At 32.1% G+C, this 57,671-nt stretch carries 54 protein-coding genes, 1 pseudogene and 1 other annotated feature (2 of these 56 only partly in view); of the genes and pseudogenes, 36 read left to right on the plus strand and 19 right to left on the minus strand.

Going from position 1 to position 57,671, the window contains the following annotated elements; translation table 11 throughout:
* Both DFR54_RS03180 and DFR54_RS03185 read left to right on the plus strand, forming a co-directional pair.
* Window positions 1–437 carry the 3' portion of an ROK family protein gene (locus DFR54_RS03180; protein WP_114288886.1) on the plus strand. 319 nt of this gene lie to the left of the window's left edge, so 437 of the gene's 756 nt are visible here — the last part of the coding sequence; its start codon lies beyond the left edge, outside the window; its stop codon occupies window positions 435–437.
* Window positions 438–579: 142 nt separating this feature from the next.
* Window positions 580–1,926: a family 20 glycosylhydrolase gene (locus DFR54_RS03185; protein ID WP_170126906.1), complete on the plus strand. Its 1,347-nt coding sequence runs from the start codon at window positions 580–582 to the stop codon at window positions 1,924–1,926.
* Window positions 1,927–2,017: 91 nt separating this feature from the next.
* On the opposite strand, the gene DFR54_RS03190 is transcribed toward DFR54_RS03185, so the two are convergent.
* Entirely contained in the window at window positions 2,018–4,702 is a 2,685-nt protein-coding gene (locus tag DFR54_RS03190) for an alpha-mannosidase (protein ID WP_114288888.1), read from the minus strand.
* Between the two features lie 14 nt (window positions 4,703–4,716).
* Window positions 4,717–6,015, minus strand: coding sequence for a glycoside hydrolase family 125 protein (locus tag DFR54_RS03195; protein ID WP_114288889.1), 1,299 nt, complete (start codon window positions 6,013–6,015; stop codon window positions 4,717–4,719).
* 123 nt (window positions 6,016–6,138) lie between these two features.
* Between DFR54_RS03195 and DFR54_RS03200 the strand changes: the two genes are divergently transcribed.
* The 5 genes from DFR54_RS03200 to DFR54_RS03220 all read left to right on the plus strand — a co-directional run bounded on the left by DFR54_RS03200 (window position 6,139) and on the right by DFR54_RS03220 (window position 14,194).
* Window positions 6,139–7,218, plus strand: coding sequence for a GntR family transcriptional regulator (locus DFR54_RS03200; RefSeq protein WP_114288890.1), 1,080 nt, complete (start codon window positions 6,139–6,141; stop codon window positions 7,216–7,218).
* Window positions 7,218–9,413, plus strand: a complete 2,196-nt coding sequence (locus DFR54_RS03205) for a GH92 family glycosyl hydrolase (protein ID WP_114288891.1) — start codon at window positions 7,218–7,220, stop codon at window positions 9,411–9,413. The genes DFR54_RS03200 and DFR54_RS03205 overlap by 1 nt, the downstream gene beginning before the upstream one ends.
* A 48-nt stretch (window positions 9,414–9,461) precedes the next feature.
* A complete protein-coding gene (gene scrK / locus DFR54_RS03210) occupies window positions 9,462–10,325 on the plus strand; it encodes a fructokinase ScrK (RefSeq protein WP_114288892.1) in 864 nt (287 codons plus the stop codon).
* Window positions 10,326–10,482: 157 nt separating this feature from the next.
* Window positions 10,483–11,802 (plus strand): metallophosphoesterase, encoded by a 1,320-nt coding sequence (locus DFR54_RS03215; RefSeq protein WP_114288893.1) that lies wholly within the window; start codon window positions 10,483–10,485, stop codon window positions 11,800–11,802.
* A gap of 151 nt (window positions 11,803–11,953) precedes the next feature.
* Window positions 11,954–14,194 (plus strand): family 10 glycosylhydrolase, encoded by a 2,241-nt coding sequence (locus DFR54_RS03220; protein ID WP_114288894.1) that lies wholly within the window; start codon window positions 11,954–11,956, stop codon window positions 14,192–14,194.
* Window positions 14,195–14,440: 246 nt separating this feature from the next.
* Here DFR54_RS03220 and DFR54_RS03225 read toward each other — a convergent pair whose 3' ends face one another.
* Window positions 14,441–14,746, minus strand: coding sequence for a hypothetical protein (locus DFR54_RS03225; RefSeq protein ID WP_114288895.1), 306 nt, complete (start codon window positions 14,744–14,746; stop codon window positions 14,441–14,443).
* 224 nt (window positions 14,747–14,970) lie between these two features.
* Here DFR54_RS03225 and DFR54_RS03230 point away from each other — a divergent pair, with 224 nt between their 5' ends.
* Window positions 14,971–15,444 (plus strand): RrF2 family transcriptional regulator, encoded by a 474-nt coding sequence (locus DFR54_RS03230; protein WP_167799195.1) that lies wholly within the window; start codon window positions 14,971–14,973, stop codon window positions 15,442–15,444.
* A 14-nt stretch (window positions 15,445–15,458) separates the two neighbouring features.
* Window positions 15,459–18,185: a YhgE/Pip domain-containing protein gene (locus DFR54_RS03235; RefSeq protein WP_114288896.1), complete on the plus strand. Its 2,727-nt coding sequence runs from the start codon at window positions 15,459–15,461 to the stop codon at window positions 18,183–18,185.
* A 17-nt stretch (window positions 18,186–18,202) separates the two neighbouring features.
* Here the strand turns inward: DFR54_RS03235 and dhaS are convergent, their stop codons facing one another.
* Window positions 18,203–18,760, minus strand: coding sequence for a dihydroxyacetone kinase transcriptional activator DhaS (dhaS, locus tag DFR54_RS03240; protein ID WP_114288897.1), 558 nt, complete (start codon window positions 18,758–18,760; stop codon window positions 18,203–18,205).
* 168 nt (window positions 18,761–18,928) lie between these two features.
* Here dhaS and dhaK point away from each other — a divergent pair, with 168 nt between their 5' ends.
* The 7 genes from dhaK to DFR54_RS03275 all read left to right on the plus strand — a co-directional run bounded on the left by dhaK (window position 18,929) and on the right by DFR54_RS03275 (window position 24,992).
* The gene (dhaK, locus tag DFR54_RS03245; RefSeq protein WP_114288898.1) at window positions 18,929–19,915 is read left to right on the plus strand and encodes a dihydroxyacetone kinase subunit DhaK; all 987 of its coding nucleotides are present in this window, start codon (window positions 18,929–18,931) and stop codon (window positions 19,913–19,915) included.
* Window positions 19,916–19,929: 14 nt separating this feature from the next.
* Window positions 19,930–20,511: a dihydroxyacetone kinase subunit DhaL gene (dhaL, locus tag DFR54_RS03250; RefSeq protein ID WP_114288899.1), complete on the plus strand. Its 582-nt coding sequence runs from the start codon at window positions 19,930–19,932 to the stop codon at window positions 20,509–20,511.
* Window positions 20,511–20,879: a dihydroxyacetone kinase phosphoryl donor subunit DhaM gene (dhaM, locus tag DFR54_RS03255; protein ID WP_114288900.1), complete on the plus strand. Its 369-nt coding sequence runs from the start codon at window positions 20,511–20,513 to the stop codon at window positions 20,877–20,879. The genes dhaL and dhaM overlap by 1 nt, the downstream gene beginning before the upstream one ends.
* A 22-nt stretch (window positions 20,880–20,901) precedes the next feature.
* Entirely contained in the window at window positions 20,902–22,029 is a 1,128-nt protein-coding gene (locus tag DFR54_RS03260; protein WP_114288901.1) for a glycerol dehydrogenase, read from the plus strand.
* A gap of 129 nt (window positions 22,030–22,158) precedes the next feature.
* Complete coding sequence (locus tag DFR54_RS03265; protein ID WP_114288902.1) at window positions 22,159–23,148, plus strand: dihydroxyacetone kinase subunit DhaK; 990 nt, start codon at window positions 22,159–22,161, stop codon at window positions 23,146–23,148.
* Between the two features lie 160 nt (window positions 23,149–23,308).
* A complete protein-coding gene (locus DFR54_RS03270; RefSeq protein WP_114288903.1) occupies window positions 23,309–24,355 on the plus strand; it encodes an LLM class flavin-dependent oxidoreductase in 1,047 nt (348 codons plus the stop codon).
* Window positions 24,348–24,992: an NADPH-dependent F420 reductase gene (locus DFR54_RS03275; protein WP_114288904.1), complete on the plus strand. Its 645-nt coding sequence runs from the start codon at window positions 24,348–24,350 to the stop codon at window positions 24,990–24,992. Before DFR54_RS03270 ends, DFR54_RS03275 begins: the two co-directional genes overlap by 8 nt.
* Before the next feature lie 69 nt (window positions 24,993–25,061).
* On the opposite strand, the gene DFR54_RS03280 is transcribed toward DFR54_RS03275, so the two are convergent.
* The gene (locus DFR54_RS03280) at window positions 25,062–25,853 is read right to left on the minus strand and encodes a hypothetical protein (protein WP_114288905.1); all 792 of its coding nucleotides are present in this window, start codon (window positions 25,851–25,853) and stop codon (window positions 25,062–25,064) included.
* A 76-nt stretch (window positions 25,854–25,929) separates the two neighbouring features.
* Complete coding sequence (locus DFR54_RS03285) at window positions 25,930–26,574, minus strand: pentapeptide repeat-containing protein (protein ID WP_114288906.1); 645 nt, start codon at window positions 26,572–26,574, stop codon at window positions 25,930–25,932.
* Window positions 26,575–26,690: 116 nt separating this feature from the next.
* Window positions 26,691–26,831: a sequence feature (ribosomal protein L20 leader region), on the plus strand.
* A gap of 22 nt (window positions 26,832–26,853) precedes the next feature.
* Here DFR54_RS03285 and infC point away from each other — a divergent pair.
* The 3 genes from infC to rplT all read left to right on the plus strand — a co-directional run bounded on the left by infC (window position 26,854) and on the right by rplT (window position 28,029).
* Window positions 26,854–27,375, plus strand: coding sequence for a translation initiation factor IF-3 (gene infC, locus DFR54_RS03290; protein WP_086342100.1), 522 nt, complete (start codon window positions 26,854–26,856; stop codon window positions 27,373–27,375).
* A 24-nt stretch (window positions 27,376–27,399) separates the two neighbouring features.
* The gene (rpmI, locus tag DFR54_RS03295) at window positions 27,400–27,600 is read left to right on the plus strand and encodes a 50S ribosomal protein L35 (RefSeq protein WP_114288907.1); all 201 of its coding nucleotides are present in this window, start codon (window positions 27,400–27,402) and stop codon (window positions 27,598–27,600) included.
* A gap of 69 nt (window positions 27,601–27,669) precedes the next feature.
* Complete coding sequence (gene rplT / locus DFR54_RS03300; protein ID WP_086342102.1) at window positions 27,670–28,029, plus strand: 50S ribosomal protein L20; 360 nt, start codon at window positions 27,670–27,672, stop codon at window positions 28,027–28,029.
* 175 nt (window positions 28,030–28,204) lie between these two features.
* Here rplT and spxB read toward each other — a convergent pair whose 3' ends face one another.
* On the minus strand, window positions 28,205–29,953 hold the full coding sequence (gene spxB, locus DFR54_RS03305; RefSeq protein ID WP_114288908.1) for a pyruvate oxidase: 1,749 nt from the start codon (window positions 29,951–29,953) through the stop codon (window positions 28,205–28,207).
* Window positions 29,954–30,276: 323 nt separating this feature from the next.
* Here spxB and DFR54_RS03310 point away from each other — a divergent pair, with 323 nt between their 5' ends.
* The 7 genes and pseudogenes from DFR54_RS03310 (at window position 30,277) to nrdG (ending at window position 37,362) form a co-directional block, all read left to right on the plus strand.
* Window positions 30,277–30,711: a hypothetical protein gene (locus DFR54_RS03310; protein ID WP_114288909.1), complete on the plus strand. Its 435-nt coding sequence runs from the start codon at window positions 30,277–30,279 to the stop codon at window positions 30,709–30,711.
* 252 nt (window positions 30,712–30,963) lie between these two features.
* On the plus strand, window positions 30,964–31,695 hold the full coding sequence (locus DFR54_RS03315; RefSeq protein ID WP_114288910.1) for a methionine ABC transporter ATP-binding protein: 732 nt from the start codon (window positions 30,964–30,966) through the stop codon (window positions 31,693–31,695).
* A complete protein-coding gene (locus tag DFR54_RS03320) occupies window positions 31,692–32,378 on the plus strand; it encodes a methionine ABC transporter permease (RefSeq protein ID WP_114288911.1) in 687 nt (228 codons plus the stop codon). Before DFR54_RS03315 ends, DFR54_RS03320 begins: the two co-directional genes overlap by 4 nt.
* 12 nt (window positions 32,379–32,390) lie before the next feature.
* The gene (locus DFR54_RS03325) at window positions 32,391–33,224 is read left to right on the plus strand and encodes a MetQ/NlpA family ABC transporter substrate-binding protein (protein WP_114288912.1); all 834 of its coding nucleotides are present in this window, start codon (window positions 32,391–32,393) and stop codon (window positions 33,222–33,224) included.
* A gap of 193 nt (window positions 33,225–33,417) precedes the next feature.
* On the plus strand, window positions 33,418–34,215 hold the full coding sequence (locus DFR54_RS03330) for a TraX family protein (protein WP_227259238.1): 798 nt from the start codon (window positions 33,418–33,420) through the stop codon (window positions 34,213–34,215).
* 251 nt (window positions 34,216–34,466) lie between these two features.
* Complete coding sequence (nrdD, locus tag DFR54_RS03335) at window positions 34,467–36,659, plus strand: anaerobic ribonucleoside-triphosphate reductase (protein WP_114288914.1); 2,193 nt, start codon at window positions 34,467–34,469, stop codon at window positions 36,657–36,659.
* A gap of 59 nt (window positions 36,660–36,718) precedes the next feature.
* Window positions 36,719–37,362 (plus strand): annotated as a pseudogene (nrdG, locus tag DFR54_RS03340) (anaerobic ribonucleoside-triphosphate reductase activating protein).
* On the opposite strand, the gene DFR54_RS03345 reads toward nrdG, so the two are convergent.
* Entirely contained in the window at window positions 37,346–38,089 is a 744-nt protein-coding gene (locus tag DFR54_RS03345; protein ID WP_114288916.1) for a hypothetical protein, read from the minus strand. The pseudogene nrdG and the gene DFR54_RS03345 sit on opposite strands and share 17 nt — an antisense overlap.
* Window positions 38,090–38,196: 107 nt before the next feature.
* On the opposite strand from DFR54_RS03345, the gene DFR54_RS03350 reads away from it, so the two are divergent.
* Window positions 38,197–38,523 (plus strand): DMT family transporter, encoded by a 327-nt coding sequence (locus tag DFR54_RS03350; protein WP_114288917.1) that lies wholly within the window; start codon window positions 38,197–38,199, stop codon window positions 38,521–38,523.
* A 259-nt stretch (window positions 38,524–38,782) separates the two neighbouring features.
* On the opposite strand, the gene DFR54_RS03355 is transcribed toward DFR54_RS03350, so the two are convergent.
* Window positions 38,783–39,826, minus strand: a complete 1,044-nt coding sequence (locus DFR54_RS03355; RefSeq protein WP_114288918.1) for a sensor histidine kinase — start codon at window positions 39,824–39,826, stop codon at window positions 38,783–38,785.
* Window positions 39,827–39,834: 8 nt separating this feature from the next.
* Window positions 39,835–40,509 carry a response regulator transcription factor gene (locus tag DFR54_RS03360; protein ID WP_086342115.1) on the minus strand — a complete coding sequence of 225 codons (675 nt, stop codon included), beginning with the start codon at window positions 40,507–40,509 and terminating at the stop codon, window positions 39,835–39,837.
* Between the two features lie 186 nt (window positions 40,510–40,695).
* On the opposite strand from DFR54_RS03360, the gene DFR54_RS03365 reads away from it, so the two are divergent.
* The 3 genes from DFR54_RS03365 (at window position 40,696) to DFR54_RS03375 (ending at window position 44,692) form a co-directional block, all read left to right on the plus strand.
* A complete protein-coding gene (locus DFR54_RS03365) occupies window positions 40,696–41,463 on the plus strand; it encodes an ABC transporter ATP-binding protein (RefSeq protein ID WP_114288919.1) in 768 nt (255 codons plus the stop codon).
* Complete coding sequence (locus tag DFR54_RS03370) at window positions 41,450–43,528, plus strand: FtsX-like permease family protein (protein ID WP_114288920.1); 2,079 nt, start codon at window positions 41,450–41,452, stop codon at window positions 43,526–43,528. The genes DFR54_RS03365 and DFR54_RS03370 overlap by 14 nt, the downstream gene beginning before the upstream one ends.
* A gap of 78 nt (window positions 43,529–43,606) precedes the next feature.
* Entirely contained in the window at window positions 43,607–44,692 is a 1,086-nt protein-coding gene (locus DFR54_RS03375; RefSeq protein WP_114288921.1) for a M42 family metallopeptidase, read from the plus strand.
* Between the two features lie 45 nt (window positions 44,693–44,737).
* Here DFR54_RS03375 and DFR54_RS03380 read toward each other — a convergent pair whose 3' ends face one another.
* The 3 genes from DFR54_RS03380 to DFR54_RS03390 form a co-directional block, all read right to left on the minus strand.
* Complete coding sequence (locus DFR54_RS03380) at window positions 44,738–45,373, minus strand: TetR family transcriptional regulator (protein WP_114288922.1); 636 nt, start codon at window positions 45,371–45,373, stop codon at window positions 44,738–44,740.
* Between the two features lie 71 nt (window positions 45,374–45,444).
* The gene (locus tag DFR54_RS03385) at window positions 45,445–46,125 is read right to left on the minus strand and encodes an ABC transporter ATP-binding protein (protein WP_114288923.1); all 681 of its coding nucleotides are present in this window, start codon (window positions 46,123–46,125) and stop codon (window positions 45,445–45,447) included.
* A gap of 4 nt (window positions 46,126–46,129) precedes the next feature.
* Entirely contained in the window at window positions 46,130–47,206 is a 1,077-nt protein-coding gene (locus DFR54_RS03390) for an ABC transporter permease (protein WP_114288924.1), read from the minus strand.
* Window positions 47,207–47,460: 254 nt separating this feature from the next.
* Here DFR54_RS03390 and DFR54_RS03395 point away from each other — a divergent pair, with 254 nt between their 5' ends.
* Window positions 47,461–48,198, plus strand: a complete 738-nt coding sequence (locus DFR54_RS03395; RefSeq protein ID WP_114288925.1) for an MBL fold metallo-hydrolase — start codon at window positions 47,461–47,463, stop codon at window positions 48,196–48,198.
* A 12-nt stretch (window positions 48,199–48,210) separates the two neighbouring features.
* Window positions 48,211–49,218, plus strand: a complete 1,008-nt coding sequence (gene lplA / locus DFR54_RS03400; RefSeq protein WP_086342123.1) for a lipoate--protein ligase — start codon at window positions 48,211–48,213, stop codon at window positions 49,216–49,218.
* 172 nt (window positions 49,219–49,390) lie between these two features.
* On the opposite strand, the gene DFR54_RS03405 is transcribed toward lplA, so the two are convergent.
* On the minus strand, window positions 49,391–49,960 hold the full coding sequence (locus DFR54_RS03405) for an ATP-dependent Clp protease proteolytic subunit (RefSeq protein WP_086342124.1): 570 nt from the start codon (window positions 49,958–49,960) through the stop codon (window positions 49,391–49,393).
* A gap of 65 nt (window positions 49,961–50,025) precedes the next feature.
* Window positions 50,026–51,036: a tryptophan--tRNA ligase gene (gene trpS, locus DFR54_RS03410; RefSeq protein ID WP_114288926.1), complete on the minus strand. Its 1,011-nt coding sequence runs from the start codon at window positions 51,034–51,036 to the stop codon at window positions 50,026–50,028.
* 367 nt (window positions 51,037–51,403) lie between these two features.
* Here trpS and spxA point away from each other — a divergent pair, with 367 nt between their 5' ends.
* The 3 genes from spxA to DFR54_RS03425 all read left to right on the plus strand — a co-directional run bounded on the left by spxA (window position 51,404) and on the right by DFR54_RS03425 (window position 53,251).
* Window positions 51,404–51,802 (plus strand): transcriptional regulator SpxA, encoded by a 399-nt coding sequence (gene spxA / locus DFR54_RS03415; protein ID WP_114288927.1) that lies wholly within the window; start codon window positions 51,404–51,406, stop codon window positions 51,800–51,802.
* Window positions 51,803–51,971: 169 nt separating this feature from the next.
* On the plus strand, window positions 51,972–52,649 hold the full coding sequence (locus DFR54_RS03420) for an adaptor protein MecA (protein WP_086342127.1): 678 nt from the start codon (window positions 51,972–51,974) through the stop codon (window positions 52,647–52,649).
* A gap of 83 nt (window positions 52,650–52,732) precedes the next feature.
* Window positions 52,733–53,251, plus strand: coding sequence for a GtrA family protein (locus tag DFR54_RS03425; RefSeq protein ID WP_086342128.1), 519 nt, complete (start codon window positions 52,733–52,735; stop codon window positions 53,249–53,251).
* A gap of 92 nt (window positions 53,252–53,343) precedes the next feature.
* Here the strand turns inward: DFR54_RS03425 and nrdF are convergent, their stop codons facing one another.
* The 4 genes from nrdF to nrdH are packed head-to-tail and all read right to left on the minus strand — an operon-like array spanning window position 53,344 to window position 57,076.
* A complete protein-coding gene (gene nrdF / locus DFR54_RS03430) occupies window positions 53,344–54,306 on the minus strand; it encodes a class 1b ribonucleoside-diphosphate reductase subunit beta (protein ID WP_114288928.1) in 963 nt (320 codons plus the stop codon).
* Between the two features lie 14 nt (window positions 54,307–54,320).
* Complete coding sequence (gene nrdE / locus DFR54_RS03435; protein WP_114288964.1) at window positions 54,321–56,483, minus strand: class 1b ribonucleoside-diphosphate reductase subunit alpha; 2,163 nt, start codon at window positions 56,481–56,483, stop codon at window positions 54,321–54,323.
* Window positions 56,464–56,841 (minus strand): class Ib ribonucleoside-diphosphate reductase assembly flavoprotein NrdI, encoded by a 378-nt coding sequence (gene nrdI, locus DFR54_RS03440; protein ID WP_086342130.1) that lies wholly within the window; start codon window positions 56,839–56,841, stop codon window positions 56,464–56,466. The genes nrdE and nrdI overlap by 20 nt, the downstream gene beginning before the upstream one ends.
* Before the next feature lies 1 nt (window position 56,842).
* The gene (gene nrdH / locus DFR54_RS03445) at window positions 56,843–57,076 is read right to left on the minus strand and encodes a glutaredoxin-like protein NrdH (RefSeq protein ID WP_086342131.1); all 234 of its coding nucleotides are present in this window, start codon (window positions 57,074–57,076) and stop codon (window positions 56,843–56,845) included.
* A 423-nt stretch (window positions 57,077–57,499) separates the two neighbouring features.
* Here nrdH and DFR54_RS03450 point away from each other — a divergent pair, with 423 nt between their 5' ends.
* Window positions 57,500–57,671, plus strand: partial view of a YxeA family protein gene (locus DFR54_RS03450; RefSeq protein ID WP_114288929.1) — the 5' end (the start) only. It continues 224 nt past the right edge of the window; only the first 172 of its 396 coding nucleotides appear in the window; the start codon lies at window positions 57,500–57,502; its stop codon lies off the right edge, out of view.

A 57,671-nucleotide genomic window follows, 5' to 3' on the forward strand; every position in this document is an offset into this window, starting at 1 on the left:
ATTTTGCTGGTGAATTTGGTATGATGTTAGTAGATGGTAGGCATGAGTGGGCTGTACTTGGTTCTGCTGTTCATATGGCTAGAAAGGTTTCAAAAGAGATTGGGTGGGAAGTAACAGGCGAAGAAGTTTTTACCTTAGCTAAAGAAGGAAACACTATTGCTAAAAAAGCAGTGGAAGAATTGTATTTTTATAACGCCTTAGGTATCTATAATCTACAATATATTCTAGATCCAGAAGTCATTATTATTGGTGGAGGGATTTCCAAACATCCTGATTTGATTAAGGAAATTAATTTGAAATTAAAAGAAATTATGAGCTTTGGTCAACGTTCTCCATTAATACATGAATTACATGTTTGTGAGTATGGAAATGATGCCAATTTAATTGGTGCTTCAATGATAGATGAAAATTATGGGGGTATTGTTAAATTTGACTAATACTATAATAAAAGTAGCAATACTTCTTGATAAGAGATAGTCTTTTAGATAAATTAATGAAAGATAATAAAAAAGAATTATAATATAAATATTAATTTTAACAAAAATAGTGTTATTGAAAATGGAGGCTTTGAGAAAACTGATGACTCAAACAATTAAAACAATTCAAGTTGAAACAACTAGTCAGCTAAAAACAGCAAAAGCATTAAAAAAAATAGCAACAAGGTTATTTAATCATGATGTTGCTATTACTTTTGAAACTGGGGATTTTGTGTTAAAACAAAACAGTTCGGTTCAAGGAATGATTTCTTATAATGAAAAACTTATTGTAACAGCTAATTCAGAGGCTAATCTACTAGCTGTCGGCACACAAGCACTACTACGCTTTTTTACAAAAGAGCTTGCAGTAGGAGATACAGTAGTTACTTATGAGCAAGAGCAACGTATCTTAATGATTGATATTGGTAGAAAATATTTTTCAAAAGATATCTTATTCAAATTTGTTGAAAGTGCAAGCTTAGCTCAATTTAATTATTTACAACTTCATTTTTCTGAGAACGAAGGTTTTCGAATTGAATCCGAAGCAGCTCCTGAAATTATGTCGGATAACTATTTAACAAAGGATGAAATCAGAGAGGTGATTCTTTATGCAGAAATTTTTGGTATCGAAATCATTCCGGATTTTGACTCTCCAGGGCATTTAAAACAAATTTTAAAAAATCGTCCTGAATGGCAATTAAGAAAAAAAACAGAAGAGGGAGAGTTAGAAAGACATCCTTCAGCTCTAAATATAGTGGATCAAGAAGCAGTTTTATTTATTGAAGCTCTTTATAAAGAATATGCTGAATTATTCAGTAGAAGTCGCTATTTCCATATTGGTGGCGATGAATTTGTTGATTTTGACGAAATAGATGCGTACCCAGATCTTAAAGAAGCAGCAGTTGCTATGTTTGGCAAAAACGGGACTGCAATGGATTATTTTATTTATTACGTTAATCAGTTAGCCGAAAAAGTAAGTAGCTGGGGATTTATTTCGCGTGTTTGGAATGACGGTTTTTTCCGTCTTAATCGCCAGGAACTAGTTAAGTTATCTGAAAAAGTAGAGATTACTTATTGGACTAAATGGAATCAAAATATGGCTCCTGTTGAAACCTTTGCTGAAAAAGACTATACAGTCATTAATTTCAATGACAATTATTTCTACTATGTTTTAGGGGAAGCAGCAGGCTACACTTATCCAACTTATGAGAAAATTATCAAAGATTGGACACCAGAAATGTACCCTCAATCTCAAAAAGTAACTGAGTTAACTAATCAATTTCCAGGAGTGGCATTGGCTATTTGGAGCGATATTCCAAGTGCTCAAGATGAGGTAACTGTGTGGGAAAGTGTGACACCATTGTTATTAGCAGTGAGTCAAAAAGAAAGTTCAACTTTTATGGACGAAGAAACAGTGAAGCAAGTTTTAACCACATATTTCAAAAAATAAAAATCCTGAGACATTGAAAAATATGTCTCAGGATTTTTTTATTAACTAAATGTTGTCACTGAAGTTGAACACTTCAGTGACAATCTCTTTTTTATTTACTCCAAATAGTTGTATGAATTTCTGCAGGGGTTAATGTATTTGTAAATTCTTTATCAGAAACCTCTTCAATAAGTGTCCCACGAATTCCTTTGTAATTAGGAACTTCAATAGAAAGACTTGATGACGTTTCATTTGATAAGTTAAACCCACGTAAAACAATATTCAGTTCATGTTCTTTGCGTTTGAAAGCAGTCATTAAAAATTGATCAGACTCAATAGTAGCAAATTGTTGAGTTGTATTTAATTCACCTTCATGAATACTTGTTTGTTTCACTGAGAACGGAATTTGGAAAGCTTGTCCATCTTTAAATGAATCAAATTTATCATCATCTGTATGGAAAGCAACAGCAAATTCAATTGTGTTTTCGCCAATGCATTGTGCTTCAGGAGTTGGGAAGTAACCCCAATCACCAAGCTCACCTGTACTTCTTAAAATAGTTAAGGCAATTGTATTTTGATCATTTAAAATTTCATACTCATTAATACCAAAGTTTGAAACTGTTACACCTTTATTTTCATCTTGTACGTTAACAAATGAATGTTGATGTTGTGGGTTTGTAGGATTTGTCCAAGAGCTACTTACAGCATTAGGACGTTCAATCACTTCAAAAATACTTTCAGCATAATGTTTATCCGTTTCAATTCCTGTTGGGAAAAGAACACGTAAACGGTGGTTTTCACTTTGGTTATTGTAATAAGTAGCAAATTTAAGTTGCTCACTATTTTTTTCAAGAGTAATAGTTGTTTCCATAACAAATGGAATTAATTCTGAGCTACGTCCAGCATTTCTTTGACGCATTTCTAAAACAGCTTTCATTTCTTCTTGAAGTAATTCTTCAGCAGCATGAGGAATCATCATTGTTTGTTTTAAGATAATTTCAGCAATTAAAGAATTGTTTGTTTTAACTTCAATCTCATAAGGGTACTCATGAGCAAAAATTGGTGTATCATTTTTTGGTTGTTTGAAAATATACTCATTAGCAATATCACCAACGTTTTCGAATGTTAACATATTGTCGTAAGTGACATCATTTTTCTTATCAGTAATAGAAAGACGACCATCTTCAGAGATAACAGCCTTAATGACTTTATTTTCTAAAGTTTGACTAGCTTCATCATAGATTGGTAAATCATTAAATTTAGGAGCGTCTCCTTCAATTAAAGCAAACCCTTTCCATGAAAGACCAGCCATCTTATCTAAGTGTAGTCGAACTTTAACGTAAGTAGCCATAAATGGAATTCTAAAGGCATCTTTTGGAAGGTCGTAACCAAATGTTGTTTCAACATCAAGAACTTCTACTTCAACAGGATTACCGTTTTCATCAACTACGTTAAATGATGGTTTTTCTTCATCTTTCAATGAGTAGAATAATTCGCCAGGAGAACCTTCGCTAAATGGTTTACGTTTCCACTCAATCATTGTCTCAACGTAGCCAGTTTTATTTTGACCAGTAGTATTCACAACAACGAAAGGTTTACTTCCTTCTGGGAATTTACTTGTATCAATCGCATTAGTTAAGGTTTCTAAAGCTTCATTCGCTAAGAATTTACCAACTTCATGAGATTTTAAGTAACGAGTCATCATTTCTTGGTGAACTTCATCGACACTACAGCCACAAATACTATCATGTGGATGGTTTTGCATAAGTAGTTTCCACGCATAACGTAATTGATCATGTGGGTATTCACCAGTGATTTCAGCAGCCATAGTAGCTAAAGGCTCTGTAATATTTTCTAACTGACGAGATACTTCAGTATTACGTTGTTTTAAGTAAATACGAGAAGAAGAACAGTTAGCTAAAGTATACCAACCATCAGTTTCTTGAGAAGTCAGTTCTCCCTCAACAGTGTTTAAATCTTTAGGTAAATCAGCTTTAACAGCGTTAATGTAGTCTTCAAAATTACTGTGTAAAAATTCATAATCAGGATATAACTCATTAGCTAATTTTATCGCATCAGTTACATCTTTTTGTAGTGGTTGATGGTCACAACCATTCATCATTAATAAATGATTAGTTGAAGCAAATTGTTCAGCATCAGCTAATTTAGTATCCCAAAATTTAATAGCAGCTTCTTTTTCAGCTGGAATTTCGTTTCCGTTACTGTACCAGTTAGCAAATAAAATCCCTAAAACTTTAGATTTATCAGAGCCTTCCCACCACATTTCAGAATATTGAGAGGTATATTTTTCATCATTGATAACCACGTTATTAAAGCCAGTTGGTTTAACCCCGCGACCGTAAGCAGTTACATCTAAACCACCTTCAAGCATCATTTGTGGTGCTTGTCCCATGTTACCAAATGTATCAGGGAAGTAACCTAATTTAACAGGAGCTCCCCATTTTCTACTTTCTTCAAGTCCAACTAACATGTTACGAGTATTAGATTCAGAACTTGTTAAGAAATCATCTTGTAAAATATAGAAAGGTCCAATTTTTAGTTTACCTTCTGTGATAGCTTTTTGAAGAGCTTCTCTTTTATTTGGACGAACTTCTAAATAGTCATCTAAACTAATCGTTTGACCATCTAAGTGGAAACTATTAAAGTCAGGATTTGTTTCAAATTGTTCTAATAAATCATCAATCAATGTAATTAAACGCATATGATGTTGCTCGTAAGGCATGTACCATTCACGGTCCCAGTGACTGTGAGAAATAATATAAACTTTTTTCTTCATGTTAAATTTCCTTTCTAAAGACCAGTTTCAACGCGGATATCGTAGTAATCCATTACTAATTCACAGAACATCATATTAGCCCATGAGAACCACTCACGTGTAAAGTTATTTGGATTATTAACGTCAACACCTTCATGCATAAGTCCAGTGCCACCAGTTGTAGCAGCTAACATATCTAAAATACGTTTTTTCTCAAGCTTGTCAGGAGTTGTTAAACCTTCAATTGACACAGCGATTGGCCAAATGTAGTTAGGTGGTGTATGTGAGCTACCAATACCTTTAGCGAATTCACCTTCATAGTAATAAGGGTTTTCTTCACTTAATAATGTTTTTCTTGTTTCTAAGTAAGTAGGGTCATCTTGTGAACAGAAACCTAAGTAAGGTGCTGCCATTAAACTTGGTACATTTGAGTCATCTTGAATACTATGGTTACCAAAACCGTCTACCTCATAAGCGAAAATATCATTTCCTGCTTTGTTTTGAACAACACCGTATTCTGTGATGCCTTTTTTAATTTCTTCTTTTAATTTTTTAGCACGAGCAACAACATCTGCTTCATCAAAAATAGAAGAATAAATTTTTTCAACATATTCTAAAGCAACAACAGCAAACATGTTTGAAGGTACTAAGTAACCATATTTACAAGCATCATCACTAGGACGGAAACCTGTCCATGTCATACCAGTTTCTTTAACAGGACTTCCTTTACCATCATTTGGTAATGTATCTTCTAAACGAGTTGTATCACGCTCAAAAGTATATGGTGAGTTGTCATGATTTTGTTCTGTTTCCCAAAGATCTAAAATTTTTGTCACACCAGTTTTAAAATCTTCGTTGAATTGATCTGTTTGACCAGTTGCATTATATAGTAAGTATGATAATTGAATTGGGTAAGCTAATGAATCAATTTCATATTTTCTTTCCCAAATCCAAGGTGTCATAGTTGTATGATCGTCTTTATGTGGACTTGCATTATTGTCTGTTTCGTTGAAAGCGTTAGCATAAGGGTCCATATTAATATAGAAGAATTGACGTTTAACTAAACCTGAAATCATGCTAGCTAAATCTTTGTCTTCTTTTGCAATTGGTAAATAAGGACGAACTTGGGCTGTTGAATCTCGTAACCACATAGCTGGAATATCACCAGTTAAAATAAAAGTAGTGTCATCATCTAAGCGCTTAACTGTTGTTAGTAATGTGTTAGCGAAACAGTTTGAGAAGATATCTCCCCAAGCAGGATTGTCTTGCTGAGTTCTTTCTTTAATGTTGTCCATAAAAGCTTGTACTGAAGTGGGAACAGTTGTGTATGTCATTTCCTAGTAACCTCCAAAAAAATATATTTTTCGTTTACAAAATTGATTATATGGTATATCATTTGTATTGTCTAGTAAAAGAGTATATCTTTTATATAAAAAATAAAAGAAAGAGGCGAAAATATGGTTAGCAAACCTTTATATAAACAAATATTAGATGATCTAGTAGAAGATATTATTAATGGTACCTATAAAGAGAATGATCAGTTACCAACAGAATTAGAATTAGCAGAAAAATATAATGTTAGTCGTATTACTTCCAAACGTGCCTTAACAGAGCTAGAAGCTATTGGATTAATATCTAGAATAAGAGGAAAAGGTAGTTTTGTTAAAAAAAGAGAAGCAAATAAAGTTGCTAAAGAACCGTCTAAAAACATCCTGTTAATCTTTCCTTTTTTATCAGAAGAAAATACCGGTTTAGGAGAATATACTCAAGGAATTTTAGAAGAGTTACAATCAAAAGATTATCAGTTGTTAGTTCAAACTGAGAATTTTTTAATCGACACTCCAATTAATGAAATCGTATCCAATTATGTAGGTGTGATTTATTATCCGCAAAAAAACCTCGTTAACTTAGAAGTTTTATACCAACTTTATCTAAATGATATACCAATAATTTTATTAGATAAGTTTTTCCACGGTGTTCCCTTTAGTTCTGTAACAGCGAACAACTTAATTGGTGGGAAATTAGCGACTAATCATTTAATAGAAGAAGGTCATGAAAAAATTGCCTTTGCTAGTTTAACAGGAGAAATTGATATTTCATCTGTTAGGGATCGTTATCTAGGCTACTTAAATGCGCTTCATGAAGCAGATATTTTAGATAGTTTCCATTTAACTCAGCAATTGGATCAAACAAAAGAAGCTTATCTTGACTACATCGTGACTCAAATTAATGAGCATCAGATTACAGCTATCGTACTTGAAAATGATGTTTTAGCAGTTCAGTTAATTAATCACTTACATCAAGTGAAAATAGATATTCCTGAAAAAGTTGCTATTGTTGGTTTTGATAATATTCAAGCATCCTCACTGATTCAACCAGGACTAACAACTATAGAGCAAAACTTTGTTGAAATTGGAAGGGTAGCTTGTCAAATGGTACTTGATCAATTAGAAACAGGTAGTAAAACAGAAATACACCAAAAAACAGAAGTTAAATTAATTATTAGAGATAGTAGTTCTTTAAAGGAGAGAAAATAATGTCATTAGTAAATTTATTAGATATTGATACAAGACAAGGTACTAACAATCAACATTCTTATTCAAATGGAAACACCTTACCTTACACAGGCGTTCCATTTGGGATGAACTTTTTTGCGATGCAAACTGCAGGAGACAGAGGTAGCTGGTGGTTTAATCCTCATGACCGTGTTTTTCAAGGGATTCGTCTAACTCATCAACCTAGTCCTTGGATGGGAGATTTCCAGTGGATGCTATTTAATCCATTCTCAGGAAAATTATTTGGTCATAGCCAGTTCCATGTACAAGGAACTTATCGTCCAGAAGAAGCAGTTTTTGCTCCACATTACATGAAATTAAAACAAGAACGTTACCAAATTAATACTGAATTTACTGCTAGTACCTATGGTGGGAAAATCAAATCAACTTATAGAGCAACTGAAACAAATGGTTTAAATATCCGTTCAAAAGGACCTTTTGAGATTAAAGTTGATTTAGAAAATAATCAAATTAGCGGGTTTGTTTCTAACTTTTCTGACTCAGAGGATAAAGAGTTTAAAATGTATTTCTCAACTATATTTGATGCTAAAATCAATGCTGAAACATCAGAAATAATCATTGGTGAGGATCAAAAACATGAATTAGCTAACTTTAAAGGAGAGGACTTAAATCTATTTGTTAGATTTGATAGTCAAAAAGAAGTTGTGACAACACTTGCAACAAGCTTTATTTCTGTAGAACAAGCTGAGCTTAATTTAAGTCGTATTAAAGAACAAAGTTTTGTAGAAATGAAAGATAATGCTGAGGCAAAATGGTTAAATTATTTAAATAGAATAGATGTCACATCAACTAATAAAGAACAAGTTGATACATTTTATACAATGCTTTATAGAGCGTTTTTATTCCCACAAAAATTCTATGAATTAAATGAAGCTAATGAGCCGATTCACTACAATACAGTAGCTAAAGAGGTTCGTCCAGGATACTTATACACAAATAATGGTTTTTGGGACACTTACAAAACGGTTTACCCACTTTATTCATTAATTGCCACAAAAGAATACGAAGAAATGTTAGAAAGTTATTTAACTTCCTTTAATGAAACTGGCTTCTTGCCTAAGTGGTTATCACCAGATGAGCGTGGATTAATGCCTGGTACTTTAATAGATGCAGTGATTGCAGATGCAGCAGTTAAAGGTATTGGAACTAAAATGATGCCAGAATTTTTAGAAGCAATGAAAGTGGCAGCGACTAAACAAAGTGAGAAAAATAATTATGGTCGCCGTGGAACATATGATTACTTAAAATATGGTTATGTGCCTCTTGATTACCATGAAAGTGTCAATCATACACTTGACTATGCCTATAGTGATTTCTGTATCTCTCAAGTAGCTAAAACATTAGGTGATACTGAGACAGCAGAGTTTTATCAAAAACAATCAGGTAACTTCACTAATATTTTTGACACTGAAACAAAATTTATGCGTGCTAAGGATAAAGAAGGTAACTTTAGAACATCATTTGAAGATACTCGTTGGGGACTTGATTACTGCGAAGGTTCAGCATGGCAAAATAGTTACGCAGTTTACCATAACTTTGGTAAGTTAATAGAATTACACGGTGGAAAAGAAGCGTTTGCTAATAAATTAACTAACCTAGCTAACACATCACCAACTTTTGGTGTAGATGGTTATGGATTTGAAATTCATGAGATGAGTGAAATGGCTTCAATTGATTTTGGTCAAATCGCGATTTCAAATCAACCAAGTTTCCATATTCCTTATTTATTCAATTACGTTGGAGAATCAAGTACATCACAAGTCATTTTAAAACAATTAATGACAGAACAATTTAATACGTCATGGAACGGATTCCCAGGAGATGAAGATAACGGAAGTATGGCTTCATGGTTTGTTTTCTCAAGTTTAGGTTTCTATCCAGTCACACCAGGAGCTGGTGAATATGTGTTAGGTATTCCATTGTTTGATTCAGCTGTTATTCATTTAGAAAATGGAAAAGATATAACAATTAATACGAAATCTAATAAACCACATTTAAACTTTGTTAAATCAGTGTCATTAAATAATGAAGACTATTCAAAAGTTTACTTTAATCATGCAGATTTAGTTAAGGGTGCTGAAATTGATTTTGAATTAGCCATTGCACCAAGTAAAAAAGAAGTTACTAAAGAAGATTTACCATTTTCAATTGATTAATCAAACTATAGATTAAAAATCTTAGAAGTATAAGAGAGGGCGAAAAACATGGCAATTTACGGATCAATAGAAGCAGGTGGAACAAAATTTGTTTGTGCTGTATCTGATGAAGCATTAAATATTTTAGAAAGAGTTAGTTTTCCAACGACAACTCCGAAAGAAACAATGCCTTTAGTGATTGATTTTTTTAAACAATATGAAGCTACTTTAAAAGCAATTGGAATTGGCTCATTTGGACCAATTGATATTAATAAAAAATCAGAAACTTATGGTTTCATTACATCAACACCTAAATTGGCATGGCAAAATTATGATGTTTTAGGAGAGATGAAAAAACATTTTGATTTGCCAATGGCATTTACAACAGATGTAAATGCAGCTGCTTACGGTGAGTACAAATTAGGTAATGGAAAAGGTAAAGATAGTGTTGTCTACTATACTATTGGAACTGGTGTTGGTGGTGGAGCCATTCAACAAGGGAATTTTATTGAAGGATTTAGTCATCCAGAGATGGGGCATACTTTAGTTCAACCTCATCCAGATGATAATTTTGAAGGAGTTTGTCCATTCCATGGTAATTGTCTAGAAGGAATGGCGGCAGGACCTTCTATTGAAAAACGTTTTGGTGTTGAAGGACAAGACCTGCCAGAAGATCATCCATTTTGGGCTATTGAAGCAACATACATTGCCCAATGTGCATACAATACAACATTAATGATGTCACCAGAAGTCATTATCTTTGGTGGTGGTGTGATGCATCAACAACACATGGTAGATAAAGTTCACGCAGCTTTTGAAAAATTAATTAATGGTTATGTTAGCTATCCCAATGTAGCAGATTACATTGTAACTCCTGCTTTAGGTGATAATGCTGGCACATTAGGCTGTTTATCTTTAGCAAAAGATTTGTAAAAATTAAGAGGTTGTGACAGAAGCTACTTCTGTGACACCGTTTGATTTGTGAAAGTAAGGTTATGACTCATTTTGTCATAGCCTTTTTCTTATATAAAAATAAGTCATGTGAATTGTTTACTTTTAGGTATAATAGAGTTGTAAAGGAAGTGGTAGTGTGAAGAAGAAGGGGATTTGGTTAACCTTAGTTGTACTAGTTATCTTAGTAATAGGGGCAACAATGACACCTAAAAAAGCTAAAAAAGAAGTTTCAGAGCCTGTTTTTTGGGTATTATCTGATACCCATTTAATCACAACTGATTTATATGAATCTGGTGAGGAATTTGAGAGGATTAAATTAACTTCAGCAGGTAAAGAATTAGAATATCAAGAAGATAGTTTAAGGGCTTTAGTAGATTTAGCTCTTGAAGAAAAACCTACTGGTATTATCATTACTGGAGATTTGACTTTAAATGGTGAAAGAAAAAGTGCTGAAAAATTAGCAGAAATACTAAGTCCATTAAAAAAAGCAGAGATTAACTATTATGTGATTCCAGGTAATCATGATATTCATGATGGTTGGGCAAGAGAATTTAAGAAAGACTCTGCTGTAAAAACAACTCAAATAAGTCCTAAAAACTTTGAGGATATTTTCAGTTGGAGTTATGAAAATAGTAGTCAGAAAGATGAGCATTCTTTAAGTTATTCAGTAGCAGTAAATGACCAACTTCAATTTTTAATGTTAGATACAAATATTTATGGTAAACAACCTGGTACAACTGTTCCCCAGACAAAAGGTGAATTAAAAAAAGAAACTTTTTCATGGGTAGAAGAGCAGTTATTAACAGGTAAGGAAAAAGGTGTGGAAACAATTGTTTTTATGCATCACAATTTACTACAACACAATGACTTAATTAGTACTGGATTTGTGATTGAAGAAAATGAAACGTTAAAGATGCTACTAAGTAAATATAAAGTACCTTTAGTTTTTTCAGGGCACACCCATGCTCAAAGTATTAAAACAGATAAAAAAGATAACATCACAGAAATTGTAACAGCTTCCTATAGTATTAGTGAACAAATTTATGGTGAAGTTAAGTTTAATCAAGATACTATTTCTTATGAGAAAAAACGAGTAGATGTGGATAAGTGGGCCAAAGAAACAGGGGAAACTGATAAAAACTTACTTAATTATCAACAGTTTACAAAAGACTTGTTTATTGAAGATGGTAAAAGAATGGCTTATGTACAGTTAATTGAAAGTGGTTTTTATGATGAGAAAAAATTAGATGCTATGGCAGACTTTGTAGGAGAAGCTAACTGGCGCTATTTTACAGGTAATCAACTACAAAATAAAGATGATATTGAAGCTTTAAAAAATTCAAATGGTTATCGGTTGATTAAGAAAGAGTCACCTTTTTTATTAGAATATATGGATTCAATTGTTGAAATAGATAATCATGATAACAATCAAATTGAATTAACGTGTATTAAATAAATCTATCTATCGAGAGCGTAATAGCTCTCTTTTTTATCTAAAAAGAAATTTATTACCGTAAAAAAACAATGATTATTGAAATGGTATTTCATTTTTTGAGAAACTACTGTATAATAAATGTTAGCGTTATCAAAAAGGGAGGAAATAATTGATGAAGAAAAAAACGTTACTAGCTTTATTCTGTACAGTAGGATTAATGGGCTCTTTAGGGTTTAATTTAGGGGTAGAAGCAAAGGAGCTTAACAAATTTATCAAGAATGAAGCTGGTGAGTTAGGGTATGATTTAAATCAGAAAGTACCAATGTATCCAGGCTCTAATGAAATCGTGGATATTCCAGAAAACTACACACCTGACAAGGAACTGTTTCAAAGTTCTTGGGTAGCAACAATCCAAAACTTAAACTTTTCGCAACCAGGAAGCCAAGAGGAGTTTCAAACAAATTATTTAAACGTATTAGGTGATTTCAAAGAGTGGAATATGAATGCTATGATTTTCCAAGTGAGACCCTTACTTGATAGTTGGTATCAATCTGAGTTTAACCCATGGTCAGAGTTTTTAACTGGAACTCAAGGTGTTAATCCAGGATATGATCCATTACCTTGGATGATTGAGGAAACTCATAAAGCCGGAATGGAGTATCATGCGTGGTTAAATCCTTACCGTGTAAGTAATACTAAATTTAATAATGCTGGTTTGCAAAATAAAACTGGCAAAACTGAATCAGAATTAGCTGCTTTAGCAATTCCTGATTTAGTTAAACTATATAATCAAGCTGGAATTTTAGCCGATAATAATTATGCAGTATTACATCCAGAACAAGTTTTAATGTTTGACCAAAAATTATTTCTCAACCCAGGAATTCCTGAAGTTAGAGAGCATGTATTTAATACAGTAGATGAGTTAGTTAGAAAGTATGATATTGATGCCATTCATTTTGATGATTACTTTTATCCCTATAGAATTACAGTAGATGGCGAAAATGTTTTCTTTGGAACAAAAGATGAGGATAAAGCAACTTTTGAAAAATACGGGGCAGGATTTACATCAATTGAAGAGTGGAGAAGACATAATATTAATTTATTAGCTGAAGGTGTGAAAGCAACTATTGATACAGCTAATAATGAATTAGGAAAATCGGTTCAATTTGGAATCAGTCCCTTTGGTATTTGGGAACATATTGAAAATGATGAACGTGGTTCACACACACCTTTAACTTCTTCTCAATCTTACTCAGGCAGTATTTTTGCAGATACTTACAAATGGATTAAAGAAGAAACAGTGGATTATATGGCTCCACAAATTTATTGGAGTTTTGATCAAGCAGCAGCGCCTTATGGTGATTTAACTAAATGGTGGAATGATGTGGCAGAAGGAACTCACACGCAAATCTATATTGGTCATGCTAATTATAAGCATGTAGGAAATGGTGGTTGGGATGCTTCTTGGTTAAACCCAGAAGAAGTTCCTAATCAGTTGAAATTTAATACAGCTTATCCAAACATTAAAGGTAGCGCGTTATTTAGCTACAATGACATTACACCAAGTAATATCGATTCTTTAGCTGATAACTTAAAACAACGTCATCAAGCTAAAAACCAGTCCATTGAGTTACTAAAAAAAGATTACTTTAATCAAAAATTACTAGTGCCAGCTAAACCATGGTTATCCCACGGAGAAGTGTTACCTCCAAAAGATGTGGCTGTTAATGGGAAAGAAGTTTCTATTACAGCAAGTGAAAATGGCAGAGAACGTTTCTACATTGTTTATGTAGGTGAGGGTAATGAAGCAGAAGTTACTTCAAACGGGGCAAATATTGTTGAACGTATCTATAATGATGGTAGCGGTCAATTTAAATTGACTTTACCAGAATTAGTTAAAGGAAATGTATTTGTAACAGCAACTGATGCAGCAGGTGTTGAATCCAAACCATTTATTAAAGAAGTGCCTGTTGAAAAAGGAAAAGTGACTGTTAAGTATTTAGAGCAAGGTACAAATAAAGTTTTAGATGAAATGACTTTAGAAGGTGATGTTGATGCTGCCTTTAATATAGAAGTAAAACAATTTGCTACTTATGAAATAATCAAACCAGAGTTTTCTTTAGAAGGTAAGTTTACAACTGAAGAGCAACAATTTTCTATTTTTTATAAAAAAGTAGAAACGACTGAAACAAGTACTACAGAATCAAGTTCTTCTGAAAAAGGAGAAGGAAGTGGAAGTAGTAATAGTGGAAGCTCAAATTCTGATAAAGGCTCATCTTCATCAAAAGTATATGCTCCTGTTAAAAATTTACCTAAAACAGGTGAGAAACAAAGCAACATTATTTACGTTGTATTTGGACTAATGATTCTTTCGATTGCTGGAATTATTTTTAAGAAAAAATCAACTAGATAGAAGACTTTGGAAAAGAGGCTGACTTATTTTGTCAGCCTCTTTTTTTATTTCCGCTTTTTACTAGGGAGATATAAATAGAAATAAACATAAGTAGCAGAGTGATAAGCACAAATGATAAACGCTGCCACATTGTACCAAATCTTATTTTTTGAGGAATGAATCCAAAAACAATGGACAACATAAAGCTATGTATTAATGTATCTAGTAAAAAGAGAGAAAAATTAGCAGTAGGCATTTTTTTTGTAACTAATTTAAGAAAGTTCCGTCTAAAGGATTTTTTTGTTTTGATTGTTGGAATAAAAAAACTGAGGAAGCTGCCGAAATAGCTGCTAATATAAAAGTAATCCAATAGTTATGCCATTCGATGAACCAAGGTCTTATATCGATTATGATAAAAAAAGAAATGAATGTAACAAAACCATTGAGTAAATAACGTTCGGGATGGAATAACCAGAAATAAGTCAGTAAAACGATTGGGATGAAACTATACAAGATATTAAAAATACTTAATAGAAAAACAAGAGAAAATAGATCGAAATTTTCCTTCTTCAATAAAATCACCTCCTTCCACACTTTAATTATACCTTATATGAACAGAGGGTTAACAGTCATTAATACACTTGAAAAATTATCTGATAATTCTTAATTTTTATTAAAAATAATTAGGTGAAAATTAAATAAAGAAAATTATTTTTTATAAGATAAAACAATTGCATTGTGGACAAAGGGAGTCTATAATAGCTATTTGAAGTAGAGGAAAAGGGATGAGAATTTTTATGAAACTAACAAACGCAACTGAACAAGCGTTGGCAATACTAGCTATTTTAGCCACGCAAACAGAAGACGTACCAGCATCTTCTCAAGCTATTTATAAAAAATTATCAGTATCTCAATCGTATGTAAAAAAACTACTTAGGAAATTAGTTGTTTCAAAAGTGATAGAAGGTGTATCAGGAAACAATGGTGGTTTTTATATAGAAAAAAATTTAGATGACATCTCCTTATTAGAAATAGTAGAATCAATTGAGGGACCTTTGCATTCATTTCCACATGTAGGTGTTTTAGAAAGAGCTTTTTCAGATTTTAATGAATTTGCTCAAGATGGTAATGAAGTTATTTCAAAGGTTTTTACAAAAGCAGATCATAAATGGAATGAAGAATTAAGACATGTTTCTGTCCATGATATGTTATCTGAAGTTTTTCAAGATTACGGGGAAATACCTAAACGAGATTGGAATCAGTATATTTAAGGAGAGAGATAGGTATGAAAGGATTCAAAAATGTATTAGAGTTATATCGTCTTGATTGGACGAGAATATTTAAAAACAAATTAACGTTTGTTTTAATGATAGCATTAATGTTTATTCCATCCCTTTATGCTTGGTTTAATATTGCCGCTTTGTGGGACCCATATTCAAACACAGGAGATATTAAAATAGCTGTTTACTCAGATGACCAAACAGCAACAGTTATGGATGAAGAAGTAAACATAGGGGATACTATCCTAGAGAATTTGAAAGATAATGATAGTTTAGGGTGGCAATTTGTTGACTCTAAGGAAGAACTTGATAAAGGTGTTAGAAGTGGTAAATATTACGCAGGTATTTATTTACCAAAAACTTTCTCAGAGAATTTACTAAGCTTTGTTAAAGGAGATATAAAAAACCCTGAAATCGAGTATAGTGTGAACCAAAAAATTAATGCCATAGCACCAAAAATTTCTGATAAAGGTGCTGGAACTATTAAAGACACCATCTCAGATGAATTTGTTGCAACAGTTAGTAAAACCTTAATGGAAGTTTTAAATGAAGTTGGATTTAACTTGGATAGTAACTTACCTTCTATTAAGAAAATAACAAGTAAAATTTTAACTGTTAATGATCATTTAGGTGATATTGATGGTTACACAAAAGAAGTATTAGAATTAAACAAAAAAATGCCTGAATTTAAGGATAAGCTAAAAGTAGCTAATGAGTTTGTTGGCATGATTCCAGAAGTTAATCAAATGACTGGAAAAGTACTAGAATTAAATAAAAAAATGCCAGAGATTGAACAATATGGCGGTTTAGTTTACCAAGTTCAAGGAAAAATTCCTGAAATTCAAGATGCCGGTCGTCAAATCAATAAAATTGATAATGACTTTGGTGATGTGGTTCAAATGATGGATGATGCCATTGTGGAAGCTAAAAAAGGTTTAGGAATTATTCAAGATGCTCAAAAAGAGTTAGGCAAAGTTAATAAACTTACAATAGAAGCTAAGACTCTAATAGATGATACAAGTAAGACTTTAAATAAAATAAGCAAAGAAACATTACCAAAAATTTCTGAAAGTGTTCAGACTGGGATTGAAATTGTACAAACAATCTCTGAAGGAACTATAAAAATAACTGACAAATTAATTCAAATTGTAGATAAAAATGAATTAACTTCTGAAGAAAAAAATGCTATCTATAAAGAGTTGTTAGCTCTTTCTACTAGATTAGAAGCACAGAGTGAGATGATTCAATCTATTATTGAAACTTTAGTTAATCTTCAAAATTTAAATGGATCTCATAATTTAGATGGAATTATTGGGCAATTGCAACATACTAAATCTGTGGTTGATAGTGCAAATCAACGAATAAACTATATCTTAGATGATTGGGAAAATATATCTAGTTCATCAGAAAGCTTAAAAGAAGCATTAATAGAAGTTAATCAATTAGCTAAAGCTGTTAATGATGAAGCTAGCAATATCAATGTATCTGCGATTCAAGCTGAGGTTGACAAACTGATAGCAGAAGCCCAAGCTGTTTTAGCTACAGCTAAAAATATTACAGATTCAATTATAGATGACGACTTAATAAAGAATGTGGACGAGTTAATGACAAGTACGTCAAAAACAATTAACCAAGCGATTGCCTTTTTAGAATCTTATCAAAAAGAATTACCAGCGATTCATAAAGATATTCATGCTGCTAATGAATTATTAAATGGTAATATGAATCTGATTATTAACGGCATCAATGGTGGTGCAGACTTCTTTACTAACGATTTCCCACTATTAAAAAATAAAATAAACCAAGCTGCTAACTTTATTCAAAAAGATTTACCAGGTGTTGAGTCTGATATTCAAAACACAATGAAGACGGTAAATGAAAAAGCACCAGAATTTGAAAAGGCTATGACAGCAGCTGTTGATTTGATTAATAATGACTGGCCAAATATTAAAAATGGTATTGTTAAAGCTAGCGATTTAATTAAAAAAGGTGAAGAAGATTTAGACCTTGAAGAATTAGTTAAATACTTGAAAAATGATGCGAATAAAGAAAGTGACTTTATTTCAAATCCTGTTAAGTTAAAACAAACAGATGTCTATCCTGTTCCTAACTATGGTTCAGCTAGTACGCCGTTCTATACCGCTCTTTGTTTATGGGTAGGAGCAGTTTTATTCTCAAGTATTGCTTCAACTAAGTTCCACTTAAATAGTAAGCAACAGCAAAAATATACAAAACGCCAACAATTTTTAGCTCGTATGATGACTTATCTAACAGTTGGGTTCTTTCAAGCTTTAATCGTAGTACTGGGTAATCAATGGTTACTTGGTGCCTACACTAAAAATCCAATTTGGAACATCATTTTTGCTTTAATCATTGATCTAGCCTTCATGATGATGGTTTATGTGTTAGTTGCTTTATTTGATAATCTTGGAAAAGGAATTGCGATTATAATCTTAGTTCTTTCAATTTCAGCTGGTGGGGGTAACTTCCCAATTGAGATGTCTGGACCATTCTTTAGAGCAATCCATCCATATATTCCATTCACTCATGCTGTGAATTTACTAAGAGAATCTGTAGGTGGTATTTACTGGCCAACAGCTCTTAAAGCAATATCTATTTTAATCAGTGTCACAATTGCATTCTTTGTGGTGGGATATATTTTATATCCAAAATCAGAAAGACTATTCAAAAAAATCAGCGACAATATCGCTGAAGGACATATTCTACATTAATAAAAAGACTCGAACAATTAACTGTTCGAGTCTTTTTTGATTATGGTTGATTCAACAACAGAGATTAAGAAAACCTCAATCTCTTTAGCAGGTGTTTGGCATTTATCAAAAATCCATTCCTTAATAATACCGGTAAATCCATAGGCGTAAAAATGAGTATTTTTTTCTAATTGGTCAATGGAACAATTAGCATTGTTAGATTCTAGTAAAATACTTTTTATAAATTGTTGGATTTGATCAGAGAAACAACTATCAAAAGAGTTGTTTTCTGTAATTAATAGAGCTTTTTCGTAGAAGAATAGATTTTTCTCAAAGTAATGAAGCATTCTTGGAATAATCTTTGTCCAATGCTCATAAGAGATAAAATGTTCAATAATTTCTGTGATTTCTTGTTGGTAAATCCAATCAAGTAATTCATACTTATCCGCGAAATGATCGTAGAAGGTTTGTCTGCGATAATCAGCATGTTCCATGATTTCTTTAATCGAAATTTTTTGAAAATCTTTAGTCTTCATTAAATCTTTCAAAGAATAGGCAATTACTTTTTTAGTAATTAAGGACCCATTTGATACCATCTACTCACATCCTTTACATTTCTTATTAAGAATAACAATTAATATCTGAAATAACAATTAAAAATAAAGTAAGCGGACACATTTTTGAATCTGTCCATTACTAGAAAAACGTTTTCATTCTATACTATAGATGTTGATAAGTCGCCAGTCAAAGAAAGGAAGAGCACAATGAAAAAAATTATAAACCAACCAGAAGAGATTCTAAATCAAATGTTAGATGGATTAAGTTATGCCTATAGTGACTTAGTGGAAAGAGTTCCAGAAACAGATGTCATTGCTAGAAAAGATCGTAATGAAGGAAAAGTTGGTTTAGTCAGTGGTGGTGGTAGTGGACATGAACCTTCACATGCTGGATTCGTTGGAAAAGGTATGTTAAGTGCAGCTGTTTGTGGGGAAGTTTTTACATCTCCAACGCCAGACCAAGTTTTAGAAGGAATTAAAGCCGCTGATACTGGTGCAGGTGTTATGTTAATTATTAAAAACTACTCAGGGGACGTTATGAACTTTGAGATGGCAAAAGATATGGCTGAGATGGAAGGTATTGAAGTCGAAACAATTATTGTAGATGATGATATTGCTGTTGAAGACAGTACGTTTACAGCTGGTAGACGTGGGGTTGCTGGAACAGTTCTTGTTCATAAAATTTTAGGAGCTTACGCTGATCAAGGCAAATCATTAGCAGAAGTTAAAGCAGCAGCTGATAAATTAGTACCAAACATTAAAACAATTGGTGTAGCACTGACTGGTGCCACAGTTCCTGCAGTTGGAAAACCTGGTTTTGTTTTAGCAGACGATGAAATTGAGTACGGTGTCGGTATTCACGGAGAACCTGGTTACCGTAAAGAAAAATTACAAACATCAAAATACTTAGCTAAAGAATTAGTAGAAAAACTAAAAAGTGAATTCAAATGGGCTAAAGGAGATACTTATGGTGTCTTAGTTAATGGTTTAGGTAGTACACCGTTAATGGAAGAGTTTGTCTTCATGAATGATGTGAAAGCATTACTTGAAGCAGATGAAATAAATGTAGAATTCAAAAAAGTTGGCGATGTGATGACAGCGATTGATATGGCTGGCTTATCTTTAACAATGATTAAATTAGAAGATAACTGGAAAGAACAATTAAATCATCCAGTAACAACTATTGCTTGGTAGAAAGAGGCTTAATTATGACAAATGAAATGTTAAAAAAATGGTTACAACTTTTTACAGATAAAGTTGCAGCAAATAAACAATATCTAAGTGATTTAGATACACCGATTGGAGATGGAGATCACGGAGCTAATATGGCTCGTGGAACGTCTGAGATGATGAAAGCAATTAGTGAAAAAAATCCAGAAACAGTAACAGATACACTAAAACTTTCTGCCATGACTTTAATTAGTAAAGTTGGAGGAGCATCTGGTCCCTTATATGGCTCAGCTTTTATGGGAATGACTAAGGCTTCGATGAAATCAGAAGATATCGTTGAAATTTTAGAAGCTGGTTTAGCAGATATTCAAAAACGCGGTAAAGCGGAAGTTGGCGAAAAAACAATGGTAGACGTATGGTCTCCAACTATTGAAGCCCTGAAAAATAATGAGTTAACGATCGAAAAAGTTCAAAGCTTCGCTGAAAATACAAAAGACATTAAAGCAACTAAAGGAAGAGCTTCTTATTTAGGAGACCGTTCAATTGGTCATATTGATCCAGGGGCAATGTCTAGTAGCTATTTATTTGAAGCAATGATCGAAGCAGGAGTGATTAACTAATGAGTTTAGGAATAGTAATGGTATCACACGTATCAGATGTGGTAAATGGTGTGGCCAGATTAATCAATGAAGTAGCAAAAGACGTGCCAGTTACAACAGCTGGTGGTACAGAAGACAACGGTGTAGGAACAAGTTTTGAAAAGATTTTAACTGCTTTTGAAGAAAACAAAGCAGATAAGATATTGGCATTTTATGATCTTGGAAGTGCCAAAATGAATTTAGAGATGGCTATGGAAATGACTGATAAGGAAGTGACCCTATACGACACAGCATTACTTGAAAGTAGTTACACAGCAGCAGCTTTAATTCAAGCAGGAGCAGATATTGCAACTATTGAAGAACAATTGGCACCACTGAAGATAAAATAGAAGACGAATGGAGATTTTTTAATTGAGAAAAGCATTTATTAGTCCAGCAAAATACGTTCAAGGTGAAGACGAAATTTTAAATTTAGGTTACTATGTAAAAACATTTGGAAAGTCAGCTCTTTTGATTGCTCATCAAGATGATATTAACCGTGTTCAAAAACAATTAGATGAAACAGTTGAAAAATTTGGCATTAAAATTGTTGCAAGTCATTTTAATGGAGAGTGTTCACGCCAAGAAGTCGCACGTTTACAAGAAGTCGCTAAAGAAAACCATACTGACTGTGTTATCGGTCTTGGTGGTGGAAAAGCAATTGATACCTCTAAATGTGTAGCTGAAGGTGAAAACTTAATCATTGTACCGACAATTGCAGCAACAGATGCCCCAACTTCTCACTCAGCTGTTCTTTATACAGAAGATGGAGAGTTTGATGATTATGCTTACTTTAAACAAAGCCCAAGTGTTGTTTTAGTAGATACTAAAATTATTGCCAATGCACCAACACGTTTTTTAGTTGCTGGTATGGGAGATGCTCTATCAACATTATTTGAAGCTCGTGCAACTGCTCGTTCATTTTCAAATGTTAACGCAGGTTTACCAAATGGCTATATTACGAAAGAAACAGCCCCAGCTAAAAATACAATTGCAGCTTATACATTAGCCAAAGTATGTTATGAAACACTTCTTGAAAACGGGTTTAATGCTAAAATCGCATGTGATAATAATATTGTTACACCAGCTTTAGAAAATATTGTTGAAACAAATATTTTATTATCAGGTTTAGGATTTGAAAGTAGTGGTTTAGCGGCTGTTCATGCTATTCATGATGGTTTAACTGCTTTAGAAGGAACTCATCATTACTTCCATGGTGAAAAAGTTGCCTTTAGTGTGATTTGCCAATTAGTATTAGAAAATGCACCAATCGAAGAATTATATGAAGTTTTAGACTTTAGTTTATCTATTGGCTTACCAGTTTGTTTAGAAGATATTGGTGTTGAGTCAATTACATTTGAAGAAGCTTTAGAAGTGGCTAAGAAAGCATGTATTCCAGAAGAATCTATTCATTCTATGCCATTCCCAATTGTTGAGGAAGAAGTTGCTCAAGCAATTATCGCAGCAGATCAAATTGGTAAAAAATATAAAAATAAATAATTAACTGTGGGGAAAGGCTTATCTTATATAATAAGGGATAGGCTTTCTCCATTTTTTATTAGCTCTATCTGTAGAAAAAATAAAGTTTATGTTACACTAAGTGCAGTTTAAGTTGGAGGCAGAAAAGGTATGACACAAATCATTAATAAGCCAAAAGACACTGTTTCTCAAGTTTTAAATGGTGTGGCATTTATTCATCAAGATAAATTAGAACGAGTAAAAAATACTGGGATTATTAAATATAAAAATATTAAAAAAAATCAAGTAGCTGTGATTAGTGGTGGGGGAAGTGGCCATGAGCCAGCGCATTTTGGCTATGTTGGAAGTGGCATGCTCTCAGCAAGTGTTAGTGGTCCGATTTTTATTCCACCAAAAGCAACTGAAATTTTAAAAGCGATTAAAGAAGTAAATTCTGAGATGGGAACTTTATTGATTATTAAAAACTTTGAAGCAGACGTCACTGCCTTCTTAGAAGCTGAAAAATTAGCAAAAGAAGTAGGTCTTTTAGTGGAACATGTGATTGTTAATGATGATTGCTCTATTGAAGAGGGGAGTTATAAAAAGAGAAGACGTGGTGTTGCAGGGACTATTTTTGTAGAAAAAATATTAGGTGCAGCAGCTCAGTCTGGTATGACTTTAGGTGAGCTGAAAATGTTAGGTGAAGAAGTGATTTTAGCAACTAATACGTTAGGTGTTGCTCTTGCTAGTGGAAAAGAAGTTGGTAGTGAAGCTGAAATTTTCCATTTAGAAAAAGGTCAAATCTCATTTGGAATCGGCATACACGGTGAAGCTGGTTACCGCGAGGAAACATTTTTCTCCTCAGAATATTTAGCTAATGAATTGATTAATAAACTATTAGCACAATACAGAGACTTTCCTGTTGAAAGAATAGGTTTAATGATTAATGGATTGGGTGCGACAACTGTGATGGAACAGTATATTTTCGCTAATGATGTGAAAAGATTGTTGCAGCTTGAAGGTATAGAAGTAGTCTTTCAAAAAAGTGGAGATTTTATGACATCAACGAATATGGCAGGAATTTCCCTTACTTTTCTAGCATTAAAAGAAGATAAATGGTTAGATTATCTGAAAGAAGAAACAGATGCGTTTGCGTGGTAGAAAAAATACTAATAGTAACAATAAAAAACAAAATCATCATTAAGTGATTTTGTTTTTTATTTTCATTTTAATTACTTATTTAAAGTAAGCATAAAAATTGTTCTTTCAAAAAACTTACTATAAAATGATTTATATCAATAGATTAGAGGAGTGTTTGAAAATGGATAATGTATTATTTGGATTAGACACATTTGGTGATGTTGCTTATAACGATGAAACTAATAAACGTTTAACTTATGAAGAATCACTACGCATGATTGTAGAAGAAGGAAAATTAGCTGATAAATTAGGAATTGATGTATTGGCACTAGGTGAGCATCACCGAAAAGAATACTCAATTTCTAGCCCAGATACAGTGTTAGCCGCTCTTGCAATGGTAACGGATAACATTATTTTAGGGACTGGTGTTACTGTTTTAAGTTCAGATGATCCAGTAAGACTGTACGAACGATTTGCAACGATTGATGCACTATCAAATGGAAGAGTACAAGTAATGCTAGGAAGAGGATCTTTTACTGAATCTTTTCCTTTATTTGGTTATGATTTAAAAGACTATGAAGAACTGTTTGAAGAAAAAATTGCCATGTTTAGTGAATTGATTAAAAATGAACCTATTACTTGGGAAGGTAAGTTTACCCAAAGCTTAACCAACCAACAAGTGTACCCACAAATGTCTAAAAAACTAGATGTTCAAGTAGGTGTTGGAGGTTCTCCAGAATCAATAGTTAGAGCTGCTAAATATGGTTTTCCAGTCATGTTAGCTATTATCGGCGGTAGACCAATCCGTTTTAAACCTTATATGGATCTTTATAAACGGGCAGCAGCAGAATTTGGACAAGTTGCTCATCCAATCGGTATCCATTCTCATGGTGTTATAGCTGATACAGATGAAGAAGCAGTAGAAATTGCTTGGAATTATATAAAAAAATCAATGGATACTATAGGAAGAGAACGTGGTTGGGGTGCAATGAGTCGTGAGCATTTCGAACAAGAAATTAAGGACGGTTCTTACTATGTAGGAAGTCCTGAAACAGTGGCGCAAAAAATTGCAAATGTAATCATGGAAATGGGCATTAAGCGTTTTGACCTAGTATATGGTGCAGGTGGTCAATTACAAAAGGACCGCTTTAAAACGATTGAGTTATATGGAGAAAAAGTAATACCTAGAATACGTGAATTGCTAAAAGAAGGTGGGTATAATGACTAAACCGATTATTGGGATATTAGGAGCTGGGAAGCTAGGGACAGTTCTTGCTAAAATTGCCATTAATTCAGGATATGAAGTATTGATTGCTGGCAGTGGTTCAGTTGAAAAGATTGCTTTAACAATTGAAGTTTTAGTACCAGGAGCAAAGGCTAAAGTAGCAGCAGAAGTTGCTGAAAAGGCGGATATAATTATTTTAGCTCTTCCTCTTGGAAAATATAAATCTGTTCCTAAAGAAAAATTAGCAAACAAAATAGTAATAGATGCTATGAATTACTGGTGGGAAGTAGATGGACCAGATAATGATATATTAAAAGAAACCTTATCTTCAAGTGAAGTTGTGGCGAAATATTTAAAAAATAGTATTGTTGTTAAGGCGTTCAACCATATGGGATATCATGACTTAGAAGAAGTTATTTATCAAGAAGATGGACAAGAGCGTAAAGCGATAGCCTATGCGACAGATGATGTAGAGGCTGGTAATCAAGTAGCTAAACTAATTGAAAAATTTGGGTTTGACTCGCTAAATTTAGGGGAGTTATCTAGAGGAGTTATTCTTGAACCGGGATACCCTCCTTTTGGTGCTAATTTATCCAAAGTTGACTTGCAGAAGATGATTGAAACTATCAATAAAGATTAATTCTAAATAATTTATAAAACGACCACTAAAAAGTAGAACAAAAATCTAACTTTTTAGTGGTCGTTATGTTTATTCAACAACTGTTAATTCATTTAATGTTTTACCATCTTTATCAATCATTTCAAGCCAGCTGTTAGTTCCAGCGAAATATAGAAACAAACCAACTTCGTTAACACTTTTTAAAATAATATCTTCTGTAGTTACGAAGTTTTTAAATTTGTCTAGATTTTCAGAACGAATTTTATCTCCCATTTTAGCAGAAAAACCAACAGAACCGTCTTTGTTTAAGGGTGCTTCTTTCATCATAGTAGCCCCTTTTTTAATGAGCATTTGATTACGTTTAATCCACATAACAGTAGCTTTACTACTTCTTGTATCAATGAAAAATTCTTTTTCGCTAACTTCTTTAGTCCATTTATGACGAGCTTTAGTAAGTTTAGATTTTTTCTTTTCAACAGCTTGTAGTGGGTAACCCATCTTTTCAAGAATGAGTAACATATATGAAAGTAGCTCCTTAAATGTGCTAGTAATATTAGCAGGTACTGAAAAATCAACTTCACCAGTCAGAGATAAACCTTGTTCAAGTGCTTCTGTTTTGAGCATTCTATTTAAGTAAATAGGTTCGATATCTTGTTTAGTCTGAATCTCAACAAGAAAGTTTCCTTTTTTTTCGAAAGTAGTTAACTCTTTTTTAGAGCCAATAAAAATAGGTGTCTTATCTTCATACAGTAGATAGGTGCTATCTTCATTTAATTTACTAGGAATCGTTTTAATATTACTAAGAGTGAGCACTGTTTCAAGAGAATCGCTTGTAATCACTGTTTTATTTTTTCCAAAAGTTACTTGAGTTGATAGAGTCATATTTAACAGTCCTTTGTCTTTTTTTTCATTATACGTTGCAAAGAACATAATAGGCTATTACTTTGCTTGAGTTTTGTTATCTAGGTTCATCTAAGACAAGCCCTAGTGTCAAACCAACTGTAATAGCTTGTTCATAATTGACAATAAAACCTCTAATCAAATCAGGAGAAAGGTTTAATCTCTCGAATTGGCAAGATGAAAGATTAAGCTTAGAAAGAGAAGTTCCTACCCAGTTTGTTTTATCTAGTTGACACTGCTCTAGTTCTAAATGATTCCACTTAACCTCACTAAATTCAGATTCATTTAATTGGCAATTAGTAAAGACAACTCGTTTTAGTTGTGCAAAGTTAAATGAGGCGTAGTTAATAGTACAATCAATAAATTCACAGTTTTGTAGTAAACTTTCAGCAAAATTAATACCTGTTAGCTTACAATTTTTAAAAACAGTGCGGTGAAAAGCAGCACCAATCCATTCAACATTTGAAAAATCGCAAGACTCAAATAGACAATCAACGCATTCAAAACGATTAAAAGTGTGACTTGGTACATTAAATTTTTTAAAGTGACTCTTTTCAAAAACAAGACTTTGATAACTATCACTGGAATAAGTTATGTCTTGTATGAATTGATTTTTAATCATCATTTCATCTTCTAAGTAGTCTGGTAAAGTTTCTTCAAGTACATGAGCTATTCTAGGTGTTTCTATTTTAAAGTTAGGCATCTAGTTTCCTCCTTAACAAACATTTGTTTGCGTAAAGCATACCACAAAGGTAAATGAAAATAAATGAAGAAAAGAGTTGACCTTTTTTCAAAAGGTTGCTATAATAAATGAGTTGAGAAATTAAGAAGAAGCACCCGCTTCTCGCCTTAGTGATATTTATGACTGGGCTTGATAGAAAAATTTCCTTATTTATATAGGGATAATTGTTTAGGTGCGGGACTTTTTAATATTAAAAAGACTCGTTTTTTTTCGTTTTTTCTCTAAAAATTATGGAGGTGAATGACCATAGCAAAAGATATTATGGTAAACGACGGCATTCGTGCAAGAGAAGTACGCTTAATCTCAGCAGACGGAGAACAGTTAGGTGTTAAAAGTAAAGTTGAAGCATTGAGAATTGCTGAGAGTGCTAACTTAGACTTAGTTTTAGTTGCACCAAATGCAAAACCACCCGTTGCTAAAGTAATGGACCACGGTAAATTCCGTTTTGAACAACAGAAAAAAGAACGCGAAGCCCGTAAAAATCAAAAAGTGATCAATGTGAAAGAAGTACGTTTAAGTCCAACAATCGATGTTAATGATTTTAATACAAAACTTCGTAACGCACGTAAATTCCTTGAAAAAGGTGACAAAGTGAAAGCTTCAATCCGTTTCAAAGGTCGTGCGATTACTCATAAAGAAATTGGTCAGAACGTCTTAAACCGTTTAGCTGAAGAAACTGCTGATATTGCAACAGTAGAACAAAAAGCTAAAATGGATGGTAGAAGTATGTTTTTAGTACTTTCACCAAAAGCAGATAAGTAACAAGAATTTGAGGAGGAAATCAAAATGCCAAAAATGAAAACTCACCGCGGACTAGCAAAACGTGTTAAGCGTACTGGTGGTGGCGGATTAAAAAGATACCGTGCGTTTACAAGTCACCGTTTCCACGGAAAAACTAAAAAACAACGTCGTCAATTACGTCGTCCAAGAATGGTATCAAAAGGCGACTACAAACGTATCCGTCAACAATTGACAGGTATGAGATAAGCTTTTTAGTTTTTTGATAATGACTAAAAACTTCAATAAATTCAATCGTAAACTCAAGGAGGAATTATCATGGCACGTGTAAAAGGTGGAAAAGTAACTCGCCAACGTCGTAAAAAAGTCCTAAAGTTAGCTAAAGGCTACTATGGCTCAAAACATACATTATTCAAAACAGCAAAAGAACAAGTGATGAGATCACATACTTATGCATTCAGAGACCGTAAACAAACTAAACGTAACTTCCGTAAATTATGGATCGCACGTATTAACGCTGGTGCTCGTATGAATGGTTTAAGCTACAGCAAAATGATGCATGGCTTAAAATTAGCTGAAATCGACATCAACCGTAAAATGTTATCTGAATTAGCTATCCATGATGCTGAAGCTTTCACAGCTCTTGCTGAAACAGCTAAAGCAGAATTAGCTAAATAATCAAATTTTTGTTGATTTATCAACGTTCTGGGCACTTCTTCTAGTAAGGAGTGTCTTTTTTTGTTTAAGCAAAGAGAGAATCGCCTAACATCTACTGGCTAAAATAGGTGTTAGGCGATTTTTGTGCACTTCTTTATTTATTTAGAAACAAAATGAAATATAAGGATTGTGTTACTTAGGCATTTAATAATTCCTTTAGAGTAACTAGATTTTCACCGTTATATAATGCTTTAAAGTCATTAATTTCAGTTTCACTATATAACTCTTTATCTAAAATTAGGTTTTCAACAGGGATTGGTCTTTCATCCATGATTTTTGCATCGATTAACACAACTCTACTAGCATTTAAATCTTCAATAGCTTTAGAAAAGACATTATCAATCTCTTCAATAGTTCTTAGAGTGTAACCAACAGCACCTTGAGCTTCTGAAATCTTAGCGAAATCAACATCTGTTAAATCAACACCAAAAATAGCATCATTTGTATCTAATTGGGAGTCACGAATAAAACCAAATTGTTGATTAGAGAATACAACGTGAATACTTGGTAAGTTATATCTAACGGCTGTGACGATATCCTGCATATTCATCGCAAAACCACCATCACCAGATAAACTCCAAACTTGGCGATTTTTAAATTCGAGTTTAGCAGCAATAGCACCTGGTAATCCATTTCCCATTGTGGCAAACAGTTCAGAAGTACGCCAGGTGTTTTTAGGTGTCATATGAAGATGTCTAATAGATGTTTGAGTAACGTCTCCAACATCTACAGAATAAAGAGCGTCTTCATCAGCATAACGATTAATAGCATCATAGACTTGATATAATCGTAGGTCACCTTCTGTATTTTTTTCTAATTGGTGCATATATTCTTTCCAGTTTTTTATATTATCTAGGTTAGCTTGATACCATTCTGTAAGTGGTGCTTCAGCTATTTTTTCATTTATTTTTGATAAAGCAATTTCAGCATCACCAAGAATTGTGACATCGGGATGATGTCTTTTACCAAGATTTTTTTGATTGTTATCAATTTGAATAAAGTGTTTAACATTTGAAAATGTTCCTTTTTCTTCACTGAAAGGGAAGTTACTTCCGACAAAGAGAACAGTGTCAGCTTCAGCTAAAGCTTCATTTGCAGGTTTCCAAGCTACTCGAAAAGCAGAACCTAAAAGACCTTCATAATCGTAATTAAAATTATCAAAGTTAATACCAGTAATGGCAACGGGAGCTTTTATTTTTCTACCTAAGGCTTCAACTAATTCTCCACACCCTCTTGTTCCTTTTCCAGCATAAATGACAGGTCTTTTAGCTTTCTCTAATAATGCGACAGCCTTGTCAATATCTGAAACATCAGGAAGCATTTTAGGTAATTTGCGATAAGATGAGGCAGAAGAAGGCCATTTATCAGCATCAATTTTTTCCCAACCAAAGTTAACTGGTACTTCAACAACTGCTACACCGCGATAAGCAACAGCCGTACGAATCGCCTCATCTAATACTTTAGGTAACTGCTCAGCGTAAGCCACTTTCCTGTTATAAATGGCTACATCAGCAAATAAAGGATTTTGATTCATTTCTTGGAACATATCCATATTAGCTTCACTTAAAGGTCTTTGTCCTAATATAGCTAAGACAGGGACGTTATCAAACTTAGCATCATACAAACCATTGTAAAGATGAGTTGCACCAGGACCGGCCGATCCGACACAAACACCAATTTTACCAGTGAATTTAGCATGCATAGAAGCAGCTAAAGCACCAGCTTCTTCATGTCTAACTTGGATGAAATTTATATGTTCCTTTTCTTTTTCTAAAGCATCAATTAATGAGTTGAGAGAACCAGCTGGAATACCATAAATATTCTCAACACCCCAGGATTCAATAGTTTTAAGGCCAGCTACCCAGCCATCTATTTTATTTGACATCTAATATCAATCCTAACTTTTTATTTTGACAAGGCGTCCCCTGTACAGATTCATTCTAGTGTTTTTGTTTGAGATAGCAAAAAAACCAACTTTTTGAAAAGTTTTTCTATTTTGAGCCATCTAAAAAAATAAGCTTAAAAGCTTTTAAAATAAGGGAATTGAATCTCTTTTTCTTTTTTTTAGAAAAATATAAAAACAGAACAATATTGTTTTTGTATTTATTTTTATATAACAGTTTAATGAACTGTTATAGTCTGTTTTATTAAAAAAAGTATTTTTAAAGGAGAAAATAATGCTATACTTGTTTAAAAGGAGGGTTTAAAATGTGTCCGGAATGTTATAGTGAAAAAAGTCGTGTCACACCAATTTATCACCCTTATGATTGTTTAAGTCGTCATACACAATATATTTGTGGAACTTGTCGTAGATGTATTTGTATTCAAAAGGATAAAACAAGAAATCTATATCGTTGGAATTTCCCTTTTAAATCTTTACAAGATGCTAAATATTATTTAAGAACTGCAGAGTATACGTTGAAAGATTCGTGTGGTATCTACGAAATAAAGCTTGATAAAAGTAGAAATTTCTATAAAATATTCCCAAAAAAATCTGATGTTACAGCTTATCTAAAGAAAAATAAGGGTAAAAAATGTAATAAAATCCCTGTTTTTAAAACAGAAGCTTATCAAGAATTTCCAAATACAGAAGTGAGAAAGTTGACTGAAGAAGAAATAAGTTATTATTTATTAGAGAGATAAAAAATAAACCTGACGAGGTTTATTTTTTTGAACTTAAATACAAAATTGTTTTAAATGTAAGGGGTTTTAAATAAACAGAAATTGACTCAAATTGTTATTATAGCAAGGTGTTTGCTTATTTTTTATAAGAGTTACTAACTTGTGAAATTAAGAAGAAAGCCGAGAAACTTTGCTTAATTCCTTAAAATCAATAGAATAGATTTTGTGCAAGGGACGCTTTGCTTGAAAATTTAACTCTTAGGGTGAACTCAAATGATCTTGTTGGAAAATATTTCAAAAGAATTTACACAGAAAAATCATCAAATCTTAGCTCTTTCGAATATCTCTTTAGAAATTAAAAAGAATGAATTTTTTGGATTAGTTGGTGTTAGTGGATCTGGAAAATCAACTTTATTAAGAATTATTAATGGTTTAGAGATTCCAACAAAAGGAAAGATAAGCCTAAATAATAATCAGCTAGAAGAGAAGATGACTAAGAAAAAACGCCATATGATTCAAGATATAGGTATGGTTTTTCAACAATTTAATTTATTACAAAACGTAACTGTTAAAAAGAATGTGGAGCTTCCGCTAAAAATACAAGGAAAAAAGGATGAGTCTATTGTTGAAGAAATGCTTAATTTCGTAGGTATGCTTGAGCATAAAGATAAATATCCTAGTCAATTAAGTGGTGGGCAAAAGCAAAGGGTTGCAATTGCCAGGGCATTAACTACTAAGCCAAGTATTTTATTATGTGATGAACCAACTTCTGCATTAGATGAACATAACGGCCATGAAGTTATGAAGTTACTAAAAAAAACGCAAAATGAATTAGGAACAACTATTGTATTTGTTAGTCATGAATTAGAAGTGATTAAAAGATGGTGTGATCGAGCAGCTATTATGGAAAAAGGTGAAGTTTTATCTATAGTGGATGTAGCTAATTCAACTATTGAAGAAGATGAAGCAAGCTATTTTGAAAGAGCAGTGTGGTATTTATCATGAATGAAATTATAGAAAAAGTAAGTCTACATCAAACTGAAATAATGACAGCTTTGTCTCAAACGATGGTGATGATAATTGTTTCAATGAGTGCAGCTTTAATTATAGGGCTTCCTATGGGAACTCTTATGTATCTCAATACAATTAATTATTATAAGAGTAAAAAAATGGGAGTACTTAGCCAAATAATAAATCTTTATGTGGATATTATTCGTTCGTTTCCATTTTTATTGTTTGTTGTATCCATTATACCTTTAACAAGATTTGTTTTAGGAACGTCATTTGGTACGATGGCTGCAGCATTTCCTTTATGTTTTGTTGCAGTTGCTAATTATGCCAGAATGTCAGAACAAGCGCTTTTAGATGTTCCTAGAGAAACAATTGAACTTTCTAAATCTCTTGGAGCAACAACATGGCAACTTGTTTATCGTTTCTTGTATGTAGAAGGTAGATCGAGTTTAGTATTAAGTTTTACAACAGTTACTATTGGAATGGTATCGTACTCAACTATTATGGGAGTTGTTGGTGGAGGTGGAATAGGAGATTTTGCTATTCGCTATGGTTATCAATCTTATGAGTACGAGATTATGTATACAACCATTATTGTGATGATATTGAGTGTTATTTTGATTCAAAAAACAGGTACATGGTTAGCTAATTATTTAGATAAAAGAAAAATATTTTAAGGAGCGTTACAGATGAAAAAAAGTAGTAAAGTATTATTAGGTTTATTAGGTGTTAGCTTGTTATTAGCAGGTTGTGGAGCAAAGGATAATGCTTCAACAAAAGAATCTAAAACAAAAGAAGATAAAGTAATTAAAGTAGCAACAGCTCTAGATTCTAGTGAGAAAATTTTAAATATCGCTAATAAAGAAGCTGAAAAAGAAGGCTACACTATTGAGATTGTACGAGTAAATGATAATGTACAATACAATAAATTATTAAATGAAAAAGAAGTAGATGCTAACTTTTCACAGCATGGACCATTTATGGAAGAATTTAATGAAGCTCAAAGTGGTAATTTAGTTATTGCTCAAAAAGTGTATGATGCTCGTGTAGGGTTTTACTCAAAAGAGTATAAAAATGTAGAAGATATTCCGAATGGTGGAAAAGTAGCTATTCCTAATGATGCATCAAATCAAGGAAGAGCTTTAGCAATTTTAGATGAGAAAGGTTTAATTAAATTAAAAGATGGCGTTGGTTTTAATGGAACAGTGAAAGATGTTGTAGAAAATCCAAAAGAATTTGAATTTGTTGAAATTGATTTATTAAACTTAGCATCAGCATATGATGAAAAAGGAATTGTTTTAGTTTATAATTATCCAACTTATTTAACTAAAATTGGTTTAACACCTGAAGATGCATTATTCTTAGAAGCTCCAAATGATAATCACTATGCGATTAGTGTCGCAGCTCGTGAGGATAATATTGATTCTGAAAAAATTAAAGTGCTACAAAAATCAGTTGGTAGTGATGCTGTTCGTACTTATCTAGAAGAAGAGCATGGGGAGTCATTAGTTCCATCATTTTAATAACTAATCTTAAAGAGGTTGACCAAAATGTCAGCTTCTTTTATTATTCCTTATCTCCTCCAGTTGATTAGAGCACAAGGACTTTTGATTTACTCTTTTTTTGTGACAAAATTGACTCTTGAGCTTACAAAACTGTTCGTTTATAAAGGGATTCTTAGGTGTATAATATGCCGAGTAGAGGAGAGTGAAAGAAGTGGAAGTAGTAAGTCAACGAAAAAAGTTAACAACTTTTGATTTAAAGATATTAGGTATTATTTTAATGTTCATTGATCATATTCATCAAATGTTTTCAATTATGGGAGCTCCAGGTTGGCTAGATTGGTTTGGTAGACCTGTAGCAACTTTATTTTTCTTTATTAGTGTGGAGGGCTTTAGTCATACAAGAAATAAAAATAACTATTTATTTAGATTATTAATTGGTTTTTGGGTTATGAATATAGGCTCAACCATAGTTCAAAAATTTTTCGAATTAGGTCAAACAGCTTTAATGAATAATATCTTTACGGATTTATTTGTCGGAGTCTTGGCAATGTATGGTATCGATTTTTTAGTAGAGTTTAGAAAGCAAAAGAAAGCTAGTCAATTGGTAATAGGTATACTTTGCCTAGTTGGACCATTAGCTCTATCATTGATTGCTTTAGTTGGATTGTCTAGTGGTAATATGTTATTACTAGGTTTAGCACGAGTAATGCCAATGACTTTATTTGCTGAAAATAGTATCATGGTTTATTTAATACCAGTTATGTATTTACTTAGAAAAAATAAAAATTGGCAATGTCTAGCAATTGCCGCAGTTGCTATTTTATTTTTTATAGGAAACCCGGCGCAAGCTTTTACAAGTAACACTCAGTGGATGATGATTTTTTCTATTATTCCAATTATGTTGTATGGTGGAGAAAAAGGAAGAGGAATGAAATCTTTCTTCTATATATTTTATCCAGCCCACATATGGTTACTTTATATTTTAGCATCTCTTATTTATAATCATTAATTGTGTGGAATAACAAAAGATTGATATGAAAATATCAGTCTTTTTTATTTTATTTTCACAAACTTAGTGAAAATACCAACTAAAATCAAGAAAATAATTTCTTATTGTGAAAAAAATAATGAAAGCTTGAAGTTATAACTATATATAGTTGTCAATAGTTTTTTAAATTATCTTTAACACAATATGTAGTTGAAAATGATAAGTTAATGAGCTATCATATACTAGAGATTGAAATTAAGGAGTTGGCGAAAATGATAGAAATCAACAAAAAAAATGTGGGATTATCAAATAAAAGTGCTGATTTTAACAATATACAGGTCATTAAAAGAGATGGTCGTGTTGTTGAATTTGAAGAGTGGAAAATAACAAATGCGTTACTTAAAGCTGAAAGAAAAATTAATGGTAGTGTTGAAGCTCATTCAGAAGCGAAAATTCAGGAGATTGTTGATTTAGTTATTGAAGAAATTAACCAACGTTTTAGTGATAATGTTAAAATTTATGAAATTCAAAATATAGTAGAACATATTTTATTAGATAACTGTGAATATGATTTAGCCAAAGAATATATTAATTATCGTACAAGTCGTGATTTTGAAAGAAGCCGCGCCACAGATATTAACTTCACAATTGGTAAATTACTTAATAAAGATAGTCAATTAGTTAATGAAAATGCGAATAAAGACAGTGATGTATTTAATACTCAAAGAGATTTAACAGCAGGAATTGTTGGAAAATCAATTGGCTTAAAATTATTACCAGCTCACGTAGCTAATGCTCATCAAAAAGGTGATATTCATTACCATGACCTTGATTATCATCCATATTCACCCATGACTAACTGTTGTTTAATTGATTTTGAAGGTATGTTAAATAATGGCTTTAAAATTGGGAATGCTGAAGTTGAAGCACCAAAATCAATTCAAACAGCTACAGCACAAATTTCTCAAATTATTGCTAACGTAGCTTCAAGTCAATACGGAGGCTGTTCAGCAGATCGAATAGATGAGTTTTTAGCCCCATTTGCTGAAAGAAATTATTTTAAACATATGGAAGATGCTAAAAATTGGATTGAGGATGAGTCTCGTCATGATGCTTATGCGAAATCTAAAACTCAAAAAGATATTTATGATGCTATGCAAAGTTTAGAGTATGAAATTAATACTTTGTTTACTTCAAATGGTCAAACTCCATTTACTTCTTTTGGTTTTGGTCTTGGAACAAACTGGTTCGAGCGTGAAATCCAAAGAGCTATCTTTTTAAATCGTATTAAAGGTTTAGGACAAGAACGTAGAACAGCAATTTTTCCTAAATTAATTTTTACTATTAAAGATGGTGTTAACCACAGTCCAAGTGATCCAAACTATGATATTAAAGAGTTAGCTTTAGAGTGTGCTACTAAGAGAATGTATCCTGATATTTTAAACTATGAAAAAATTGTTGAGTTAACAGGAAGTTTCAAAGTACCAATGGGTTGTCGTTCATTCTTACAAGGTTGGAAAAATGAGCAAGGTGAAGAAATTAATGCAGGACGTATGAACTTAGGTGTTGTGACACTTAACTTACCAAGAATAGCTCTTGAAGCAGAAGGAAATATTGAAAAATTCTGGTCATTACTAGAAGAACGCCTAGCAACAATGAAAGATGCTTTAGTTTTTAGAATTGACCGCTGTAAAGAAGCAACACCAGCAAATGCACCAATTCTTTATTTACACGGAGCTTTTGGTAAAAAATTACAAAAAACTGATGAAGTAGATGAATTGTTTAAAAATAAAAGAGCAACTGTTTCTCTTGGTTATATTGGTCTTTATGAAGTTGCGGCAAGTTTCTTTGGTGGCGATTGGGAAGAAAATAGTGAGGCTAAGGAATTTACTTTAGACATTTTAAGATATCTAAAAGCGAATGCTGATGATTGGGGTAATGAATATGGCTATCACTTTAGTGTTTACTCAACTCCAAGTGAAAGTTTGACAGACCGTTTCTGTCGAATGGACCGTGAAAAATTTGGTGAAGTAGAAAATATCACTGATAAAGATTACTATACAAATAGTTTCCATTATGATGTGCGTAAAAATCCAACACCATTTGAAAAATTAGATTTTGAAAAAGATTACCCAGCATATTGTTCAGGTGGATTTATTCATTACTGTGAGTATCCAGTACTGCAACAAAATAGAAAAGCCTTAGAAGCTGTTTGGGATTATTCTTATGAACGAGTTGGCTACTTAGGGACTAATACACCGATTGACCACTGTTATGAATGTGATTTTGAAGGAGATTTTAATCCAACAGAAAGAGGTTTCCAGTGTCCTCAATGTGGTAACAATGATCCTAAAACATGTGACGTTGTTAAAAGAACATGTGGTTACTTAGGAAATCCACAAGCACGTCCAATGGTACATGGTCGTCACAAAGAAATTTCAGCACGTGTTAAACATATGAAATAGTTAATGAGGCTCGTCTTTTTAGACAGCCTCTTCATTTTAGATTTTAGGAGTGAAAAGAGATGAAAAATCCTAAGCCCAAGGAATGGACAGCAGAAAAGTGGAGTCAAGGATATATTGCAGATTATAAACCTTTTATGTTTGTTGACGGAGAAGGAGTTAGATGTAGTATTTATGTAAGTGGTTGTTTATTTGCCTGTGAAGGCTGTTTTAATAAAGCCATTCAAAATTTTAAATACGGAACTCCCTTTACTCAAGAATTAGAAAATCAGATTTTTAGAGATCTTCATCATGAATCAGTTCAAGGATTAACCCTCTTAGGAGGAGAACCTTTTTTAAATACACAAGTTTGTTTAAAACTAGTTAATCGTTTTAGAGATGAATTTGGTGATACAAAAGATATTTGGTCTTGGTCAGGCTACACCTTTGAAGAGTTATTAGTAGATACTGAGGATAAATTAGAGATGCTATCAAAAATTGATGTTTTAGTAGATGGAAGATTTGAGCTTAAAAGACGAGATTTAACCCTACAATTTAGAGGTAGTAGCAATCAAAGAATTATTGATGTGCCGAAATCTTTAGAAGCACAAGAAGCAATTATTTGGGAAAAGTGTATTGACTCTAGTCGCTATAATTCGTAAAAATAAAAAAGTTAAACTTCATTTTATCTTTGAAGTTTAACTTTTTTGTTAGTTTTGCTTTTTAAATAAACCATAGCGGTAAATAATGAAAGTTAAAGACGAAACAACAAGAAGAATAATTATTGTAATTGTTGTTGCCAATCTTTTTTGACTACCTTTTTGAGACAAGAATTCTGATTCAGTAGTTAGCTTATGATACGTTATCGCAGTAAGTTCTTCTTTTGTTTCTTTAATTGTTTGTGTATTTAAGTTAAGAGTATAAGTAGGACTCCAATTTCCATTATCTTCAAAAGCTAAAAATTTAAGTTCGGTAGGCATCTTATTAGGGTTATATTTTCCCTTAAAATGACCATTCTGATCTAAATTCACTTGATAATTTTTATCATCAGCTATCATAAAAACTTTTGAATTTGAATGATTCATTGAGATATCAATTTGTTTATTTTTACTATTGTAGGATAAATTGTTAAAAGAAAGATTAGGTTCTTCAGATAAAACAAGATAAGAAACTTTTTCAGTATGTGTTTTTTTAGAAGAATCAGTAAATTCGATAGTTGTTTTATATAAGCCACTTGTTATGGTATTAGCGCGACTTGAGTTAGGGAATTTAACATCTGTTAAGTTTGTTCCATACTCTTTTTCTAACATAGGAACAAAAGTATCAGGGGAAAGTTTTATTCCTTGCTTAATAGTGGCGTAGATTGTTTGTGAGGACACTTCTTGCCCTAAAGAAACAATAGGGAATAAAAATAAAGTAATAAAAAATACGAAGATAAATGGTTTTTTTGTCATAAATAATTCCTCCTAAGGCATATTCATTGTACATCTCTACTAAAATGAGTACAAGGAATAAAAAAATATGGTAAAATAAGCTGAATTTAGACAAGGAGAATGTAAAGATGAAAGGTTATTTATTTTTATTAGTAGCAATTATAGGTGAAGTCGTAGGTACTAATTTATTAAAAGCAACGGATGGATTTACAAAATTACAGCCTACTCTTTTGACTATTATTGCTTACGTGATTTCTTTTTATTTCCTATCATTATCATTTAAGTCGATTCCAATTGCAGTAGCCTACGCTGTATGGGGAGCAATTGGAATTATTTTAATAACTTTGTTTTCTGTTTTAGTCTGGAAGGAACCCATTAATCTAATGACAATTTTTGGTTTGGGGTTAATAATTGCAGGAACAATTGTTGTTAATTTATTTGGTACAGGACATTAAAGTCATGGTTTTGTCATGTTTATCATAAAAATTCATTAAATTGAAAAATTAAAGACACAGTATTTTCATAATTAGAAGCTATTATATATGTATACCAACAAAACAACCCTAACAAACTTTTTCATTTTATTTACTCCTCCAAAGTAAATAAAACAACTCCTTTAGTGGCTAGTCAATTGACTAGTCACTTTTTTATTTTTTTAAATTATAAAATAATATAAAAAGAAGTAGCTCTCTATTTTTAAGAGCCACTTCTTAATTAGTTAATCATAAAATTTTCTTCAGTATCTGCGTAATAACTTAAGTGAGGAAAGAGGATTCTGAAGGTTGTTCCTTGTCCAACTTGAGATTCAACATAAAGGTTATGTCCTAATTTTTCTGTAAGAGATTTAGCTAGATAAAGGCCTAACCCTGTTGAATTAGTTTCCTCATTGCGACCATTATTACCTGTAAATCCCTTATTAAAAATACGAGATAAATCTTCTGGTGGAATTCCAATACCTGTATCCGTTAGACTTAGCCATATACCGCGTTCGTTTTTTGACAGTTCAACAGTAATAACACTATTAGAATCAGAATACTTAAGAGCGTTACTAATTAGTTGATTTAAAATAAAAACTAACCATTTTTCATCTGTTAAGACGTGATGATCATCACCTATAAGTGAGAATCGAATATTCTTTTGAATAAAATAGTCAGCTGATTGTTTAACTGTTTGTTGAACAATTTTTTTTAATGAATAAGATTTAATCAAATAATCTTTTGAAAAACTATCTAAGCGAGAATAATATAAGACTTGATCTACGTAATCATCAATACGTTTTAAGTTATTCCGTAATTGATTATATCTTTTCTCTGAAACATCATCCTCAATACTTTCTGAAATCAGCTTTAAAGAGGCTAAAGGTACTTTAATTTCATGTACCCAACTGTCGATATAATCTTTTTGTTCGTTTGATAAGGATCTAACTTCGTTTAACAAAGCAAATTGCTCACTTTGAAGTTCATTGAAATAGTCTTGATAAAGGATTTCTTCATTGGACCTTGCATGAGTTAACCTAGGTGTTTCAACTAAATCATTTCGATCTACTTCTAATTGTAACCACCATTTTTTTCGGCGATTAAAATCAAAACCTAAAAAAGTGAGTAATAAAAGAATGCCAATTAGTAAGATATAGAGTAAAGAAGGTAAGTTAAAGTTTACTTCAGGGGTTAACCATAAAATAAAACTAGTTAAGCCAACGAAAATAAACCATAATAAAATCAATCGATATTGGTCACGCAAGTAATTAAAAAAAGTCATTGGCTTAGTTAGGGAATAATGTAACCCTGGCCAACTTTAGTTTCAATGTAGCCAGTAATCCCTGCTCCTTCAATTTTTTTTCTTAAACGGTTGATGTTAACTGTTAATGTATTATCATCTACAAATCGCTCATCATCCCAAAGAGCTCGTAATAATTTTTCACGGCTAACAATTTTACCTTGATTTTTCATTAAAATAAGTAATAATTGGAATTCATTTTTACTTAGCTCGATACTCTCATCATTAATCATAAAAGAACTATTCTCCATATTTAACATTAGACCATTATGCTCTAGTGTTGAACTATCAGCTTTTGAGTAGTCATAAGTTCTTCTAAGTAAGGCATTCACTTTAGCAATTAAAATATCTGTTGAAAAAGGTTTTGTGACATAATCATCTCCGCCAAGATTCATGGACATAATGGAATCTGCGTTTGTGTCACGACTTGAAATAAAGATAACAGGAGCTTTAGAAATCTCTCTGATTTTTTGTACCCAGTAGTAGCCATCAAAGACTGGTAAATTAATATCTAATAAAACAAGGTGTGGTTGTTCTTTTTCAAAAGTATCTAAAACAAGTTTAAAATCACGTACTTCAACTGTTTCAAATCCCCATTTTTGTAAACTTTCTGAGACTAATTCTCTAACTGTTTCATCGTCTTCAACAATCATTATTTTCATCATATTAAAACTCCTTTTGTCATATCAATTCCATTATACAAAAAAATAAGAGAATACTCATAGGTCTTTTGATGTAATTTTACAATAGATATGACAAATCTGTAAGAATTATTTTAGACGATTAGATGTTAGAAGTTACTAAAAATTGATAAGATAGACTCAAGAGAAATGACAGGAGGTAAAAAGCTTATGGAAAGAATTGTAGAAGTAGAGCACTTATCAAAAATATATGGCAGGAAAAGTAACCCTACTAAAGTATTAGAAAATATTTCATTTACAGTTGATAGGGGAGAATTTGTTGGGATTATGGGACCAAGTGGGGCAGGGAAGACCACACTATTAAATATGTTATCAACAATTGACCAGCCAACTGTTGGCTCAATTAAAGTTGGAAATCAAGACATTACTCGAATGAAGGAAAAGAAACTAAGTGATTTTAGACGAAAAGAATTAGGGTTTATTTTTCAGGATTTTAATTTAATGAACTCTTTAACTGTTAAAGACAATATTTTACTTCCTTTAGCACTCGATAGAGTACCTGTTAAAGAGATGGAATCAAGACTTGAGCATGTAGCCAAAATACTAGGTATAGAATCAAGATTACATGCTTATCCAGTAGATATTTCAATTGGTCAGAAACAACGTGTAGCAGCAGCTAGAGCTATGATTACACACCCACAATTAATACTTGCTGATGAGCCTACAGGATCACTTGATTCAAAATCAGCAACAGAACTACTTCACTATTTATCACGCTTAAATGAAGAAGAAAAAGCAACGATTATTATGGTTACTCACGATGCTTTTACAGCAAGTTATTGCCATCGTATTTTATTTATTAAGGATGGTGCTATTTTTTCTGAAATAGTTCGTCAAGGTAGCAGAAAAGAATTTTTCCAAAAAGTAATTGATATGCAAGCTGCTATTGGAGGCGGTGTTAGTCATGATGTTGTTTAAATTAGCAGTCAAAAATGTGAAAACCCAGTTTAGATATTATTTTATGTATTTTATGAGTATGGCTTTTTCTGTCATGGTTTATTATAGTTTTGTTTCCATGAGTTATGACAAGTCACTATTAAATAGAGCTGCAGCAGATATGAGAATTGATACAGGGCTTAGGGCAGGTAGCGTCATGATTATTCTGTTCATTATTATTTTCATGTTTTCTGCTAATGCTTTTTTTGTTAAACGAAGGAAAAGAGAGATTGGTTTATATAGTTTACTCGGTATGAGAAGAAGTCAGATAGGTATCTTATTTTTTGTTGAAAATATGTTTTTAGGCTTAATCGCTTTAGTGACAGGTATCTTTTTTGGTGTTATCTTTTCTAAGCTATTTGCGATGTTACTTTTAAAATCTTTACAAGTGCCAGTAACTAGTGGTTTTATTTTTTCTATTCAAGCGGTTTTAAATACAGTGTTAGTCTTTTTAATTATATTAGGAATCGTTTCTATTCGAACAGCTACGACTGTGTACCGTTACAAACTAATTACGTTATTTAAAGCTAATGAACAAGGTGAGGGCAGTCATTATACGAGATGGTACAACTGGGTACTAGGTTTACTAGGTGTTGCGCTTTTAGGAACAGGTTATTATTTAGCCGCTCACTTTTATGATTTATTGGTTTTATTAGAAACGAAATATCAATTTAATGGTTTTGGCATGTTATTTGGACCAATCTTTATTTTGATTTTATGTGTGATTGGAACGTATCTTTTCTTTGGTCATTTTTTAGGGATTATTTTACGTTTAATTCAACAAGCTAAAGGTTATTATTATAAAGATATTAATATGATTACAACTGGAAATTTAAGTTTTCATTTGAAAAAGAATGCTAGAACATTTGCTACAATAGCAGTTCTATCAGGGACAGCTTTAGCAGCTATTGGCGGTGCTGCTAGTGTACAGTCTTTTACTTTAGGCTTAGCCCATGCAGCTAATCCAACTACCTACACAATTGATGATGAGCATTACGACGAATTTAAAACCTTTTTAAAAGAAGAAGAGGCGGATATTAGGGGTGAAGGTCATGTTGAGTTTAAATATGTGGGAGGCAAAATAGCTTATAATGTGGGCTATAAAGATGGTAAGAATTATGTAAATAATGAGTCTATGATTAATGTGATTTCTTTAAGTAACTATGAAAGAACAAGAGAAGTCATTCCAGAAATTAAAGAAATTGCTTTACCTAATGAAAAGGATATCGCCGTTTTAGGTGGTACGAATAATACCTATGTAGAAGAGATGTTAACCTTTGATGAAATAGGTATTTTAGGTAATATAGGTGAAGTTAAAATTGTAGAAGCAACAGTTGATAATTTTGGAAACACTAGAGATATGAGATTGAGTGGTCAAACAGTTGTTGTCACAGATGAGCTCTATAAAAAGCTAGACGCTACGTATCAATACGGCTATCATATGATAGAGATTACAGATGGTGACAAAAATGAAGCTTTATCAAATGCTACAGAAGAAAAATTTGCTTCATTAATTGATAAAAAAGATTATTTTATCGTAACAACAACTATTGAAAATAATAAAGCTAAAGCTAGTTTTACAGATTTAAAGGAACCGGTAGAAACAGAGCAGCCCAAAGGTTACACAGTAAAAAAAGCCTTTAGCATGCGTTATCCATACTATAATGGTTTAATGAAAAATACAGGGCTATTAATTTATGTCGCAGTCTTTTTAGGAATGGTTTTTATGATTGCTACAGGTAGTATCATTACCTTAAAACAATTATCGGAAGCAGAAGATGAGTCAATGCGTTATGATATGTTAAGAAAAATCGGAACTCCAAGAAATATGATTAAAAAAAGTATTTATAAACAAAACTTTACAGTCTTTTTTGTTCCTTTATTTATTAGCTTACTTCATGCTTATTTTGCTTTAAGAGTCCTATTTGTTTTAATCGAAGTGCCAAGTTTAACCTTAACCTTAATATCAGTTGCCTTCTTGATTATCATTTATATTTTATTCTATTTTGCGACCTCATCTTCATATAATAAAATTGTTAATTCTTAAAAACTAAGCCTTAGGCACAAGAAAAATCAGATAAAGAATGATATACTTGGGATTATAAATATGAAAAGGTGGGTTCACATGCTAGATAAAAAAGAAGAGTTATTTTTACAAGAATTAACAGACGCTAAAGGCGTTCCTGGAAATGAAGATCAAGTGCGTGCAATTTTTAAAAAATACGCAGAACCTCATGCAGATAAAATTCTTTATGATGGTTTAGGTGGAATTAACGCGCGCCATATTGGAGATAAAGAAGGCCCTCGTGTTTTAATCTCAGGACATATGGATGAGGTTGGTTTCATGGTAACTAAAATTACTGAAAAAGGCTTTATTGAATTCCAAACTCTTGGCGGTTGGTGGGGACAAGTAATGCTTGCTCAACAAGTGACTATTACAACTGCTTCAGGAAAAGAAATTCATGGTGTAATCGGCTCTAAACCACCTCACGTATTAAGTGCAGAAGCGCGTAAACAACCATATGAAATCAAAGATATGTTTGTTGATATTGGTGCAACAAGTGCAGAAGAAGCTGGTGAGTGGGGAATTAAACCAGGAGACATGATTACACCATATATTGAGTATCAACGTCTAAATGGTTCTAAATACTTATTAGCTAAAGCTTGGGATAACCGCATTGGGACAGCTGTTTCTCTAAAAGTTTTAGAAAATCTAGCTAAAGAAGGTCATCCAAATATTTTATTTGCAGGAAGTAACGTGCAAGAAGAAGTTGGTTTACGTGGTGCTAGAACAAGTACTCATTTAGTTAATCCAGATATTGCTTTTGCTTTAGATACAGGTACAGCAGGAGATACGCCTGGTATGACACCTAAAGAAGCTGATTCAGTATTAGGGAAAGGACCACAAATTTTAATCTTTGATGCTTCAATGATTCCACACCGTAAATTGCGTGACTTTGTCATTGATGTAGCTGAAGAGTTAGAAATTCCATTCCAATATACAGTTATTACTGGTGGAGGGACTGATGCTGGTATGCAACACTTAACAAGAGACGGTGTGCCATCACTTGCTATTACAGTTGCAACTCGTTACCTACATTCACACACATCAGTTATTCATGAAGATGACTACTTAAATACAGTTAAATTAGTAACTGAAGTAGTTAAACGCTTAGATGCTGATAAAGTAAAAGAATTACGTTCATACTAATAAAAAAACTCCGACAGATGATGAACTCATTTGTCGGAGTTTTTGTTATTGTAATAGATTACTCTCGTTTGCAATTGTAATGTTTGGAGCAACACCATGAGTAATCCACTTAACACGGAATCTATAATCAGTTACTAATTCTTCAGTTGTCCAGTCGTTTGCGATAAAACCAGTTAAAGAGTTCATAACTAATTCCATAATAAAGAATAAGAAACTGACAGATTCATCGTGATCTTCAATAATGATTTGACTAGCAATTAAAATATCGGTCCACTGTGTCACAAGTGGCGAATCACTTGCAAGTGGAAATCGTTTGTAAGCAGATAAATCATTAGACTCAGTTAAGAGACGAAGGCTTTTCCAATATTCTTCATTGTGATCTAGTTGGCTACACCAAACTAAATATTTTTCAATACCAATAAAAAACTGATTACGGTCATCTTGGATGTATTTAATAATATCTTGATGGATGACAACGGCATACTTATTGATAATATAAGTATAAGCATCTTCTAAATCATCGAAATATTTGTAAAAAGCTCCGCGAGACATTTTCATTTTACTAACAATTTCAGCAACTTTTACCTGACTAACTGGTTGGTCGTAGAAGGTATTTAATAAAATGGTATCAATAGATTGTCTTTTTTCAATTGATAGGTTTAAAAAAGTATCATGTGGCATGATTTAAACCCCTTTCCATGTTCATCTGAATCAATTCAATCTTATTTTAACACAATTAATTAGGTATGAGCTTAAAAGTCTTTAGTTTCTACTAATTCCCCGTCACGCATTTCAAAAACACGGTCACTCCACTTAATCATGCGATGATCGTGAGTTACCATAACAGTCGCTTTTTGTTTTTCATGAGCTTCTTTAACTAAAAGTTTTACTACCTCATAAGCATGCTCAGTATCAAGGCTAGCAGTAGGTTCATCAGCTAAAATTAAATTTGGTTCATTATAAAGCGCACGTCCAATAGCTACACGTTGACGTTCGCCACCTGATAAATCTCTAGGATATTTATCTTTTAAATCATAAATATCAAGTGATTTTAATAAATTCTCAATATCAGCAGATTTCATTTTTTCTTTATTAATTTTATCCACTAAGAAGAATTGTTCTTGGATGGTTAAAAAAGGGATTAAGTTAGAACTTTGTAAGATAAAGCCAATTTCTTTAAAACGTAATTTGGCACGCTCTTTTTCAGATAAATGAGTAAATGAGATATCATTAATTTTTATCTCACCACTAGTTGGTTGCTGTAAGCCACCTGAGATAGTTAAGAAAGTACTTTTACCTGAACCAGAAGGGCCAATAATACTAATAAACTCACCTTGTTTCACATCTAAATTAATTTGTTTTAAGGCATTGATTTCTTGTTTTCCTTGTACAAATTTTTTGGTTATATTTTCCATTAATAACATGCTTTTCATCAAATTAACCTCCAATTGCTTTCATAGCGTCTACTTTAGTAACAGTTCTAATAGAGAATAAGCTACCAATAATTGTTACAGCTAATAAAATCACACTGTAAATAATCCATAAATTAAGAGCAACACTAAAGGGCATCGCATTAGGTAAAATGAAACTTGTGCCATAAGCTAAACCAAATCCTAAAAGAATGCCAATTACACCAATAATAAATGATTGTTTGATAATTGAATCAACAATAAATTTATTAGAAATACCTTGAGCTTTCATGACACCAAAAATACTTGTTTTTTGAAGAGTCATGACATACATGAAAATACCAATAATCGCAGTAACGATCACGAAAAGAAAATAAATCATTGAATTTAAGGTTAAATTTTGTGCTGAATAACCAGGTAAACTATTAATAAATTCATCTGTTGTTAGAGATTGTAATTTAGGTGTTGCGTCTTTTGTTAGGCTTACCTTTTCAGAATTAGTTACAACAGCATTAATAGGTAGCTCCTCATTATTAGTTTTAAAGTCCTTCCCATATTTAACAGCTGCAACATCTTCAAGGGAAGTGTAAATCACGGGTGCTACAGTATAATAAGTTTCAGGAGAAATTCCTACAACCTTTAATTTAATATTGTCACTACCTATTTCAATTGTATCTCCAATGTTAAAACCTTTATCGGCTAAATTTTTGGAAATAATGATTTCATTTTTATTAGTGAATAGACGACCGTCAATAACTTTTGGTAATAAGAAAGCATCTTTATCTGTACCAAACAATGCGATGTCTATTTTGCCGTCTTTGCCATCAATAGCACCATTATAAACAGAAATTGGAGCTTTCTCTTTAGCAGTTACGTTAGTTAAATTTTTAGTTGTTAATTGTGAAGCAGCTAAGTTTTTATTACTATCTTCAGATAAAACAACAGTTTGACTATTCCAATCCACTATCACTTGTCTAAATTCTGTAGCTAAACCATTAGCTAAACCTGATAGCATAAAAACTGCGTAGGAAATCAGTAAAATGATTCCAATAACTAAAGTGTATCTTAATTTTGAGTATTTCATTTCTTTTATTGCTAGAAACATATATATATTCTCCTTTATTTTTAGATAGTGACGATTTGTCACTTGAGACTAGTTTATCTCTAAAGTGACAAAATGTCACTAATAAAATCTTGAAGAATTTATGAAGATTTTTAATAAAACAAAATTGTATAAAAAAGTGGAATTAACTAAATAAATTAAATAAAATAATGAGATTTCAGTTTTTTTTATTGAGAAAAAGTAAGAAGAGAAGTAGAGTAGTAGGTGGAAGATATTCTTTTAAAAGGAGTGATGAGATGGAAGTAACTATCCTTGGTTTTTGGGGAGGATATCCTTATAATAATGAGGGGACAACCTCGTTTTTACTTCAGTCAAAAGGCTATTCATTATTACTTGATGCAGGTAGTGCAACTTTGATTCAGTTACAAAAAGTAATGGACCCACTGGAACTAGATAGTGTGATTTTGACTCATTATCACCATGATCATATTGCAGATTTAGGTGTATTACAGTATTTAAGACAATTAAAACCTACAACCAATATACCTGAATTACTTATTTATGGTCACAAAGAAGATGAAAGTCATTTTAATCAGCTAACACTTCAAAATGTTTCTAAAGGAGTTTCTTATAACTCATCAGAAAGTATTGAAATAGGTCCTTTTCAAATTAGTTTTTTGAAAACGATTCATCCTGTAACGTGTTATGCCATGAGAATCCTTGAAAAAGAAACAGGTAAAGTCTTTGTCTTTACAGGAGATACGGGTTACTTTGATGAGTTGATTGAATTTTCAAAGAATGCGGATTTATTAATAACAGACACTTATTTTTTAGCAGGAAATGAAAATCATCATGCCCATTTAACAAGTAAAGAAACAGCTCATTTAGCCAAAGAAGCTGGTGTAAAACAACTAGTTTTAAGTCATTTGAATCAACATATTGATTTAGAACTTTTACTAAATCAAACAACTGACTATCTAGAAAATAAAATACCTATCCAACTTGCAGCAACCCAATTAAAAATAACTATTTAGGAGATTGATCGTATGATTTTTGTATCAAATGAAGAAATTACAGACCCAAGAATTAACTTAGCTATTGAAACTTATTTAGTGCAAGAGATGCCACTTGATGAGCCAATATTATTATTTTATATTAATGAACCTTCAATTATTATTGGGAGAAACCAAAACACAATTGAAGAAATCAATACAGAGTATGTTGAGAAACAAGGAATTCATGTTGTCCGCCGTTTAAGTGGTGGAGGAGCAGTGTATCATGATGCTGGTAACTTAAACTTTAGTTTTATTATGCCAGATGACGGAGAATCATTTAGAAACTTTGGTAAAGTAACACAACCAATTATTGATGCCCTTCACGATATGGGGGTAGAAGGTGCAGAATTAAAAGGGCGTAATGACTTAGTAATTGATGATAAAAAATTCTCTGGAAACGCTATGTACTCAACAAATGGTCGTATGTTTGCTCACGGAACATTAATGTTTGACAGTGATGTAAATGAAGTTGTTAATGCTCTTAAAGTAAGAAAAGATAAAATTGAATCTAAAGGTATTAAATCAATTAGATCTCGTGTGACTAACATCAAACCTTACTTAACCGACACACATCAAAACATGTCTACTAAAGATTTCAGACAAGAAATTTTACTTAAAATCTTTGAAACTGACAAATTAGAAGATGTAAATGTTTATAAATTAACTGAAAAAGATTGGGAAAGAATTAATGCAATCTCTGATAAATTATACCGTAACTGGGATTGGAACTATGGACGTTCTCCAGAGTTTGATTTAGTGAGAAGACAACGTTTTGCTATTGGTTCAATCGAAGCTAAAATGAATGTTTCTGAAGGAGAAATTAAAGAAATTAAATTATTTGGTGACTTCTTTGGATTAGGTGAAATTTCAGATGTTGAAAAAGTATTAACAGGAGTTAAATACGATAAAGAGTCAATTAAAGCAGCTGTAGAAGAAATTGATGTGAAAAAATATTTCGGTAATATCGAAAAAGAAGATTTAGTCGGATTATTATATTAAAAAAAGAGGATGTTAAAAAAGCGTTTAGCTTCAAGAAATAAGAAAAAGAACATAAAAATTGTTTTTTAATTTTTGATGGTCTTTGGCTTATTTCCGAAGAAGCTGCTTTTATAACACCGTTTATCCTAAAAAAAAGTCGATGTCATAATTAAATTTTATGACATCGACTTTTTTATTTAACTTGTTTTGATGCTTTGATAATTTTTGAGGCAATTCCGTATTGAACAGCTTCCTCAGCAGTCATCCAGTAATTACGATCAGTATCCTCAGCAACTTTCTCATAAGTTTGACCAGTTGCTTTAGCGATTAAACGATTCACGCGTTCACGCATTTTAACAATTTCACGAGCTTCAATTTGAATCTCAGTACTTTGTCCTTGAACACCACCAGCTGGTTGATGAATCATGAAACGAGTATTTGGTAGTGAGTAACGATTTTTTTTGTTTGCTGCTAAGAAGATAGTAATTCCAGCGCTTGCTACCCAACCAGTACCAATAACTTTAACTTCTGGTTTAACAAATTTAATCATGTCATGAATTGTGTCACCAGCTTCTACGTGACCACCTTGGCTATTAATAAAAATAGTAATCGGGTCATCACTTAATGAAGCTAATAATAGTAATTGACTACTTACTTCTTTAGCTAAATCTTGATTAATACCACCGTAAATTAAGATTGTACGATTTTCAATCATTTTTTGTGTTAGTAATGAATTTACATCTTGTTTTTTTGTTTCTTCCATTGCTTAAAAAACCTCCCAATATCTATTAAAACTATTTTAACATAATTTCGAAAAAATACCTTTAATTAGCGTTTTGGTTTACGACCAAGACCTACAGCATTTTTCATTTTTTGTAATGTTTTGTTTGCTTTTTGTTGTGCTTCTAATGCACCACGATCTAAAATTTCATGTAATTCTTCTGAATGTAAGTAGTGGTTATATCTTTCATGAATTGGCTCAATCCAAGTTACAACAGCTTCAGCTAAATCAGCTTTGAAGTCTCCATAGCCACTATCTTTGTATTTTTCAACTAATTCATCAATGGTGAAATCAGTTACTGAAGAATAGATAACTAGTAAGTTTGAAATACCAGGTTTTTCTTCAGGATTATATTCAATAACTCCGCTTGAATCTGTCACAGCTGAACGAATTTTTTTAGCAATTGTTTTTGGGTCATCTAGCATTGAAATAAATCCTTTAGCGTTATCATCAGATTTACTCATTTTTTTAGTTGGTTCTTGAAGACTCATAATACGTCCGCCGCTATTTTTCTCAGGAATTTTAACTTCCGGAGTTACTAAAATTTCTTGATTTTTAGCTGCATAACGAGAATTGAAACGATCAACAAAGTCACGAGTTAACTCTAAATGTTGTTTTTGATCCTCACCAACTGGTACCAGGTTAGTATCATAAAGAATAATATCAGCAACCATTAATGGTGGATAAGTTAAAAGACCAGCATTTACAGAAACTTGTTTTTGAGATTTATCCTTAAATTGAGTCATACGCTCTAATTCACCAAGAGGTGTGTTACATTGTACGATCCAAGCTGCTTCAGAGTGAGCAGGAACTTCTGATTGAATAAAAATTGATGCTTGTTCAGGGTCAATTCCAACAGCTAAATAAAGAGCTGCTAATTGTAAAATTTGTTCTCTTAATTTAATACGATCTTGAGGAACAGTGATTGCGTGTTGATCTACGATACAAAAATAGCATTTATATTCTTTTTGAAGATCGACAAACTGTTTCATAGCTCCTATATAATTACCAATTGTTGGAATTCCACTAGGTTGAATACCAGAAAAAATTATTTCCATTAAAAATACCGCCTTTACTTTAAGTCATATAACCTCATTATACTAAAAGTTAAGAATAATAACAGAAAATCATTTCAAAAAGATAGGTTAGCTCTTAAGAAAAAAATAAAAGTTAGTACACTTATTGCAACTGTTTCTTTTTTTTTTGCCAATTGTGAATTAATTATGAAATATGTGATAAGAATTCTTAATGAAGTTGAAAACATTGAAACAATAAGGTTTTGAAGAGGATGATAACCTGTGTTTTTAATAATTAATTCCTAATATACCCTAGTTTTTAAGTTAGTTCTGTAGTATAATATAGTTAGAGTAGTGAACAGAAAAAGAAAACTGTTAATCTATTACTTTTGAAAGGGGAGTTACAAGTATGTTAAAATTATATACTTCACCAAGTTGCACGTCTTGTAGGAAAGCAAGAGCCTGGTTGCAAGAGCACCAAATTCCCTTTGTAGAAAGAAATATTTTCTCAGAGCCCTTAACTCAAGATGAGTTAAAAGAAATCTTACGCATGACTGAAGATGGAACAGAGGAAATTATTTCTACGCGTTCTAAAGTATTTCAAAAGTTAGATGTTGATTTGGATGAGTTGTCCCTTCCAGAATTACTAAAATTAGTACAAGAAAATCCGGGATTATTACGCCGACCTATTATGGTCGATGATAAACGTCTCCAAGTTGGATTTAACGAAGATGAAATACGTCGTTTCCTACCAAGAGAAGTAAGAGCAATCGAGTTAAAACATGCACAAATGATGGCAGGTATTTAAGTAGATTTAAATAGTATACTCAGCATGTGTTGGTATCAAGCATGCTGTTTTTTATTCCATAAAAGGATTACAAAAAACTAAAGAGATGCTTATCTGGTAGTGATTACTTTACTTTTTTATAATATCCGATACAATAAAGTTAAATATGAAAGAAATGAGGTGTAGCAAAATGGAGATGGAGAGAATTAATGATAATACGATTCGTGTTTCAATTGGTAATGAGGATCTAGCTGAAAGAGGGATTACTTTTTTAGATTTACTAGGGAATCAAAAACAAATCGAAAGTTTTTTCTATAGTATCTTAGAAGAAGTAGATGTGGATGAGCAATTTCAAGAAACCGATTCTGTTACTTTCCAAGTGCTACCCAATCAAGATGGCTTAGAGCTTTTTATTAGTAAAAATTTACCATTAGATGATATGGAAAATATAGAAGGAATGGAAGATAACTTATTAGGAGATAGTTTTTCAAATTTCCTAAAAGAACATATTGCTTCTCATGATAAAGAGAAAGAAGAACTGATTGATGAGGAGATTGATATGGTTCATTACGGTGAGTCTATTCAAGAAGCAGTGTTTCGTTTAGATAATTTTGAAGCATTGATTGTCCTAGCTAAAAACATCAAATTACATAATGTATTAACGTATTTATATCAATTTAAAGATGAGTATTATTTAAGAGTATCTTTCTTTTCAGACGAGAAAAGTGAAGGTCAAATGAAAAATGATTACTCGCAAATTTATGAGTACGCTCATAGAACAAATGTCACAACAGATATTTTAGAAGAGTACGGTGAAATGATTATGGAGCGAAATGCTCTTGAGTTAACAAGGTATTATTTTAAATAGTGAGATTAAAAGGAATGGGTAAAATCATTCCTTTTCACTTGTTCAAATGTTCGTGTGTTCAAAAAAGAAAGACGGTGAGATAATTGATTAAACGAAAAGAATTTTTATTATATTCTATTGCTGGAACTTTAGGAACAGTTATTTACTTTTTTACAAGATTTTATTCTAAAAATTTAACAAATAGTGTGTTACTTCCAGTTATCATTGGTCAAGTCTGCGCGATTATCTTTGCTTTTTTTGCGAACAAATTTTTTGTTTTCAAAAATACAGGAGTGGGGTTTAAAAAATCTTGTAAACAATTTTTTGAGTTTTGTTTAGGTCGAATAGTTGTTTTTATGATTGACTTAGGAATTGCTCATTACTTTGTTGATAAATATGGCAACTTTTGGATAAATGTTATGAAACTTAGACAGATAAATTACCAACATGCTTTTTTTTCACAACCAATGCTACATAAGTTTATCGGTAACCCTTATCTTTTAAATGAGTTTATTTTCACACTTTTATCCCAAACAATAGGTGTCATAATAAATTATGTTGTTTCAAAAAGAATTGTCTTTAATATTCAAAGAAAAAATGCTACTGAAATGGTTTATTATTAAAAAAAGATTACTCAATTAAGAGTAATCTTTTTTTGTTATAAACGGTGTCACAGAAGTAGCTTCTGTCACAACCTTTTTTTGATATCACTTAGTTACATACCGATTAAGTAATCGTCGTCATTCATTGCTTCAACAGTTCCAAGTAGGTAACCATTTCCAACTTGTGAGAAGAAATCGTGGTTACTTGTTCCAGTTGATAGTCCATTCATAACGATAGGGTTAACGTCATTAGCAGTATCTGGGAATAGAGGATCCATACCTAAGTTCATTAAAGCTTTATTGGCATTGTAACGTAGGAAAGTTTTAACTTCCTCAGTCCAACCTAATTTATCATAAAGCATCTCAGTGTATTTTTCTTCATTTTCATACAATTTGAATAAAAGATCATACATCCAATCTTTCATTTCTTCTTGTTTTTCATCAGTTAAATCATTGTAACCTAATTGGAATTTATAACCAATGTAAGTTCCATGAACTGATTCGTCGCGGATAATTAATTTAATAATTTCAGCAACGTTTGCCAACTTGTTATTACCTAGGTAATAAAGAGGTGCGTAGAAACCTGAATAGAATAGGAAAGTCTCAGCGTAAACACTGGCAACTTTTTTCTGTAAAGCATCTCCATTTAAATAGATTTCATTAATAATTTCTGCCTTTTTTTGTAAATGCTCATTTGTATTAGTCCATTCAAAGATTTCTTCGATTTCAGCTTTTGTGTTTAATGTACTGAAGATTGAAGAGTAACTCTTAGCATGAACTGACTCCATAAATTGGATATTGTTTAAAACAGCCTCTTCGTGAGGTGTTCTAACGTCAGGTCTTAATGCATCTATGGCACTTTCAGATTGGATGGTATCTAGTAGCGTTAAGCCACCAAATACTAATCCAATATTTTCTTTTTGATCTTCTGATAGGGTGCGCCAATCATCTAAATCATTTGATAAGGGGATACGTGTGTCTAACCAAAATTGCTCTGTTAGTTTTTCCCAAGTTGATTTATCAATAATATCTTCAATGGCGTTCCAGTTAATCGCCTTGTAATAACTATTAGTCACAGTGATTTTCCTCCTTAAATGACACAACTTTCACATTGGTTACTTCCAATTTCCTCAGCATCATCTGTAAATGTTCTTACATAATAAATAGATTTAATTCCTTTATGGAATGCGTAATGACGTAAGATATTTAAGTCACGAGTTGTTTGCTTGTTAGTATCTTTTTTCCACTCATATAATCCTTCAGGCATTTCAGAGCGCATGAAGAGAGTCATACTCATACCTTGATCTACGTGTTTTTGAGCTGTTGCATAAACATCGATTACTTTTCTCATATCCATGTCATAAGCAGATGTGTAATAAGGCATACTTTCATTTGACAAATGAGGAGCTGGATAATAAATCTTACCGATTTTTTTCTCTTGACGCTCTTCAATTAATCGAGTGATTGGATGGATACTTGCACTTGTATCATTAATATATGAAATAGAGCCATTAGGAGCAACTGCAAGACGGTTTTGATGATATAATCCGTGTTCTTGAATAGATGCTTTTAAGGCAGCCCAATCTTCAACTGTAGGCACATCAATGTTGCCAAATAAAGCTTTCACTTTGTCAGATGATGGTAAAACAGGTTCGTTAATATAAGTATCAAAGTAAGAACCATTTGCATAATCTGATTTTTCGAAATTATGGAAAGTTTCTTTTCTTTCTTTAGCAATGTTGTTACTTTCTACTAGAGTCCAGTAGTTTAATAACATAAAGTAAACGTCAGTAAACTCAATTGACTCAGGAGAACCATATTCCATTTGATTTTTAGCAAAGTATGTATGAAGTCCCATGGCACCTAAACCAATTGTATGATTTAATCTATTACCATTTTGAATAGAAGGAACTACTTCAATATCAGAAGCATCTGTAATAAATGTTAACGCACGTGTCATAGCACGAACTGATTTACCAAAGTTAGGACTATCCATTAAGTTAACAATATTTGTTGAACCTAAGTTACATGAGATATCTGTTCCTAGTTCTTCAAATTCTTGACGGTCATTCACAAGAGAAGGCTCTTGAACTTGTAAAATTTCTGAACATAAGTTACTCATAATGATTTTTCCGTAAACTGGGTTAGAACGGTTAGCTGTATCAATGTTGATGATGTAAGGATAACCAGATTCTTGTTGTAATTTACTTATTTCATTTTCTAAGTAACGGGCACTAATTTTTTGTTTACGAATGTTAGGGTTAGCTACTAAGTTATCGTATTCTTTTGTAATATCTAGGTAAGAGAATGGTACACCGTACTCACGCTCAACACTATAAGGACTGAATAAATACATATCTTCATTGTTACGAGCTAATTCATAGAATTTATCTGGAACAACTAAACCTAAAGAAAGAGTTTTAACGCGAATTTTTTCATCAGCATTTTCTTTTTTAGTTGATAAGAACATTTCAATATCAGGATGGAAGACGTTTAAGTAAACAACACCAGCACCTTGTCTTTGTCCTAATTGGTTACTGTAGCTAAAGCTATCTTCAAATAATTTCATAACAGGAACAACACCACTTGCAGCTCCTTCGAAACCTTTAATTGGCGATCCTGCTTCACGTAAGTTAGATAGAGTGATACCAACTCCACCACCAATACGAGATAGTTGTAAAGCACTATTAACAGTACGTCCAATACTATTCATATCATCAGTTACTTGGACTAAGAAACAAGAAACTAATTCACCACGACGTTTACGACCTGCATTTAAAAATGAAGGAGTTGCTGGTTGGTAGCGTTGGTAAATCATTTCTTCAGCTAAACTCATAGCTAAAGCTTCATCACCATCTGCAAAGTAAAGGGCATTAAAAGCAACACGGTCTTCGTAACGCTCTAGGTAGGCACTACCATCATTTGTTTTTAAAGCATACTGTGAATAGAACTTGTAAGCAGCCATAAATGATTTGAAGGTAAAGTTTTGCTCTTCTAAATACTTATATAAAGATTCGATAAACTGGGTTGAATACTTAGCGATAAACTCAGACTCAATATAGTCTTCTTCAATTAGAAAATCTAATTTAGCTTGAACACTTTCAAATTTCTTTGTGTAAGGTTCAACATTTTCATTAAAGAAAGCAGCCAAAGCTTCTTTATCTTTATATAATGGAATCTGGTCATCAACGGGTCTATTAATCTCATTATTTAATTCAAAATAAGTAACATTATCAAGGTTTTTTAGACTCAATTTCACTCACTACTTTCTTAAAATTTTTTACATCTTCATCAGTACCACTGAATTCGAAGCTATATAATAAAGGAACATTGTAATCACGAACAATATCTTTTGCGGTAAAAATAAAAAGGTCGGCAAAGTTTAAATTTCCTCCACCGGCAACGCCTAACATATTCTCTTGATTCGTTTTATACTCAATAAAATCGTTCACTACTTCTGTGACTTCAATGTCGTAAGTAGGAACGATTAGAATGTAAGGTTCATTCATCTCATGAAAAGGGTTAGTTGCATCTATTTCATAAGAAGGTAAATCTAGCTTTTTAATAAAACGTCTCGTTTGTCCAGTTAAAGAAAAAAAGACTAATTTCATATTAAACAGCCAACGTTCTTAATTGATCAGGTCTGAAACCTACAATCGTAACTTTCTCGTCAGCAGTCGTAATTACTGGTACGCTTCTGAAACCTTTTTCTTTTAATGAATCTATATATTGTGTTTCAACATCAATGTTGATTTCTTCAAAGTTTAAGTTTTTATCAGCTAAAAACTTTTTAGTCATTTTGCATTGGGGACAGTTATCTTTAGTATATAATGTAATTGTGTTCATTCTATTCACTCCGTCTCTTTTTATTTCTATAAACAATAGTATATCTTGTTGGGAGAAAAAGTCAATCTTAAAAACCACAATATATAGTGTTTATTTTTTTGTTATACACAATGTTTTGTGGAAAAGACTGTGGATAATTATTTATAAAACACTACTAATAAGCTTTCATATTTGTTTTCAAAAGGAGAATAATGTTAATTATTTTTTTAATTACTATATTTAGTGTCAGAATGAAAAAGGAAATCTAGATAATTATATGCTAACTTTTTAATCCAATTTTTATTAAATGTACTTTCTATATATAGTGGGTAAGAAAAAGAAGTGACAAAACTGTTAGGCTTTTGTAAGTTTATATATAGGAAGAGTTTTACTATCTTTTGTAGAATATGCAGTAAACAAAGACAAAATATAGTGGGGATAAATATGAAGAAAAAAGTAATGATTTACATGAGTTTATTTTTAGGATTAGCTTTTCTTTTTTACGGAACACCTCTAATTACTAAAAATAAAACATCTGATACAGCTATGATTTTAGATTTATTAAATCCTTTTGTTAAAAATACAGAAGTCTATTTAAAAACGTCAGATGATTACG

The organism is Vagococcus fluvialis (assembly GCF_003337315.1).
Taxonomy (GTDB): Bacteria; Bacillota; Bacilli; order Lactobacillales; family Vagococcaceae; genus Vagococcus; species Vagococcus fluvialis.

Excerpts from the sequence above, each read along its gene's own strand:
- DFR54_RS03190 (WP_114288888.1), bottom strand. The coding sequence starts at position 4,702 with ATGAAGAAAAAAGTTTATATTATTTCTCACAGTCACTGGGACCGTGAA.
- DFR54_RS03310 (WP_114288909.1), top strand. The coding sequence starts at position 30,277 with ATGTGTCCGGAATGTTATAGTGAAAAAAGTCGTGTCACACCAATTTAT.
- DFR54_RS03280 (WP_114288905.1), bottom strand. The coding sequence starts at position 25,853 with ATGACTCTATCAACTCAAGTAACTTTTGGAAAAAATAAAACAGTGATT.
- nrdI (WP_086342130.1), bottom strand. The coding sequence starts at position 56,841 with ATGAAATTAGTCTTTTTTTCTTTAACTGGACAAACGAGACGTTTTATT.
- DFR54_RS03370 (WP_114288920.1), top strand. The coding sequence starts at position 41,450 with ATGATGTTGTTTAAATTAGCAGTCAAAAATGTGAAAACCCAGTTTAGA.
- DFR54_RS03395 (WP_114288925.1), top strand. The coding sequence starts at position 47,461 with ATGGAAGTAACTATCCTTGGTTTTTGGGGAGGATATCCTTATAATAAT.
- nrdD (WP_114288914.1), top strand. The coding sequence starts at position 34,467 with ATGATAGAAATCAACAAAAAAAATGTGGGATTATCAAATAAAAGTGCT.
- DFR54_RS03185 (WP_170126906.1), top strand. The coding sequence starts at position 580 with ATGACTCAAACAATTAAAACAATTCAAGTTGAAACAACTAGTCAGCTA.
- DFR54_RS03325 (WP_114288912.1), top strand. The coding sequence starts at position 32,391 with ATGAAAAAAAGTAGTAAAGTATTATTAGGTTTATTAGGTGTTAGCTTG.
- scrK (WP_114288892.1), top strand. The coding sequence starts at position 9,462 with ATGGCAATTTACGGATCAATAGAAGCAGGTGGAACAAAATTTGTTTGT.
- DFR54_RS03285 (WP_114288906.1), bottom strand. The coding sequence starts at position 26,574 with ATGCCTAACTTTAAAATAGAAACACCTAGAATAGCTCATGTACTTGAA.
- DFR54_RS03350 (WP_114288917.1), top strand. The coding sequence starts at position 38,197 with ATGAAAGGTTATTTATTTTTATTAGTAGCAATTATAGGTGAAGTCGTA.
- DFR54_RS03230 (WP_167799195.1), top strand. The coding sequence starts at position 14,971 with ATGAAACTAACAAACGCAACTGAACAAGCGTTGGCAATACTAGCTATT.
- infC (WP_086342100.1), top strand. The coding sequence starts at position 26,854 with ATGACCATAGCAAAAGATATTATGGTAAACGACGGCATTCGTGCAAGA.
- DFR54_RS03315 (WP_114288910.1), top strand. The coding sequence starts at position 30,964 with ATGATCTTGTTGGAAAATATTTCAAAAGAATTTACACAGAAAAATCAT.
- dhaM (WP_114288900.1), top strand. The coding sequence starts at position 20,511 with ATGAGTTTAGGAATAGTAATGGTATCACACGTATCAGATGTGGTAAAT.
- dhaL (WP_114288899.1), top strand. The coding sequence starts at position 19,930 with ATGACAAATGAAATGTTAAAAAAATGGTTACAACTTTTTACAGATAAA.
- DFR54_RS03270 (WP_114288903.1), top strand. The coding sequence starts at position 23,309 with ATGGATAATGTATTATTTGGATTAGACACATTTGGTGATGTTGCTTAT.
- trpS (WP_114288926.1), bottom strand. The coding sequence starts at position 51,036 with ATGGAAATAATTTTTTCTGGTATTCAACCTAGTGGAATTCCAACAATT.
- spxB (WP_114288908.1), bottom strand. The coding sequence starts at position 29,953 with ATGTCAAATAAAATAGATGGCTGGGTAGCTGGCCTTAAAACTATTGAA.
- DFR54_RS03380 (WP_114288922.1), bottom strand. The coding sequence starts at position 45,373 with ATGCCACATGATACTTTTTTAAACCTATCAATTGAAAAAAGACAATCT.
- rplT (WP_086342102.1), top strand. The coding sequence starts at position 27,670 with ATGGCACGTGTAAAAGGTGGAAAAGTAACTCGCCAACGTCGTAAAAAA.
- DFR54_RS03345 (WP_114288916.1), bottom strand. The coding sequence starts at position 38,089 with ATGACAAAAAAACCATTTATCTTCGTATTTTTTATTACTTTATTTTTA.
- dhaK (WP_114288898.1), top strand. The coding sequence starts at position 18,929 with ATGAAAAAAATTATAAACCAACCAGAAGAGATTCTAAATCAAATGTTA.
- DFR54_RS03220 (WP_114288894.1), top strand. The coding sequence starts at position 11,954 with ATGAAGAAAAAAACGTTACTAGCTTTATTCTGTACAGTAGGATTAATG.
- DFR54_RS03235 (WP_114288896.1), top strand. The coding sequence starts at position 15,459 with ATGAAAGGATTCAAAAATGTATTAGAGTTATATCGTCTTGATTGGACG.
- DFR54_RS03390 (WP_114288924.1), bottom strand. The coding sequence starts at position 47,206 with ATGTTTCTAGCAATAAAAGAAATGAAATACTCAAAATTAAGATACACT.
- DFR54_RS03320 (WP_114288911.1), top strand. The coding sequence starts at position 31,692 with ATGAATGAAATTATAGAAAAAGTAAGTCTACATCAAACTGAAATAATG.
- DFR54_RS03360 (WP_086342115.1), bottom strand. The coding sequence starts at position 40,509 with ATGATGAAAATAATGATTGTTGAAGACGATGAAACAGTTAGAGAATTA.
- DFR54_RS03275 (WP_114288904.1), top strand. The coding sequence starts at position 24,348 with ATGACTAAACCGATTATTGGGATATTAGGAGCTGGGAAGCTAGGGACA.
- lplA (WP_086342123.1), top strand. The coding sequence starts at position 48,211 with ATGATTTTTGTATCAAATGAAGAAATTACAGACCCAAGAATTAACTTA.
- nrdH (WP_086342131.1), bottom strand. The coding sequence starts at position 57,076 with ATGAACACAATTACATTATATACTAAAGATAACTGTCCCCAATGCAAA.
- DFR54_RS03385 (WP_114288923.1), bottom strand. The coding sequence starts at position 46,125 with ATGAAAAGCATGTTATTAATGGAAAATATAACCAAAAAATTTGTACAA.
- DFR54_RS03265 (WP_114288902.1), top strand. The coding sequence starts at position 22,159 with ATGACACAAATCATTAATAAGCCAAAAGACACTGTTTCTCAAGTTTTA.
- DFR54_RS03195 (WP_114288889.1), bottom strand. The coding sequence starts at position 6,015 with ATGACATACACAACTGTTCCCACTTCAGTACAAGCTTTTATGGACAAC.
- DFR54_RS03365 (WP_114288919.1), top strand. The coding sequence starts at position 40,696 with ATGGAAAGAATTGTAGAAGTAGAGCACTTATCAAAAATATATGGCAGG.
- DFR54_RS03375 (WP_114288921.1), top strand. The coding sequence starts at position 43,607 with ATGCTAGATAAAAAAGAAGAGTTATTTTTACAAGAATTAACAGACGCT.
- DFR54_RS03200 (WP_114288890.1), top strand. The coding sequence starts at position 6,139 with ATGGTTAGCAAACCTTTATATAAACAAATATTAGATGATCTAGTAGAA.
- rpmI (WP_114288907.1), top strand. The coding sequence starts at position 27,400 with ATGCCAAAAATGAAAACTCACCGCGGACTAGCAAAACGTGTTAAGCGT.
- DFR54_RS03205 (WP_114288891.1), top strand. The coding sequence starts at position 7,218 with ATGTCATTAGTAAATTTATTAGATATTGATACAAGACAAGGTACTAAC.
- DFR54_RS03420 (WP_086342127.1), top strand. The coding sequence starts at position 51,972 with ATGGAGATGGAGAGAATTAATGATAATACGATTCGTGTTTCAATTGGT.
- DFR54_RS03355 (WP_114288918.1), bottom strand. The coding sequence starts at position 39,826 with ATGACTTTTTTTAATTACTTGCGTGACCAATATCGATTGATTTTATTA.
- spxA (WP_114288927.1), top strand. The coding sequence starts at position 51,404 with ATGTTAAAATTATATACTTCACCAAGTTGCACGTCTTGTAGGAAAGCA.
- dhaS (WP_114288897.1), bottom strand. The coding sequence starts at position 18,760 with ATGGTATCAAATGGGTCCTTAATTACTAAAAAAGTAATTGCCTATTCT.
- DFR54_RS03405 (WP_086342124.1), bottom strand. The coding sequence starts at position 49,960 with ATGGAAGAAACAAAAAAACAAGATGTAAATTCATTACTAACACAAAAA.